Origin of the sequence: Methylobacterium sp. WL8 (assembly GCF_008040045.1) — a bacterium.
GTDB lineage: Bacteria > Pseudomonadota > Alphaproteobacteria > Rhizobiales > Beijerinckiaceae > Methylobacterium > Methylobacterium cerastii.
The window spans coordinates 1-57671 of sequence record NZ_VRVF01000012.1 but is presented as its reverse complement, the minus strand read 5'-3'; the positions used below and the strand labels follow the sequence as shown (position 1 = coordinate 57671).

The 57671-nt window shown below is 70.6% G+C and carries 47 protein-coding genes and 1 riboswitch (1 of these 48 running past the window's edge); of the genes, 34 read left to right on the top strand and 13 right to left on the bottom strand.

What is annotated here, in order from left to right; genetic code table 11:
• Positions 1-979, top strand: partial view of a nitronate monooxygenase family protein gene (locus FV234_RS06955; protein WP_147828515.1) — the 3' portion only. 14 nt of this gene lie to the left of the window's left edge; 979 of the gene's 993 nt are visible here — the last part of the coding sequence; the start codon falls outside the window, past its left edge; it ends in the stop codon at positions 977-979.
• On the opposite strand, the gene FV234_RS06950 is transcribed toward FV234_RS06955, so the two are convergent.
• The 5 genes from FV234_RS06950 to FV234_RS06930 form a co-directional block, all read right to left on the bottom strand.
• Entirely contained in the window at positions 964-2157 is a 1194-nt protein-coding gene (locus FV234_RS06950) for a GGDEF domain-containing protein (protein WP_147828514.1), read from the bottom strand. The genes FV234_RS06955 and FV234_RS06950 overlap by 16 nt on opposite strands.
• Before the next feature lie 228 nt (positions 2158-2385).
• Positions 2386-3684 (bottom strand): HlyC/CorC family transporter, encoded by a 1299-nt coding sequence (locus tag FV234_RS06945; protein WP_147828513.1) that lies wholly within the window; start codon positions 3682-3684, stop codon positions 2386-2388.
• A 152-nt stretch (positions 3685-3836) separates the two neighbouring features.
• On the bottom strand, positions 3837-5096 hold the full coding sequence (locus FV234_RS06940; protein WP_147828512.1) for a glycosyltransferase family 87 protein: 1260 nt from the start codon (positions 5094-5096) through the stop codon (positions 3837-3839).
• Between the two features lie 80 nt (positions 5097-5176).
• The gene (gene aroB, locus FV234_RS06935; protein WP_147828511.1) at positions 5177-6295 is read right to left on the bottom strand and encodes a 3-dehydroquinate synthase; all 1119 of its coding nucleotides are present in this window, start codon (positions 6293-6295) and stop codon (positions 5177-5179) included.
• Positions 6296-6302: 7 nt separating this feature from the next.
• Positions 6303-6908 (bottom strand): shikimate kinase, encoded by a 606-nt coding sequence (locus FV234_RS06930; protein WP_147752335.1) that lies wholly within the window; start codon positions 6906-6908, stop codon positions 6303-6305.
• A gap of 320 nt (positions 6909-7228) precedes the next feature.
• On the opposite strand from FV234_RS06930, the gene FV234_RS06925 reads away from it, so the two are divergent.
• From FV234_RS06925 to FV234_RS06900, 6 genes are all read left to right on the top strand, one after another.
• The gene (locus tag FV234_RS06925; protein ID WP_147752334.1) at positions 7229-7381 is read left to right on the top strand and encodes a histidine kinase; all 153 of its coding nucleotides are present in this window, start codon (positions 7229-7231) and stop codon (positions 7379-7381) included.
• Positions 7378-8364 (top strand): site-specific tyrosine recombinase XerD, encoded by a 987-nt coding sequence (locus FV234_RS06920; RefSeq protein WP_281407949.1) that lies wholly within the window; start codon positions 7378-7380, stop codon positions 8362-8364. The genes FV234_RS06925 and FV234_RS06920 overlap by 4 nt, the downstream gene beginning before the upstream one ends.
• 126 nt (positions 8365-8490) lie before the next feature.
• Positions 8491-9765: a phosphatase domain-containing protein gene (locus FV234_RS06915; protein ID WP_246686129.1), complete on the top strand. Its 1275-nt coding sequence runs from the start codon at positions 8491-8493 to the stop codon at positions 9763-9765.
• Positions 9766-9794: 29 nt separating this feature from the next.
• Positions 9795-10004, top strand: a riboswitch (cobalamin riboswitch).
• A gap of 294 nt (positions 10005-10298) precedes the next feature.
• Positions 10299-12512 (top strand): TonB-dependent siderophore receptor, encoded by a 2214-nt coding sequence (locus FV234_RS06910; RefSeq protein WP_147828509.1) that lies wholly within the window; start codon positions 10299-10301, stop codon positions 12510-12512.
• A 1-nt stretch (position 12513) separates the two neighbouring features.
• Positions 12514-13986 (top strand): PepSY domain-containing protein, encoded by a 1473-nt coding sequence (locus FV234_RS06905; protein WP_147828508.1) that lies wholly within the window; start codon positions 12514-12516, stop codon positions 13984-13986.
• A 92-nt stretch (positions 13987-14078) separates the two neighbouring features.
• A complete protein-coding gene (locus FV234_RS06900) occupies positions 14079-15008 on the top strand; it encodes a 3-keto-5-aminohexanoate cleavage protein (protein ID WP_147761950.1) in 930 nt (309 codons plus the stop codon).
• Between the two features lie 5 nt (positions 15009-15013).
• Here FV234_RS06900 and FV234_RS06895 read toward each other — a convergent pair whose 3' ends face one another.
• Positions 15014-16399: an FAD-binding oxidoreductase gene (locus FV234_RS06895; protein ID WP_147828507.1), complete on the bottom strand. Its 1386-nt coding sequence runs from the start codon at positions 16397-16399 to the stop codon at positions 15014-15016.
• Positions 16400-16623: 224 nt separating this feature from the next.
• On the opposite strand from FV234_RS06895, the gene FV234_RS06890 reads away from it, so the two are divergent.
• On the top strand, positions 16624-16881 hold the full coding sequence (locus FV234_RS06890) for a hypothetical protein (RefSeq protein WP_147828506.1): 258 nt from the start codon (positions 16624-16626) through the stop codon (positions 16879-16881).
• Between the two features lie 66 nt (positions 16882-16947).
• Here the strand turns inward: FV234_RS06890 and FV234_RS06885 are convergent, their stop codons facing one another.
• Together FV234_RS06885 and FV234_RS06880 are read right to left on the bottom strand one after the other, a co-directional pair.
• The gene (locus tag FV234_RS06885) at positions 16948-17523 is read right to left on the bottom strand and encodes a hypothetical protein (RefSeq protein ID WP_147828505.1); all 576 of its coding nucleotides are present in this window, start codon (positions 17521-17523) and stop codon (positions 16948-16950) included.
• 151 nt (positions 17524-17674) lie between these two features.
• Complete coding sequence (locus FV234_RS06880; protein WP_147828504.1) at positions 17675-20488, bottom strand: ABC transporter ATP-binding protein; 2814 nt, start codon at positions 20486-20488, stop codon at positions 17675-17677.
• Between the two features lie 263 nt (positions 20489-20751).
• Between FV234_RS06880 and FV234_RS06875 the strand changes: the two genes are divergently transcribed.
• The 10 genes from FV234_RS06875 to FV234_RS06830 all read left to right on the top strand — a co-directional run bounded on the left by FV234_RS06875 (position 20752) and on the right by FV234_RS06830 (position 33897).
• A complete protein-coding gene (locus FV234_RS06875) occupies positions 20752-21954 on the top strand; it encodes a glycosyltransferase (RefSeq protein ID WP_147828503.1) in 1203 nt (400 codons plus the stop codon).
• Positions 21951-23261 (top strand): glycosyltransferase family 4 protein, encoded by a 1311-nt coding sequence (locus FV234_RS06870; protein WP_147828502.1) that lies wholly within the window; start codon positions 21951-21953, stop codon positions 23259-23261. The genes FV234_RS06875 and FV234_RS06870 overlap by 4 nt, the downstream gene beginning before the upstream one ends.
• Positions 23249-25198 (top strand): glycosyltransferase, encoded by a 1950-nt coding sequence (locus FV234_RS06865; RefSeq protein WP_147828501.1) that lies wholly within the window; start codon positions 23249-23251, stop codon positions 25196-25198. Before FV234_RS06870 ends, FV234_RS06865 begins: the two co-directional genes overlap by 13 nt.
• Positions 25195-27036 carry an ABC transporter ATP-binding protein gene (locus tag FV234_RS06860; RefSeq protein ID WP_147828500.1) on the top strand — a complete coding sequence of 614 codons (1842 nt, stop codon included), beginning with the start codon at positions 25195-25197 and terminating at the stop codon, positions 27034-27036. The genes FV234_RS06865 and FV234_RS06860 overlap by 4 nt, the downstream gene beginning before the upstream one ends.
• Positions 27033-27941, top strand: a complete 909-nt coding sequence (locus FV234_RS06855) for a hypothetical protein (protein ID WP_147828499.1) — start codon at positions 27033-27035, stop codon at positions 27939-27941. Before FV234_RS06860 ends, FV234_RS06855 begins: the two co-directional genes overlap by 4 nt.
• Positions 27942-27967: 26 nt before the next feature.
• Positions 27968-29860: an ABC transporter substrate-binding protein gene (locus FV234_RS06850; RefSeq protein WP_147828539.1), complete on the top strand. Its 1893-nt coding sequence runs from the start codon at positions 27968-27970 to the stop codon at positions 29858-29860.
• Entirely contained in the window at positions 29857-30870 is a 1014-nt protein-coding gene (locus tag FV234_RS06845) for an ABC transporter permease (protein ID WP_147828498.1), read from the top strand. The genes FV234_RS06850 and FV234_RS06845 overlap by 4 nt, the downstream gene beginning before the upstream one ends.
• Positions 30870-32015 carry an ABC transporter permease gene (locus tag FV234_RS06840; RefSeq protein WP_187273604.1) on the top strand — a complete coding sequence of 382 codons (1146 nt, stop codon included), beginning with the start codon at positions 30870-30872 and terminating at the stop codon, positions 32013-32015. The genes FV234_RS06845 and FV234_RS06840 overlap by 1 nt, the downstream gene beginning before the upstream one ends.
• 76 nt (positions 32016-32091) lie before the next feature.
• Entirely contained in the window at positions 32092-33234 is a 1143-nt protein-coding gene (locus FV234_RS06835) for a dimethylmenaquinone methyltransferase (RefSeq protein ID WP_147828497.1), read from the top strand.
• 219 nt (positions 33235-33453) lie between these two features.
• Positions 33454-33897 (top strand): MarR family transcriptional regulator, encoded by a 444-nt coding sequence (locus FV234_RS06830; RefSeq protein WP_238273086.1) that lies wholly within the window; start codon positions 33454-33456, stop codon positions 33895-33897.
• Between the two features lie 123 nt (positions 33898-34020).
• Here FV234_RS06830 and FV234_RS06825 read toward each other — a convergent pair whose 3' ends face one another.
• On the bottom strand, positions 34021-34383 hold the full coding sequence (locus FV234_RS06825; RefSeq protein ID WP_147751661.1) for a cytochrome c family protein: 363 nt from the start codon (positions 34381-34383) through the stop codon (positions 34021-34023).
• Between the two features lie 306 nt (positions 34384-34689).
• Between FV234_RS06825 and FV234_RS06820 the strand changes: the two genes are divergently transcribed.
• Positions 34690-36123, top strand: coding sequence for an FAD-linked oxidase C-terminal domain-containing protein (locus FV234_RS06820; protein WP_147828496.1), 1434 nt, complete (start codon positions 34690-34692; stop codon positions 36121-36123).
• A gap of 148 nt (positions 36124-36271) precedes the next feature.
• Positions 36272-39052 (top strand): PAS domain-containing protein, encoded by a 2781-nt coding sequence (locus tag FV234_RS06815; RefSeq protein WP_147828495.1) that lies wholly within the window; start codon positions 36272-36274, stop codon positions 39050-39052.
• A 13-nt stretch (positions 39053-39065) separates the two neighbouring features.
• Here the strand turns inward: FV234_RS06815 and FV234_RS06810 are convergent, their stop codons facing one another.
• Positions 39066-40472, bottom strand: coding sequence for a TAXI family TRAP transporter solute-binding subunit (locus tag FV234_RS06810; RefSeq protein ID WP_187273603.1), 1407 nt, complete (start codon positions 40470-40472; stop codon positions 39066-39068).
• A gap of 107 nt (positions 40473-40579) precedes the next feature.
• On the opposite strand from FV234_RS06810, the gene FV234_RS06805 reads away from it, so the two are divergent.
• The 4 genes from FV234_RS06805 to FV234_RS06790 all read left to right on the top strand — a co-directional run bounded on the left by FV234_RS06805 (position 40580) and on the right by FV234_RS06790 (position 44497).
• Positions 40580-41170 (top strand): RecX family transcriptional regulator, encoded by a 591-nt coding sequence (locus tag FV234_RS06805; protein ID WP_238272721.1) that lies wholly within the window; start codon positions 40580-40582, stop codon positions 41168-41170.
• Between the two features lie 96 nt (positions 41171-41266).
• A complete protein-coding gene (locus FV234_RS06800; protein ID WP_147828493.1) occupies positions 41267-41698 on the top strand; it encodes an OsmC family protein in 432 nt (143 codons plus the stop codon).
• 115 nt (positions 41699-41813) lie between these two features.
• The gene (locus FV234_RS06795; protein WP_147828492.1) at positions 41814-43025 is read left to right on the top strand and encodes a putative DNA modification/repair radical SAM protein; all 1212 of its coding nucleotides are present in this window, start codon (positions 41814-41816) and stop codon (positions 43023-43025) included.
• Positions 43025-44497, top strand: a complete 1473-nt coding sequence (locus FV234_RS06790; RefSeq protein WP_147828491.1) for a UdgX family uracil-DNA binding protein — start codon at positions 43025-43027, stop codon at positions 44495-44497. The genes FV234_RS06795 and FV234_RS06790 overlap by 1 nt, the downstream gene beginning before the upstream one ends.
• A gap of 57 nt (positions 44498-44554) precedes the next feature.
• Here the strand turns inward: FV234_RS06790 and ftrA are convergent, their stop codons facing one another.
• Complete coding sequence (gene ftrA / locus FV234_RS06785) at positions 44555-45667, bottom strand: transcriptional regulator FtrA (protein ID WP_147828490.1); 1113 nt, start codon at positions 45665-45667, stop codon at positions 44555-44557.
• On the opposite strand from ftrA, the gene FV234_RS06780 reads away from it, so the two are divergent.
• Positions 45666-46070 (top strand): rhodanese-like domain-containing protein, encoded by a 405-nt coding sequence (locus FV234_RS06780; RefSeq protein WP_147828489.1) that lies wholly within the window; start codon positions 45666-45668, stop codon positions 46068-46070. The two genes, ftrA and FV234_RS06780, sit on opposite strands and share 2 nt — an antisense overlap.
• Before the next feature lie 92 nt (positions 46071-46162).
• Entirely contained in the window at positions 46163-46516 is a 354-nt protein-coding gene (locus tag FV234_RS06775; RefSeq protein WP_238272718.1) for a GNAT family N-acetyltransferase, read from the top strand.
• Between the two features lie 120 nt (positions 46517-46636).
• Here FV234_RS06775 and ybaL read toward each other — a convergent pair whose 3' ends face one another.
• Complete coding sequence (ybaL, locus tag FV234_RS06770; protein WP_147828487.1) at positions 46637-48490, bottom strand: YbaL family putative K(+) efflux transporter; 1854 nt, start codon at positions 48488-48490, stop codon at positions 46637-46639.
• 182 nt (positions 48491-48672) lie between these two features.
• Between ybaL and dapB the strand changes: the two genes are divergently transcribed.
• The 8 genes from dapB (at position 48673) to polA (ending at position 57025) form a co-directional block, all read left to right on the top strand.
• Positions 48673-49470 carry a 4-hydroxy-tetrahydrodipicolinate reductase gene (gene dapB, locus FV234_RS06765; RefSeq protein ID WP_147828486.1) on the top strand — a complete coding sequence of 266 codons (798 nt, stop codon included), beginning with the start codon at positions 48673-48675 and terminating at the stop codon, positions 49468-49470.
• 120 nt (positions 49471-49590) lie between these two features.
• Positions 49591-50226 (top strand): 2,3-bisphosphoglycerate-dependent phosphoglycerate mutase, encoded by a 636-nt coding sequence (locus tag FV234_RS06760; protein ID WP_147751674.1) that lies wholly within the window; start codon positions 49591-49593, stop codon positions 50224-50226.
• 10 nt (positions 50227-50236) lie between these two features.
• Positions 50237-50887 carry an alpha-ketoglutarate-dependent dioxygenase AlkB gene (locus FV234_RS06755; protein ID WP_147828485.1) on the top strand — a complete coding sequence of 217 codons (651 nt, stop codon included), beginning with the start codon at positions 50237-50239 and terminating at the stop codon, positions 50885-50887.
• A 124-nt stretch (positions 50888-51011) separates the two neighbouring features.
• The gene (locus FV234_RS06750; protein WP_147828484.1) at positions 51012-51971 is read left to right on the top strand and encodes a hypothetical protein; all 960 of its coding nucleotides are present in this window, start codon (positions 51012-51014) and stop codon (positions 51969-51971) included.
• A 109-nt stretch (positions 51972-52080) separates the two neighbouring features.
• Positions 52081-53235, top strand: a complete 1155-nt coding sequence (locus FV234_RS06745; RefSeq protein ID WP_147752603.1) for a YihY/virulence factor BrkB family protein — start codon at positions 52081-52083, stop codon at positions 53233-53235.
• 41 nt (positions 53236-53276) lie between these two features.
• A complete protein-coding gene (locus FV234_RS06740; RefSeq protein WP_147828483.1) occupies positions 53277-53573 on the top strand; it encodes a nucleotidyltransferase domain-containing protein in 297 nt (98 codons plus the stop codon).
• On the top strand, positions 53554-53919 hold the full coding sequence (locus tag FV234_RS06735; protein WP_147828482.1) for a HepT-like ribonuclease domain-containing protein: 366 nt from the start codon (positions 53554-53556) through the stop codon (positions 53917-53919). The genes FV234_RS06740 and FV234_RS06735 overlap by 20 nt, the downstream gene beginning before the upstream one ends.
• A 37-nt stretch (positions 53920-53956) precedes the next feature.
• The gene (gene polA / locus FV234_RS06730) at positions 53957-57025 is read left to right on the top strand and encodes a DNA polymerase I (RefSeq protein WP_147828481.1); all 3069 of its coding nucleotides are present in this window, start codon (positions 53957-53959) and stop codon (positions 57023-57025) included.
• Positions 57026-57476: 451 nt separating this feature from the next.
• On the opposite strand, the gene FV234_RS26455 is transcribed toward polA, so the two are convergent.
• Positions 57477-57671: hypothetical protein (locus FV234_RS26455; RefSeq protein WP_210250858.1), on the bottom strand; the 195-nt coding region annotated here is incomplete at its 5' end.

The window sequence follows — 57671 nt, the reverse complement described above, 5'->3', positions numbered from 1 at the left end:
ATCGGACGACCGCCTGCCGGCGGCTTTGCGCGGCACGCTCGCGCTGCCGGTGATCGCCGCGCCGCTGTTCATCGTGTCCGGCCCCGACCTCGTGATCGCCCAATGCCTGTCCGGCATCGTCGGGTCGTTCCCGGCGCTGAACGCCCGCCCGGCCGAACTGCTCGATACCTGGCTGACGCGCATCACCACGACGCTCGCCGTGGCGCGGGCGGCGGAGCCGACCCGGACGATCGCGCCGTTCGCGGTCAACCAGATCGTGCACGCCTCGAACGACCGCCTCGCCCGGGACGTCGCCGCCTGCGTCACCCATCAGGTTCCGATCGTGATCACCTCGCTCAGGGCGCCGGACGACGTCGTGCGGCCGATCCATGGCTATGGCGGCGTCGTGTTCCACGACGTGACCACCGTCCGCCACGCCGAGAAGGCGCTGGAGGCGGGGGTGGACGGATTGATCCTGGTCTGCGCCGGCGCAGGCGGCCATGCCGGCACCCTGAGCCCGTTCGCCCTCCTCGGCGAGGTGCGGCGGTTCTACGACGGGCCGATCATCCTGTCGGGTGCGATCACCACGGGCGGCGCGATCCTCGCGGCGCAAGCGATGGGCGCCGACCTCGCCTACATGGGCACCCGCTTCATCGCGACGGCGGAGGCCAACGCCGCCGACACCTACAAGACGATGATCGCCGGGAGCGCGGCGGCCGACATCCTCTACACGCCGTTCTTCACGGGCGTGCCCGGCAACTACCTCAGCCCGAGCATCCGCGCCGCCGGGCTCGATCCAGACAGCCTTCCGCAGGTCGACAAGAGCGCGATGAACTTCGGCAGCAGCCGGGTGAAGGCGTGGCGCGACGTGTGGGGCGCCGGCCAGGGCGTCGGGACCATCGAAGACGCGCCGCCCGTGGCCGAACTGGTCGAACGGCTCAAACGCGAATACGCCGCCGCGCGAACGCGCCTCGGCGCCGCGGCCTACTCGGCCGCCTGAGCCCAGGCCTTGGACCGGTCGGGGCGCGCGTCCGGCAGCTCCACGTCGGCAAGTTCCGTGCGGCTGCGGCCGTTGTGCTTGGCGCGGTAGAGCGCGAGGTCGGCCCGGCGCATCAGGGCGTCGAAATCCGCGTCTCCGGGCCGGCTCACCGCGAGGCCGATGCTGACGCCGACCCGAAGGTTCGGCAGCGTCGGCAGGCGCAGGGCGGCGAAGGCGCGGCCGAACCGCACCGCGACCCGGCGCGCCTCCTCCGGACCGTCCACCGGGATCAGGCAGGCGAACTCCTCGCCGCCGAGGCGCCCGAACACCCGCTCCGTTGGCAGCAGGGCCCGTCCCAGGGCGCAGAACGCCACCAGCACCCCGTCGCCGACCGCATGGCCGTAGGTGTCGTTCACGCGCTTGAAGTGGTCGAGGTCGAACAGCAGCAGCGCAGCCGGCGATGGCCGCGCCAGCAGCGCCTCGGCCTCCCGGACGAAGGCGCGGCGGTTGGCGATGCCGGTGAGCGGATCGATCGACGCGGCGAGCCGTTGCGACCGCTCGGCCCGCTCCTTCGTCAGCGCCATGAACGTGAAGGCGATGGCGATCGTGAACAGCATCGCGGCAAAGCACAGGATCGCCACCCAGGGCGATTGCAGGGCGTCGGGTCCCGTCGGAAGCGGAGCGATCAGCGCCGCGGGAATCCGGATGGCGTAGCAGAGCCCGTAGGCGCAGAGCAGGACCATCGCCGGATAGCGCGACACCAGCCGTTCCGCGCGCCCGCGCCAGATTTCGTAGGCGCTCGCCCCGCAGAAGCCGGCGGCGATGGACGAGGCCAGGACGACCCGCGCCGCGATCGACTCGTAGAAGCCCGGCACGAGGCAGGCCACCGCGAAGACACCGCCGCCAAGTACCGGGAGGGCGAGGCGCAGCGTCCGCCCCTCGAAAGCCCGCACGCCGCTCCAGATCAGCCCGTACACCGCGATCATGACGGCGTTGGCGACGCCGATCGAGACCCAATCGGGGATCATGCCGCGCAACGCCAGCCCACCGGACGCGACGGCGCCGCCGAGGTGCGCGACGCCCCAGATCGCAAGCGCGCGCGTCCCGCGCGCCTGCACCCAGGAGAGCAGGAACAGCACGCCCACGAGGAACGTGAGGACGAACGTCACCAACAGGAGGGTCGGGATGTCGAGACGCATGGACGGCTTGCCGTATCCCGCAGATCACTCCGAGGTCGGGACTGCCTCTGCACCCCTGCGTCCCGAGATTTTCAACATTGTTATTCGAGGTGATAAATAACGCCTAAAGCTTCTGCCACGACGACATAAAACCTAGCGGACTTATCATAGGTTAGGCATTTTTTGTCTTCAACCTCTTGCTCGGCTCTCTCGGTCGCGCATCCTCGCGACAGCTCAGGCTTTGATACCTTACCCGTCGCCGCGCTTGTTGCCGGCGGCCTCCAACGGCGTGATCCGCAACGTGGTGATGCGGTTCTTGGACTTGCGCAGGACCTGGAAGCGGAAGCCGTGGAAGTTGAACGCGGTTCCCTGGTCGGGAATGGCGCGCGCCTCGTGGATGACGAGGCCGGCGATGGTGGTCGCCTCCTCGTCCGGCAGGTGCCAGTCCATCGCCCGGTTGAGGTCGCGGATGGGGACGCCGCCGTCGGCGTTGACCGAGCCGTCGCCCTGCGGCCGCACGCCCGAGACCGTGACGTCGTGCTCGTCGGCGATGTCGCCGACGATCTCCTCGAGGATGTCCTCCAGGGTGATCAGGCCCATCACCTCGCCGTACTCGTCGACGACGAGGGCGAAGTGGGTCTTCTTCGAGAGGAAGGCCTTGAGCTGGTCGCGCAGGCTCGTGGTGTCGGGCACGAACCAGGTCTCGAGCGCCAGCGCCTCGACCTTGAGGCCGGAGGCGTCGCCGCCGGCCGCGTCCAGCGCCCGGAGCAGGTCCTTGGCGTGCAGCACGCCGACGACGTTCTCGGTGGTGCCGCGCCACAGCGGCATCCGGGTGTAGGGCGAGGCCAGCACCTCGCGCACGATCTCCTCGGAGGGCAGGTCGGCGTTGATGATCCGCATCTTGGTGCGGTGGACCATCACCTCGGAGACGGAGAGGTCGGAGAGGTCGAGCAGGCCGCCGAGCATGTCGCGCTCGGCCTTGGCCACGCCGCCCTCCCGGTGCAGCAGCGCCACCTGCCCGCGGATCTCCTCGGTCGCCGAAAGGATCGACTGGTGGTCGCCGATGGTGACGCCGAACGGACGCAGCATCAGCCGCACCAGGCTCTCGATCGCGATCGCGGGCGGCCCCATCACCGCCACCGCGAAGGCGACGGGGCGGGCCATCAGCAGGGCGGCCTTGTCCGGCTTCGAGATGGCGAGGGTCTTCGGCAGCACCTCGGCGAAGACGATGACCAGCACCGACATGCCGACGGTGGCGTAGATCACGCCGCTCTTGCCGAAGATCGCGGTCAGCACGCTCGTCATGAAGGCCGAGGCGCCGATGGCGACGATGTTGTAGCCGATCAGCATCGCGCCGATGAAGCGCTCGCGGATCGCCAGGATGCGGTTGACGATGCCGGCCCGGGCGTCGCCCGCCTCCTCCAGCGTGTGCATCCGCGCGCGGGAGGCCGCGGTGAAGGCGGTCTCCGCGCCGGCGAAGAAGGCCGAGAGCAGCAGCGAGATCACGACGATGCTCGCGGCCAGCCAGAGGTCGGTGTGGGTTTCCATGGTTCGGAGGCTTGCGTTCCAGGCGTTGGCGGACCCCGCGCGACCGCGGCGCGGGGTCCGCCCCGTCATACGGGATTTCTCGGGCGTTGCCCGCATCCCCCCGCAGATTCACGCGGGCGCGGCCTCGCCGCGGGACTGAGCCGGCTCCGCCGTCAGGCTGGGTGCGCGACCGTCGAGACCTTGCGCGGCGGCATCGCCGGGAGGGCGCGCGCGGCGACGCAGAGCAGGGTCGCGGCGGCGAAGAGGAAGCCGAACGGGATGCCGGTCTCGTTGACGAGCGGCCGGAACGCGGCGGTGAGGGGCGCGAGGATCATCAACCCCCGCTCGTAGCCGCGAAGCCCACCCGCGCGATGGGCTGCGATGGCGAGCAGGATCGTTGCCGGGATCAGCGGCGCAAGGTCGTAGATCGGCAGGTAGAGCGAGGCCATCGGGACGCAGGCGAGCAGGGTCGCGGCGCGCAGGTGCGTGTCCGCGCAGCGGGACCAGACCCGCCACGCGAGGGCGAAGGTCGCGCCGGTGACGCCGGCCTGGAACGCCCATGCCGCAGACATGCCGCCGCCGACGAGGCGCATGGTGCCGAAGGCGCTGAAGTTGATGTCGAGGCCCGCGGCGGCATCCCGCAGGAGGAGCCGGTCCGTCTCAGACAGCGTCGTGAGAAAACTGCGCCACGGGTCGAGACCGAAGAGCGCGACGGAGGCGAGGCACAGGGCGAGCGCCGTGCCGAGGCAGGCCGCGAGCGCCTCGCGGCGTCCTGTCAGGAGCAGTACGACGGGCGCGAAGGCCGCGAGCTGCGGCTTGTACGCGACCAGCCCGAAGCACAGGCCTGCGAGCCACGGACGGCGATCGACGAGCGTCGCCCCGAGCGTCAGCAGACCCGCGGTGATGAGACCGTTCTGGCCGTATGTGAGGTTGCAGAACACCAACGGGTGGGCGAGCGCGATCAGCACCGCGTCGCGCCGCCCGGTCGCGACGAACGTGGCGGCGGTGAAGACGGCGAGCGACAGCGTCATCCACGCGAGGATCGCGACCTGCGGCGAGAGCGCGGCGAGCCCCGCCGCCGGAATCAGGAAGACCGGGGGATAATGCCACGCGAAGCGGCATTCCGGCCCGAACGCGGCGGCGAGGTTCGCGAGATGCACCGCCAGCTCGTAGGATTCGGCGGCGCGCCCTGCGAGCGCCCGCGCCCCGGCGACCCAGACCTGTGAGAGGTCGCTGCCGACGACGTCGCCAAGCCAGTTGTGCCGTGGGTCCGGACCGAAGCCGCAGGCCGCGAAAGCGAGGACGAGGGTCACGGGGGCGAGGAAGGCAGCCGCGAGCCGGGCGAAGCGCAGCAGGCGTGCGTCGTCCGTGAAGAGGCTCCGGAGGTCCGCATCGCCGCCCGGGCGCACGGCGATACCCGATGACGCGCGCATGTGCAGTGCTTCCGACCCGGCGAGGCCGACAGGATAGCGCCCGGACGGTTAACGCAGGGTGCCGGGCCCGGCGCGGCGCGTCACGCCGCCCCCAGCTCGTCCTGCAGGAACGCCCGCACCGCGTTGGTCTCGATCCCCGGGGCGATGAAGCTCTGGCCGATGCCGCGGGCGAGGATGAAGGTCAGCGCGCCGTCCTTCACCTTCTTGTCCTGGGCCATGGCGTCGAGCAGCGCGTCGGCGTCGCCGCAGCCGCCGGGCACGGCCTGGAGCGTGGTCGGCAGGCCGGCGAGCGCGAGGTGGTTGGCGACGCGGCCGGCATCCTGGCCGGGGCACAGGCCGAGGCGGGCCGAGAAGCGGAAGGCCAGCGCCAAGCCGATCGCGACGCCCTCGCCGTGGACGAGGCGGGCGGACTCGTAGCCCGTGAGCCGCTCCAGCGCGTGGCCGAAGGTGTGGCCGAGGTTCAAGAGCGCGCGCTCGCCGTCCTCGCGCTCGTCGCGGACCACGACGCCGGCCTTGGCGCGGCAGCAGATCGCCACCGCCTCGTCGCGCTCCGGGCCGCCGGAGAAGATCCCGCGCCAATGGGCCTCGCACCAGTCGAAGAACCCGGCGTCGGCGATGAGGCCGTACTTGGCGACCTCGGCGTAGCCCGCCCGCATCTCGCGCTCCGAGAGCGTGTCGAGGGTGGCCGTGTCGGCCAGCACGAGGCGGGGCTGGTGGAACGCGCCGATCAGGTTCTTGCCGAGCGGCGAGTTGATCCCGGTCTTGCCGCCGACGGAGGAATCGACCTGGGCGAGCAGGCTCGTCGGCACCTGCACGAAGCGCACGCCGCGCCGCAGGGTCGCCGCGGCGAAGCCCGCGAGGTCGCCGACCACCCCGCCGCCGAGCGCCACCACGAGGTCGCCGCGTTCGACCTTGTGCGCCAGCAGGCCGTCGCAGACCGCGGCATAGGTCGCGTAGGATTTCGAGGCCTCGCCCGGCGCCACTGCGACGAGGCCCGAGCGCAGGCCCGCGTCCTCCAGGCTCGCGCGCAAGGCGTCGCCGTAGAGCGACGCCACGGTCTCGTCGCTGACGATCACCGCCGCCTTGCCGCCCAAAGCCGCGACGCGGGCGCCGGCGCCGGCGATCAGGCCGCGGCCGATCAGGATGTCGTAGTCGCGCCCCTGGTCGAGGGGGACGTGGACGGTGAGCGGATCGGTCATGCGGGGTTCACTGCGCGGCGACCGCGCGGCTCTCGTCGGGCGGGTTGAGGTAGGCGTCGAGGGCGTCGAGCACGTCCTGCACGACGCGGTCGTGGGCGACGTCGCGGGACAGCGCGGTCACGTCGGAGCCGGCGTAGACCGGATGGCGCAGGTCCATCAGGTCGCGCATGGTCCGCTCCGGGTCCTCGGTCTGGAGCAGCGGGCGGTTGCCGCGCTTGCGCACGCGCCGCATCAGGACGTCGAGCTCGGCCTTCAGCCAGACCGAGACGCCCGATTCCGCGATCCGCGCCCGGGTCGTCTCGCGCATGAACGCGCCGCCGCCGGTGGCCAGCACCAGCGGCCCCGCCCGCAGCAGGCGCGAGATCACCCGCTCCTCGCCGTCGCGAAAACTCGGCTCGCCGTAGATCGCGAAGATGTCGGGGATGGTCAGCCCGGCGGCCGCCTCGATCTCGATGTCGGCGTCCTTGAAGATCAGGCCCAGGCGACTCGCCAGGCGTCGGCCGACGGTGCTCTTGCCCGCCCCCATCAGGCCGACGAGCACGATCGAGCGCGAGCCGAGGGCCCGGCGCAGGCGCGCTTCGATCGGATCGCCCGTCGGCTCGGGCGTGGTCATCTGAAGGGGCTCGGCATAGCTGGCAACGGACGGGCGGATCGGCGGGTGCGGGCGCGCAGGCGGCGAAGCCCCGGGTCATATACCAAGTCCGAGGGGTTATCACCCATGCGGCCCGCCTCCCTGTCCCCCTGCCCCCCGGTATCTCGGGGCAGGCGCGTTCGCCGCGTGGTCTCCGCGAATCGCGCGCGCGCTGTGTCTCCGCGGGCCTTGCCAGCGCCGCGGCGGCGTGGTGCAACCCGAGGTGCCGCAGCGCAAAACACGCACCGTTCCCGCTGCGGCCCACGTACCCTTGCGTCCGCGTGCCCCGAGGTTCGCCCCCTGTGCCGACCCTGTTTCGTTTCTTCGCCACCCTCGCGATCCTGGCAGGCCTCGTCTTCGCCGGCATGTTCGCGCTCGCGACCTTCGTGACGCCGACGCCGCGGGAGATGAGCGTCGCCATCCCCGCCTCGAAGCTCCAGCCGGGCGCTCGGTGAGGCGGGCGCGCCCGCCCGAGCCCGAACCGCGCACGCCCCCCGAGATCGCGGCCTACCTGGACATGCTGGCCGCCGAGCGCGGGGCCGCGAAGAACACCCTCGAGGCCTACCGGCGCGACCTCGACGACTATTTCGGCTACCTGGCCGACGAAGGTCTCGACCTCGCCGAGATCGAGGCGGCGGGCCTTCGCGCCTACGTGGCCTCCCTCGAGCCGCGGGGCCTGAAGCCGGCGTCGGCCGCGCGCCGGCTGTCCTGCATCCGCGGCTTCCACAAGTTCCTCTACGCCGAGGGCATGGCCGAATCCGACCCGAGCGCGCCGCTCGCCGGCCCGCGCCGGGGCCGCACGCTGCCGAAGGTGCTCTCGGTGGCCGAGGTCGACCGGCTGCTCGCGGTGGCGCGCGCGCAGGCCGACGCGGCGGATGCGGCCGAGGCGAAAGGTCCGGCCCGCCGGGCGCGGCGGATGCTGTGCCTGCTCGAACTGCTCTACGCCACGGGCCTGCGCGTCTCCGAGCTGATCGCGCTGCCGCGCTCGGCGGCGTCCACTCGCGAGCGCTACCTCGTGGTCCGCGGCAAGGGCGGGCGCGAGCGCCTGGTGCCGCTGACCGAGCTGGCGCGCGACGCGATGCGCGGGCATCTCGCCGCCTCGCCGGGCGAGTCGCCATGGCTGTTTCCCGCCGACAGCGAGAGCGGCCACCTCACCCGCCAGGCCTTCGCCCGCGACCTGAAGGCGGCGGCGGAGGCGGCAGGCCTTCGCGCCGACAAGGTCAGCCCGCACGTGCTGCGCCACGCCTTCGCGAGCCACCTGCTGCACAACGGCGCCGACCTCAGGATCGTGCAGGAGTTGCTCGGCCACGCCGACATCTCGACGACGCAGATCTACACGCACGTCCTCGACGACCGCCTCAAGTCCATGGTGCGCGACCTCCATCCGCTGATGGACGGGCCAGCTGGCCCCGAAGGCTCGCCCGAGGTGCAGCCTTAAGGTCGCCCGCGTGAACGGGCCGGCGCGAGGGTGCCGATGCGCCGGTTGCGGCGTTGACCGTCGCGGCCGCAAAGGCGGACGGCAGAGGCGGACGGCAGAGGCGGACGGGAAGCGATGGGGGCAGGCGTGCGGCGTTGGAGGAAGGGCGCGATTCGGGCGCTGAAGCTCGTCGCCCGGCCGGTGCGCCGCGCGCAGGGGCGCGGCGGCATCGTGATCGAGCCCTATCGCGGCTACGGCTCGCCCGACGAGATCTTCCTGATCGGCCGCATCTTCCGCCAGTCGCACCCCGACACCGCGCCGGGCGACGAGAGCCTGCGCACGGAATTGCGCGACATCGCCCGGCGGATCGCCCGGCGGGCCCTGAAGGGCGCCGCCGTCACCGCGCGCTTCGGCGGCGCGCAGACGCGGGTGGAGACCGACCGCGACGGCTACTTCCGCGTCCACCTCAACCCGCGATCCCTGCCCGCGGGCGACCAGGGCTGGCACGAGGTCGCGCTGACGTTGGAGGCCGAGCCGCCCGTGCAGGCGCGGGCCCAGGTGTTCGTGCCGCCGGGCGCCACCGGCTGCGTCGTCGTCAGCGACATCGACGATACGGTGATGCGCACCGGCGTCGCCAACAAGGTGAAGATGCTGTGGCGGCTGTTCGTGGAGGATGCCGAGAACCGCGTCGCCTTCCCCGGCGTCGCCGCGCTCTACCGGGCGCTCTACGTCGGCCCGGACGGCACCCAGGCCAACCCGATGCTCTACGTCTCGCGGGCGCCGTGGGGCCTCTACGAGATGCTGTCGGAGTTCTTCAAGATCCACGGCATCCCGGTCGGCCCGATCCTGTTCCTGCGCGAATGGGGCCTGTCGTGGAAGCACCCCCTCCCCCGCCGGGCCGAGGACCACAAGCGCGCGCTGATCGTCCACATGCTGTCGCTCTATCGCGACCTGCCCTTCGTGCTGATCGGCGACAGCGGCCAGCACGACCCCGAGGTGTACGGGCGGATCGTCGCCGACCATCCCGGCCGGGTGAAGGCGGTCTACATCCGCAACGTCTCGCGCGACGCCGACCGCATCCGCGAGATCGAGGCGTTGGCCCAGGTGGTGGCGGAAGCGGGCAGCCACCTCGTCATCGCCGCCGACAGCACCGCCATCGCCCGGCACGCGGCCGGCCTCGGCCTCATCGCTCCGGGCGCGGTGGCGGAGGTGGCGGACGAGCACGCGTCCGGCGGCGAGCCGACGCCGGACGCCGAGACCGCCCCGCCCGGCAACCTCGGCGCGGTGCTGGGCGGCGCCGGCGGGACGCTGCCGCCGAGCGTCGTCGTCGAGGCGCCGGCGCGGGACGGATCGCACGGCTTAGGGCGCATGGCGGGAGGCGCTTCACGTGTCGCCGCCGGGCCACAACCCACAGTGTCGTGATTCGAGCCGTTGACTCGGCGCCTCCGCCACGGCCACTTGGCCGGGACGGTTCCCTTCGGGGATCAAAAGGGAACGTGGTGAGGACCGGGCGCGAAAGCGCTTGCCTGATGCCGCGGCTGCCCCCGCAACTGTAAGCGGCGAGCCCTCCATCAACACGTCACTGGGTCACGGCACCTGGGAAGACGATGAGGGGCAGCGACCCGCGAGCCAGGAGACCTGCCGTCAGTCGTGGTCACACGCGAAACGCGTCGGGCGGGGTGCCTCGGCGGGTGTCGAGACGCGTGCGCCCGATCGGGCGGACGCGGGGCGGCCTCGTTCGCGGTGACGTGCCACCACACGCGTCCGCACGCCCCGTCCATGCCCTTGCCAGCCGCGAGACCCGCGCCGACCCACGCCCACGCAGCCGCCTGGCACGCGTGCGCCGACGGCCGCCACGCGTTTCGGCGACCGCACGATTGTAACATTGTTACATTTGTGGTCGATACCCGGGCAGGCAGGCCGTTGCGCCGCGCCGTCAGAGCCGCAACCGATCCATGTTCGTTTTCCGGAAATCCCCACGATCCTGCGGGCGCACGACCCGTCGCCTGCTGCTGGCCGCCACGGCGTTCGCCGCGTCCGGCCTTCCCCGGGAGGCCGGCGCACAGCCGGCCGCGGGCGAGCCGTCGAGCGTCCTGCTCGACACCCTGACGGTGTCCGGCGACGGCGTCGGCCCGACCCGCGCGGCGCCGGTCGGCCTCAACCTGCGCACGCCCGATCGCGGCGCGAGCCGCCTCGGCCTCACGCCGCTGGAGACCCCCGGCAGCGTCGACATCATCTCCGGCGAGACCGCGCGCCTGCGCGGGCAGGACACGGTCGCCGAGGCCGTGACGCAGAACGCCACCGGCATCACCACCATCGCCTCGCCGGGCAACGGCAACGGCGCCTTCACCAGCCGCGGGTTCTCGGGGCCGAACTCGATCCAGCAGCTCTACGACGGCACGCGACTGTTCGTCGGCGCCAACACCGTGACCTTCCCGTTCGACACCTGGAACGTCGAGCGCATCGAGGTGCTGCGCGGGCCGGCCTCGGTGCTCTACGGCGACGGGGCGATCGGCGGCGTGATCAACGTCGTGACGAAGAAGCCGACCTTCACGCCCGTCAACGTGGTGCGGGCCGGGGTCGGCTCGGACGGCATCGCGCGGCTCGCGCTCGATTCCGGCGGCCCGATCGGCGACGCGGTCGCCTACCGCCTCAACGTCAGCGGGAACCGCGCCGGCGGCTGGATGAGCCCGGAGGGCGACTTCCGCAACCTCGCGGTCTCGGGCGCGCTCCTGCTGCAGGCGACGCCCGACCTCGCCTTCACCCTGAGTCACGACCTCGGCTACCAGGAGCCGGCGCGCTACTGGGGGACGCCGCTCGTCGAGGGGCGCATCTTGGACCGCATCCGGTTCAGCAACTACAACGTCCGCGACTCCAAGATCACCTGGGCGGACAACTGGACCCAGTTCAAGACCGAGTGGACGCCGAGCGCCGACGTCACAATCCGCAACACCGCCTACCGGCTGCAGAGCCGGCGCCACTGGTTCGACGTCGAGACCTACGCCTTCAACCGCACCACCGGCCTGGTCGACCGGAGCGACTACACCGAGATCTACCATCAACAGGAGCAGGTCGGGAACCGGTTCGACGCCGCGTTCAAGGGCACGCTGTTCGGCTTCCGCAACGACTTCCTGGCCGGCTTCGACGTGAACCACGTCGACTTCCGCCACACCAACAACTTCTCCACCGTGGGGTCCGGGCTCGTCACCAGCGTGCCGCTGGTCGGCTACGATCCGGGGCTGTTTCCGGTGAACGGCCGCGCAAGCCCGGCCTACGCCACCAGCACCGACCAGGCCTCGGTCTTCGCCGAGAACCGGCTGATCCTCTCGGACCGGCTCTCGTTCCTCAGCGGCGTCCGCTTCGACGCCTCGAACCTGCAACGCGAGAACCTCGTGAGCACCGCGCAGTTCGAGAAGGCCTACCAGGGGCTCGGCTACCGCTTCGGGCTGGTGTTCAACTCGACGCCGGACACCGCGCTCTACGCGCAGGTCGCCACCGCCACCGACCCGGTCAACAGCCTGATCACACTGTCGCAGTCGCTGTCCGGCTTCAAGCTCTCCACCGGCGAACAGGTCGAGGTCGGCGCCAAGGGCGTGTTCTGGGACGGCCGGGGCGAGTGGACGCTCGCCGGCTACCGCATCGTCAAGGACAACCTGATCTCGGCGGTGCCGGGCCAGCCGAACGTCGCGACCCAGGTCGGGCGGCAATCCTCCACCGGCGTCGAGGCCGCGTTCTCGCTGCAAGTGACGCCGCTCTGGCGGCTCGACGCCAACCTCGCCCTGCTGCGGGCGCAGTACGACGCCTTCGACCAGACGGTGGACGGCGCGACCGTGTCCTATGCCGGCAAGCAGCCGATCGACGTGCCCGAGCGCGTGGCCAACCTCTGGGTCAACTACGCCTTCGCGCCGCGCTGGGAGGCGCGGGTCGGGTTCCAGTATGTCGGCGAGGTGTTCAGCGACTTCGGCAACACCGCGCGGCGCCCGGCCTACGGCCTGGTCAACCTCGGCCTCGACCATCAGGTCACGCCGGCCTCGCGCCTGTCGTTCCGCGTCTTCAACCTGTTCGACAAGGTCTACGCGATCAGCGGCAACGCGGTGGACGGCGTCGGCACGAACTGGCTGCTCGGGCGCCCGCGCTCGGTCGAAGTCGCCTTCACGACGGCGTTCTGAGATGGCGTCCTCCGCACGCGCGTTGGCGAAGGCCGGCAAGCGCTGGCTGCATCTCGGCCACCGCTGGCTCGGCATCGCCACCGGCCTGTTCTTCGCGATGTGGTTCGCGAGCGGCGCGGTGATGATGTACGTCGCCTACCCCGCGCTCACCGAGCCCGAGCGCCGCGCCGGCCTGCCCGCGATCGCCTGGGACGCGGTCCGGGTGGAGCCCGACGCGGCGCTCGCCGGCGAAGCGCGCTTTCCCCGGGGCTTAAGCCTGTCGATGCGGGGCGCCGAGCCGGTCTATCGCGTCGTCGGATGGGACGGCGCGCGCCGCGCCGTCTCGGCGGTCGACGGGCGCCCGATCGGCCCGGCGACGCCCGACGAGGCGCTCGCCGTCGCGGGGCACGATCCGCGCAGCCGGCACCCGGCGTTCCGCGAGACCGTCGCCTACGACCTGTGGACGGTGCACCAGCGCTACGACGCCGCGCGCCCGCTCCACCGCATCGCGCTCGGCGACCCGGAGGGCACCGAGCTCTACGTCTCGGAGCCGACCGGCGCCGTCGTGCTCGACACCACGCGGCACGAGCGGTTCTGGAACTGGTTCGGCGCGGTCCCGCACTGGCTCTACGTCACGCCGCTGCGGGCGAAGGCCGATCTGTGGCGCGTGGTGATCCTGTGGGTGTCCGGGATCGCGGTGGTCTCGGGCCTCACCGGGTTCGCCCTCGGGCTGGTGCGGCTGCGGCTCGCACGCCGCTATCCCTCCGGCGCGACGACGCCCTATCGCGGCCTGGCGCGGTGGCACCATGTCGGCGGGCTGGTCGGCGGCTTGACGCTGCTGAGCTTCGTCGTCAGCGGCTGGCTCTCGATGAACCCGAACCGCTGGTTCTCCCCGTCCGCTCCGACGCAGGCGATGCTGGAGCGCTACGCCGACGCGCCCGGCGCCCGCACCGGGCTCGACCTCGCATCGATCCGCGGCCAAGCCTGCGCGGAGGCGGCGGAGGTGCGCTTCACCTGGCTCGGCGGCGCGCCGCTCGCGCCGATCGCCTTCCGCGACGGCCGGGAGGTGCCCTGCTGCGGCACGCCGACGGTCGCGCCCGGGCGGGTCGCGGCGGCTGCCCGACGTCTGGTCCCGGAGGCCGGATCGATGGACGCGATCCGGCTCGACCGCGAGGACTTCTACTGGACCTCGCACCACCGCCGACGCCGCCTGCCGGTGCTCCGCGTGACCTTCGACGACCCGGCGGCGACGTGGTTCCACATCGACCCCGCCACCGGCGAGATCCTGAGCCGGCTCGACCGGTCGGGCCGGGCCGAGCGCTGGGGTTTCGAGCTGCTGCACACCTTCGACCTCGGGCTGCTGGTGCGCCACCGCCCGGCCTGGGACGGGTTCATGCTCCTGCTGCTCGCGGCCGGCTCGGTGGTCGCGGCCTCCGGCGTGGCGATGGGCTGGCGCCGCCTGAGACGGCCGGCGGCCGGGTCGCGCCCGGCCTGAGCCTGCGGCCAGGGCTTTGCCCGCGGCACCCGGCAGCCCTAAATCCGGACCGAACGACCCGGAGCGGGCGGACAGGCAGGGACGGAGCGACCATGGCGAGCGCGCGAAAAGTCATCATCACCTGTGCCGTCACCGGCGCGATCCATACGCCGAGCATGTCGCCGTACCTGCCGGTGACGCCGGAGGAGATCGCCGACGCGGCGATCGGCGCGGCGGAGGCCGGCGCGGCCATCGTCCACCTGCACGCCCGCAACCCGGTGACCGGCGAGCCGGACCAGACGCCCGAGGCCTTCGCCAAGTTCCTGCCCGTCATCAAGCAGCGCTCGAACTGCGTGGTGAACATCACCACCGGCGGCGCGCCGACGATGACCATCGAGGAGCGCGTGCGCCCGGCCGCGACCTTCAAGCCGGAGGTCGCCTCGCTCAACCTCGGCTCGATGAACTTCGGGCTGTTCGGGATGCTCGACCGCTTCACGGACCTGAAGCACGCGTGGGAGCGGACGTACCTCGGAAACAAGGACATCATCTTCCGCAACTCGTTCGGTCAGATCGAGCACATCCTCACCACCTGCGCCGGCAACGACACCCGGTTCGAGTTCGAGTGCTACGACACCGCCCACCTCTACAATCTGAAGTACTTCTTCGACCGCGGGCTGGTGAAGGCGCCGCTGTTCATCCAGACGGTGTTCGGGCTGCAGGGCGGCATCGGCTCGCACCCGGACGACGTGATGCACATGAAGCGCACCGCCGACCGGCTGTTCGGCGACCAGTACCGCTGGTCGGTGCTCGGTGCCGGGCGCAACCAGATGAACATCGCCGCGATGGCGGCGGCGATGGGCGGCAACGTCCGCGTCGGGCTGGAGGACAGCCTGTGGGGCGGCCCGGGGCGGCTGGCGCAATCGAACGCCGAGCAGGTCGCCCAGGTCCGCCGCATCATCGAAGGGCTGGGCCTCGAGGTCGCGACGCCGGACGACGCCCGCGCGATGTTGTCCCTCAAGGGCGGCGACCGCGTCGGGTTTTAGCCGGATCAGTCCACGGGATCCGAAAAGATCTTGCCCGGATTGAGGATGCCCTTGGGATCGAGCGCGCGCTTCACCGCCCGCATCGTCGCGATCTCGGCCGCGGAGCGCGACAGCCCGAGCTTGCCGCGCTTCTCCAGGCCGATGCCGTGCTCGGCCGAGACCGACCCTTGGAGCGCGGCGAGCGGCTCGTAGATCGCCGCCTCCACCTGCGCTTCGAGGGCGGGGTCGGGCAGCTGCGCGGTGTTCCAATGGATGTTGTTGTCGCCGACATGGCCGTAGGCGACGCTGCCCGCATCCGGGTGGATCGCGGCGATCCGGGCGCTCGCCTCGGCGACGTAGCCGGCCATGGCCGAGAGCGGCACGCTGACGTCGAACGGACGGGCCAGCCCGGCCTCCCCCAGCAGCTCGACCCGGTCGCGGATGCGCCAGAGCGCGCGGCGCTGCTCCTCGGAGGCCGAGATCACGGCGTCGCGCACGATCTCCTCCGTCATCAGGGTTTCGAGCAGGCTCAGGAAGCGCGGCTCCTCCTCGGGCACGCACTCGACCTCGATCAGCGCGTAGTACGGGTGCTCCCGGTGCAGCGGCGGGGCGAAGCGGCCGGGCGCGGTCATCGCGCGGTAGAAGTCCGGCCACATCCCCTCGAAGGACGAGACCCGGCCCTGGAACGCCCGTTGCGCGCGGGAAAGGATGGCGGCGGCGGCGTCGACGTCGGCGCAGGCGACGACGGCGGTGGCGTAGCCGGCCGGCGCCGGGCGCAGGCGCAGCACCGCGCGGGTGACCACGCCGAGCGTCCCTTCCGTGCCGACGAAGAGCTGCTTGAGATCGAGCCCGGTGTTGTTCTTGATCAGCGGCCGCATCGACGACACCACGGTGCCGTCGGCGAGCACCGCTTCGAGGCCGAGCACCATCTCGCGCATCATGCCGTAGCGCAGCACCCGCAGGCCGCCGGCATTGGTGCTGATCGTGCCGCCGACCGTCGCCGAGCCGCGGGCGCCGAGGTCGAGGGGGAAGAACAGGTCTGCGGCTTCCGCTGCCGCCTGCACCGCCTCGAGGGTGGTGCCGGCGCGGACCACCATCGTCATCGCCAGGGGATCGAGCGCTTCGATCCCGGTCATGCGCTCCAGCGACAGGGCGATGTCGCCGGGTGCGCAGAGGATGCCGTCGACGAGGCCCGTGGCGCCGCCCCGCGGGACGACGACGCGCCCCGCCGCGTGGCAGGCCGCCAGCACCGCCGAGACCTCTTCGGTGCTGCGGGGCCGCACGAGCGCCGCCGCGGCGCAGGGCTCCGCGGCGCGGGTCCAGCTCGCGGGCCGGCTCGCCAACTCGTCGCCGACGACGAGGCCTCCGGGGCCGAGGAGGTCGGCGAGCCGATCGAGAAACGGGTCCGTCATGGGTGTGCGGCGGGTTCGGCGGCGGGGAAAGGTTCGTGATGTCTACACGATCGCGTCAGAGGCCGAAGCCGGCCGGCGCGTGACATCGCGCACCTGCGCTCGGGGGAGCGGCCCCGTCGGCGCCCTGGACCGTCGCCTACCGCATTGCAGCATCCCACCGGCCGGGCTTCCGCGGGGAAACCCAGGTCATACGGTCCGGCGCTTCGAAAACCGCGGAGCGCGCCATGGGAACCTATACGCTCGCCATCGCCGACGGCGTCCTGTTCGCCTGCCTGCCGGACGAGGCCGACATCGGCTCGGCCATCGCGGAGGCCGCCGCGACCAATTACGGCGCCGGCCTCGCCCTCAGCATCGTGCGCGGCACCGAGCTGACCGATGCGGCGCGCCCGGACGACGACGTGGTCTGGCGCGAGACCTCGGACAGCGAACTGCTCGACGCGGATGGCCGCCGCTATCGCTACGCCGTGCGCCGGGCGGCCTGACGGAGAAGCGCCCATGATCCTTGGATCACGGGCCGCGAGGCGGCCTCCCCCGCGGTGCAGACCGTCCTAGCGGCAGGAGCGCGGCAGGCGCCGCTTCCAACGTTCGCCCGGTGCGAGCGCGGGCTTGGCCGTGCGGGGCGTCACGACCTTGCGCGACGCCGTGGGCGCCGGGGCGACCGGCGTCGGGCGAGCCTGGACCGGCGGGATCGCGGCGACGGCTGGCTCGGAGGCGGCGTCGGCGATGTCGGCGAACGACCAGATCGCCGCGGGCCGCGCCAGCTCGGGCCGCGCAGCCTCGGCGTGCGATCCCTCGGGGCGCGCCTGCGGCGGCTTCACCCGCCGGACCCGCGGCAGTCGAGGCTCGCGCGCGGAGGCCGGCTCGACCGTCTCGGGCTCCGGCTCCGGCTCGGCCACGATCAGGCTCGGCAGGATGCGCCGCGGCTTCTCCGCCGGCGCCGCGGGCGCCGGGGCGGCGGCCTCGTCGGGCCAGAACGCGTCGAAGGGCGACGGGGTCTCGGGCGCCGGATCCAGCGCGGCCCAGTTCACGGGCGACGGGGTGGGGTCTTCCGGCCAGGACGGGGTATGGCGGTTCTTCGACTTGACCTCGACGGTAAAGGACCGTCGCACACGGCTGCGCAACATGCGGCGTATGATTCTCTTCGATTTGGGGCAGGAACGCGCGAGCGCGTACCGTATTCCATGACGGTTCTTCCGCATCTTGTCGAGGCGAAGGTGAGAAATCGGTTTCCGATACCGCCATCTTGAGCGGACAAGACGGGTTTCGTCGCCCGCATCAGGCCGTGCGTGCCGCCGGCTCCAAGACTTCGGGTGTCGCGTTTTCCGGTGCCGAGGTCTTCGGTGCCGAGGTCTCCGGTGCCGGGGTCTCCGGTTCCAAGTTTTCGGGTGTCGCGTTTTCCGGTGCCGGGGTCTCCGGCTTCCGCTCTGCGTCGACGGTCACGGCGCCGGTCTTGTCGAAACGCAGCCGCACCGGGAACGGCGCCGCCTCGGCGTCGGTCGCGGCGACAGCCAGGAGGCTGATCCGCGGGCCGCCGCTGGTCACGGCCGTCATCAGGGCGTCGGCGCCGCCGTCCAGATGCGGAATCGTGCCGTCAACGACGAGGATCTCCGGGCGCCGCAGGATCGCGCGGGCGAGATCCACGATGGCCTGCTGGCGCGGCGTGAGCAGGCGGCCGCGGTTGCCCACGTTGAACTCCAGCCCGCGCAGGCGGATGCCGCGTTCGAGGTCGAACTCCTTCACGACGAGGCGGACCTGGCGCTGGATCTCGGCCTCGCCGTGCATGCGCGCGGTGTTGATCCGGCCGAAGAGCAGCGTGTCGAGCACCGAGCTGTGCCGGTTGATCCGCTCGGGATCGTAGGGCTCCACGTCCTCTTCGCCGTCCTCTTCGCCGTCCTCCCGCCGCAGGGCCTCGCGGATCGCGTAGCGCGCCGCCACGAGGCGGGCCTCATAGGGCCCGTCGAGGAGGCCGAGGCGCTGGCGCGGCTCGACGTAGGCCAGCGCCAGGGCGAGGAACGCCTCGTTGTCGGCGGCCGGGGGCGTCTCGTCGGCGTCCAACACCGAGAGCCGCTGCTCGAAGACCGGCAGCTCGTCCGGCGCGATCAGCGAGAACCGTCGGAACAGCGGATGGCCCGGAGGCACGTCGCGGAAGATCTCGACGAGGTTGCGGGCGATCGCCACGCCCATCCGGGCGAGGTCGTCGAGCAGGAACAGCTTGTCCAGCGCGGCGCGGAAGCGCGGCTCGGCGGCGAGGTCGCGCCCGGTCAGCGCCGGCACGGTGGGGACGCCGAACAGGAGGTTCTCGGCGATCGTCGCCTGCTCGTTGTAGCGCCGCGGATCGAAGGGGATCAGGAGGTCGCCCATGCCCGCGGCGGCGAAGTGCTGCTGCAGGTTCCGGCGCGCGGCGACGACCCGGCGCCCCGGGTCGGAATCGTGGCGCACGAGGCTGTAGGCGCCAAGGCCGAAGCGGTAGAGGTCGTCGCCCATGCCGAGGCGGTTCAGCAGGTCGAGCATGCGGGCGTCGAGGGCGGCGGCGTCCGCGACGCCGAGGGCGGCGTAGTCGATCCACGGATCGCCCGCGTCCTCGATCGGGTTTCCCGTGCGCCGGGCCTCGGCGCGGCGGCGCCGCGCGCGCTCGGGGCTGGCCGCGTCGTCGCGGATCACCGGGCGCCGGCGCAGGCCGTAGGCGAGGTTGTCGCGGATCGTGCCGGGGAACAGCACCGGCTCCGGCCCGGCATAGGCGATCGCGCGGGCGCGCCGGGCCTGCGGCAGGGTGGCGACGTCCACGCCGCCGACCCGCACCGTCCCGCCCTGCGGCACCTGCAGCCCGGCGACCAGGCGTGCGACGACGTGGCCGAGGCCGCCTGCCGGCGCCAGGATCGCCGCCTGCACCGGCATCGCGAGGCTGACGCCGCCGAGTTCGAGCGCGGGGCCGCCGAGGGGATCCTTGAGGCTGACGCCGTCGAGCTCGAGCGGGCCGCCGAGCGGCCGAACCAGGCCCTCGCCCTCGGGCTCGGACGGCCGCAGCCGGTGCGGCGCGAAGTGGGCGGCGACCGTCTCGTACTTCACCTCGACGTCGAGGCGCTGCTGGTCCCAGTCGATCAGCTCCTTCAGCGGCGGCGGCAGGTCTCGGTAGGCGGCCAGCACCGCCACGAGCTGGCCGATGTCGAGCTGGCCGCGCAGCGCGAACAAGCCGCCGATCGCGTAGAACAGGAATGGCGTGATCTGTGCGAGAAGGTTGTTCAGGTACTTGACGAGAAACTTGCGTCGATAGATGCGCAATCGCAAATCGTAGAGGCTGAACAATCGCCCGCCGATCTCGGCGCGCTCCCAGCGGCCGGTGTCGTTGACGGTGACCGCCTCGAGCCCGTCCAGCACCTCGCCGACCCGGCCGGCGAAGCTGCGCGACGCGATCTGCCGCCGCCGGCTTAGACGGATGATCTCGCGGCGCAGGCGCGGGATCACGATGATCTGCACCATCACGATCGACCCGGCGACGAGGCCGAGCCACAAATTCTGCATCAGGATGAAAATCAGCGCCGTCGCCGCCTGGGTCCCAAGGAAGCACGGCACCACCAGCGCGTCGCCGATGAAGGCGCCGATCGGCTCGACTTCGTCGCGGATGATGGTCGCGGTCTCCGACGACTTCACCTCGCGGGTGGTCTCCGGCGTGAAGCGGAGCATCAGCGAGAACAGCTCGAAGCGCAGGCGCCGCAGCATGCGCTCGCCGAGGACGCCCTTGCTCAGGTTGATCCAGAATTTGAACGCGCCGTTGATCAGCACGAGCGTCAGGAACAGCCCGGACAGCCCGAACAGCAACCCGGTGCGGTCGACCTGGAAGCCGGAGAACAGCACGTCCTCGTCGCCGCCGAGCCAGCCGGGCCAGTGGATGATCAGGTCGAGGAAGTCGACCGTGTCGTGCCCGTTCTTGAACGCCTTGCCGGAGATGGCGTCGTTGACGATGCGCTTGGGCAGGTCGAGCGAGGCGAAGTAGAACGGCAGCGACGCGAGCACGACGGCGCAGATCGCGAGCTGGTCGCGCCGCGAATGCCGCCAGATATAGCCGAAGAGCGTCGGCTCCAGATCGCGCATCACCCCTCCCCGGCCTTCGCCACGCTCCCCATACAGCCTCGTAGGCCCGCGCGTCACACGCATGTCACCCTGCGACGGAAAGGCGAAGTGCGGGCGTGCGACAGCTCACAGGTGCCGCCGACCGTCACGGCCGTCCTCCCGCGGGCATTGTCACGGCGGCCCGGCTTGTGCGACCGCAGGCCGGCTGCGACGCTGCGAGTGCGGCGGCGCGGCCGAGAGGCGGATCGCGATGCGGCAAGGGGGCGTTCGAGGATGAGACCGTGATGCGCGCGAGCCGCGTCCTGATCTATAGCCACGACACCTTCGGGCTCGGGCACCTGCGCCGCTCGCGCACGATCGCGAACGCGCTCGCCGGCACCGGCGAGGTCGAGGCGGTGATCGTCTCCGGCTCCGCGGTGGTGGATCGGTTCGCCTTCGCCCGCGGCGTCTCCGCGGTGCGGGTGCCGGGCGTGACCAAGCGGCCCGACGGCAGCTATGCCGGCCTCGACCCGCAGGTGCCGCTGCCGGAGACGGTGGCCCGGCGCGCCGACATCGTCCTGCGCACCGCGCGGGACTTCCGGCCGGACCTGCTGATCGTCGACAAGGAGCCGACGGGCTTCCACGGCGAGATGCTGGCGACGCTGGAGCATCTGCGCGCCCGCGACTGCCGCGTGGTGCTGGGCCTGCGCGACGTCCTCGACGCGCCCGAGCTGCTCGCGCCGGAATGGGAGCGCAAGGGGTCCTCCGAGGCGGTCCGCAGCTTCTACGACGAGATCTGGGTCTACGGGCTGTCGCGCATCCACCGGCCGCTGGCCGCGCTCCCCGTCGGCGCCGACTTCGCCGACCGCACGACCTATACCGGCTACCTCCGCCGCGCTGCGCCCCCGCCCCGTCCCGACCGGGCCGAGCCCGGCGTCGCGGCCGAGCCGTTCATCCTGGTCACCGCCGGCGGCGGCGGCGACGGCGACGGGCTGATCGACTGGGTGATCTCGGCCTACGAGGCCGACCCCGGCATCCCGCTGCCGGCGCTGGTCGCCTTCGGCCCCTTCCTGGCGCCGGAGAGCCGTGCGGCGTTCCTCGCGCGGATCGCGCGGATCGGACGGAACGTCTCGGCGATCACCTTCGACAGCGAGATAGAGTTGTTGATGGAGAAAGCCAGCGGCGTAGTAGCCATGGGCGGCTACAACACGTTCTGCGAGATCCTATCCTTCGACAAGCGCGCGGTGCTGGTGCCGCGCACGACCCCACGTCGGGAGCAGGAAATTCGCGCGACGGCCGCCGAGAGCCTCGGTCTCGCCCGCACCGTGCTGGAGGCGGACGGGCGCGATCCTGCGCGCATGGCGGCTGCGCTCCGCGCCCTCCCCGACCAGGCGCGTCCCTCGCGCGCGAACATCCCGGACCTGCTCGGCGGCCTCGACCGGATCGCCGAGCGCGTCCGCGCGCTGAACGCCGCCGCCCCGGCTCTCGCGCTCGGGGACCGGGCGTGAGCGAAGCCCGCATCGCGATCGTGCTGAAGGGCTATCCGCGGCTGTCGGAGACCTTCATCGCCCAGGAGATCCTGGCGCTCGAAGGGCGCGGCCTCACGCTGGCGATCTGGTCGCTGCGCCGCCCGACCGACGCGAGCCGCCATCCGATGCACGGCGCGATCGCGGCGCCGGTCTCCTACCTGCCCGAATACCTGCACGAGGCGCCGCTGCGGGTGCTGCGGGCGCTGGCCTCGGGCCTTCGGCGCCGGCGCTTCGGCGCCCTGGTCCGACAATTCACGGGGGATCTGCTGCGCGATCCGACCGCCTCGCGCGTGCGCCGCCTCGGGCAGGCCCTGGTGCTGGCCCGGGAGCTGCCCGACGCGGTCAATCACCTGCACGCGCACTTCCTGCACACGCCGGCCAGCGTCGCCTGCTACGCCGCGCTGCTGACCGGGCGAAGCTGGAGCTTCTCGGCCCACGCCAAGGACATCTGGACGACGCCTGACCGGGAACTCGCCGACAAGCTCGCCGACGCGGCCTGGGGGGTGACCTGCACCCGCGACGGGCTCGGGCGCCTGCGGGCGGTGTCCGGACGCGTTGACCCGGAACCCGGCCACGTCGCGCTCGCCTATCACGGCCTCGACCTCGCGCGGTTTCCCGAGCCGGCTGCCCGCCCGCCGCGGGACGGCACGGATGCCGGCGACCCGATCCGCCTGCTCTGTGTCGGCCGCCTCGTCCCCAAAAAAGGGCACGACGACCTGATCGAGGCGCTGGCGAGCCTGCCGCCGACCTTGAACTGGCGCCTCGACCTCGTCGGCGGCGGCGAGTTGCGGGACGCTCTGAAGGCTCGCGTCACCGAACGTGGGCTCGCATCTCGCATCACCTTCCACGGTGCGCTGGCCCAGCCGGCGGTCGTTGCGGCGATGCGGGCGGCCGACCTGTTCGTGCTGCCGACCAAGCCTGCGCCCTCCGGCGACCGCGACGGCCTGCCGAACGTGCTGATGGAGGCCGCATCGCAGGGGCTGCCAATCCTCGCCACGGCCTTCGCCGGGACGCCGGAGTTCATCACCGACGGGGTCGAAGGATGCCTGGTCCCGCCCGGCGATCCGGCGGCGCTGTCGGCGGCGATTCTCGCATTGGCCGGCGATCCGGCCCAGCGGCGGCGCCTCGCGGACGCCGCCCATACGCGCCTGCTGCAGGATTTCTCCCTCGACGCGGGCATCAACCTGATCGCCGGGCGGCTCGCCGCCTCGGCCGGGATCGAACTGCCGCGGCGCGCGGCGCCTGAGAGTTCGCCGGCGACGGGGGCCTGCGCATGCGGGTGCTGATCGCCGTCACGCACCTCCTCGGCGCCGGGCACCTGACGCGAGCCGCCGCAATCGGGCGCGCCTTCGCCGCCGCCGGCCATGCGGTGACGCTGGCGTCGGGCGGCGACCCGGCGCCGATAGTGCGGCTCGACGGCCTTCGCCACGTCCAACTGCCGCCGCTGCACGTCAACGGCACCGCCTTTACAAAACTCCTCGGCCCGGACGGGCAGGAAGCGGGTGCCGACCTGCTTGCAGCGCGCCGGGCACGGCTCCGGCAAGCGCTGGACGAGGCCGCGCCCGACGTGGTCGTCACCGAGCTATTCCCCTTCGGTCGCCGGGCGCTTGCCGCCGAATACCTCGACCTCGTCGAGGCCGCCGCGGCGCGGCGCCCGCGCCCACTTATCCTCGCCTCGATCCGCGACGTGCTCGTCGCGCCGGCCAAGCCCGAGAAGGTCCGCATCGCCCACGCGCGGATCGCCGCGCTGTACGACGCGGTGTTGGTGCATGGCGATCCCGCCCTCCTCCCCCTCGACGCCTCCTGGCCGGTAGACGCGGGGCTGCGGCCGAAGCTGCGCTACACCGGCTACGTCAACGAGGCGTCCGAGCCGGTCGAGGCGGGCGCGACCCGCTCGGGCATCCTGGTCTCGGCCGGATCGAGCGCGGCCGGGCGCGACCTCTGCCGCGCAGCGGCCGACGCCGCACGGCAGCGCCCGGACCTCGGCTGGCGCATCCTCGCCGGCAACGGCATCGCGCAGGCCGCGTTCGACGCCCTGGGGGCGGAGCTCGCAGACGGGGTGCTGACGCGGGCGGTGCCAAATTACCGGCCGCTGCTGGCGCGGGCGGCTGTGTCGGTGAGCGCCTGCGGCTACAACACCGCCGTGGACCTCCTCGCCACCCGGACGCCCTCCGTGCTGGTGCCGTTCGCGGCCGGTGCCGAGACCGAGCAGAGCCTGCGTGCCGAGCATCTTGCCGCCCGCGCCATTGCCCGAGTCGTGCCCGAGAGCGCGCTCTCCGCGTCCGCCCTCATCAAGGCGGTGGAGGCGGCCAGTGCGGAGCCGGCGCCTGACGCGCACAGCATCGATCTCGGCGGAGCGAAGCGGACCGTTGCGATCGTAGAATCGATCTTCGCGGCGCGCGGTGGGACCGAATGGGCAAACAGGAGCCCTTTCGACCGCCTGCGCGCCGTCCTCGACGACGCGGGTGAGAACGGCCGCGCGGTTTCGATCTGGTGGCGCGACGACGACGCTGTCGCCGCGACCCCGGCGCTCGACCGGCTGCTTGCACTCGCCGAATCGGTTGCAGCACCGCTCCTCATCGCGGCGATCCCGGCAGGCGTCGCGCCGTCCCTCGGCGCGCGGCTCTCCGATTGTGGGAGGGTCAGCCTCGCGGTGCACGGCCTCGCGCATGCGAACCATGCGGCGCCCGGCGGCAAACCGTCTGAATTCGGCGCCGACCGGACCCTGCTGTGCGCCGTCGCCGACGCCGCGGAGGGGCTGCGCTTAGCCCGCGCACGGCTTCCGGCGGATCGGCTCCTGCCGGTGTTCGTGCCACCGTGGAACCGCTTCGCGCCCGACCTCGCCGCCGCTCTGCCAGCGCTCGGTTATCGCGGCCTGTCGTCCGTACCAGCGGCGGCGGTACCCGGCCTCGTGCGCGCCGACGTAATGCTCGATCCGATCGACTGGCGCGGCACGCGCTCGCTCGTCGATCCAGAGCGGCTGGTCGATACCTTGTGTAGGGCGATCACGGAGGAAGCCAGCGGCCCGATCGGTCTGCTCACCCATCATCTGGCCCACGACGCAACGATCTGGGACTTCCTCGATGCGCTGCTCGCACTCCTGGCCCGGCACCCGGCGGTGGCAATCCGCGACCCACGGCAACTGTTCCAGGCGTCGGCGGTGGACGGGGTGACGCCGGCGTGCTGGACTCGCTGCGCCGACGTGCCCGCGAGGATCGCTTGAGCCCGCTCCTGTCCATCCAGAACCTGCAGGTCGACTTCGGCGGCCACGGTGCGCCGTTCCGCGCCCTGCACGGCCTTTCTCTCGACGTGACGCGCGGGCGGACGCTGGCGCTGGTCGGGGAATCCGGCTCGGGCAAGTCGGTGACCGCGCAGGCGATCCTGCGCATCCTGCCGCGGGCGGCCACGATCAGCGGCGGCCGCATCCTGTTCGACACCGGCCGCGGCGCGACTGACATCGCCGCGCTTCCCCCAGACGGACCGGAGATGCGCGCGATCCGCGGAGCCGGCATCGCGATGATCTTCCAGGAGCCGATGACCTGCCTGTCGCCGCTCCATACCATCGGCGACCAGGTCGGTGAGGCGCTGCGCATCCACGCGAACGCCAGCCGCGCCGAAGCCGACGCGCGGGCGAAGGATGCCTTCGCCCGCGTCGGCTTCCCCGACCCGGAGCGCGCGCTCCACACCTACCCGTTCGAGCTCTCGGGGGGCCTGCGCCAGCGAGCGATGATCGCGATGGCGCTGATCCTCAAGCCCGCCCTGTTGGTGGCCGACGAGCCGACGACGGCGCTCGACGTGACGACCCAGGCCCAGATCCTCGCGCTGCTGACCCGGCTACAGGACGAGACCGGCATGGCGATCCTGCTGATCACCCACGACCTCGGGGTCGTCGCCAACGTGGCCCACGACGTGGCGGTGCTGTATCGCGGCCGCCTCGTCGAGGCCGGCCCGCGCGACACGGTGATGCGAAAGCCCGGCCACGCCTACCTCAAAGCGCTGCTCCACGCCGTACCGCGCTTCGACATGGCGCCGGGCGAGCGCCTGACGCCGATCCGCCCGGCGAAGGCGGTCATCCAGCCGGCGCGCAAGCCCGTCGCGATCGACAGCCCGATCCTGCGCGTCGCCGGCGTCTCCAAGACCTTCACCCTGCGCTCCGGGCGGTTCGGCGGCCCGCCGCGGGTGGTGCGGGCGGTCTCCGACGTGTCGCTCGACCTCGCCCCCGGCACGACGCTCGGCCTCGTCGGCGAATCCGGCTCGGGCAAGACCACCGTGTCGAAGATGGTGATGCGTGCGCTCACCCCCGATTCCGGCCGGGTGCTGTTTAACGACGGCAGCGGCCCGCGTGACATCCACGCCCTGGCCGGCGCCGACCTGTTCGCCTACCGCCGCGCCGTGCAGTTCGTGTTCCAGGACCCCTACGCCTCCCTCGATCCGCGCATGACCGTGCGCCAGATCCTGACCGAGCCGATGGAGATCCACGGAATCGGCACCCGCGAGCGCCGGGCGCGGGCCGAGGCGCTGATGGCTATGGTCGGCCTTGAGGCCGGCGCGCTCGGGCGCTATCCGCACGCTTTCTCCGGCGGCCAGCGCCAGCGCATCGGCATCGCCCGCGCACTCGCCCTCGATCCGAAGGTGCTGGTACTCGACGAGCCGGTCTCGGCGCTGGACGTCTCGGTGCAGGCGCAGATCCTGAACCTGCTGAAAGACTTGCAGGCCGCGCTCGGCCTGTCCTACCTCATCGTCTCCCACAACCTCGCAGTGATCGACTACATGGCGGATACCATTGCGGTGATGTGCCGTGGGCGGATCGTGGGGCAGGCCCCGAAGGCCGCCCTGTTCCGCAACCCGGTTCACCCCTACACCCGCGCCCTGCTCGCCGCGGTGCCCGACCCGAGCCTCGACCACCCGCTCGATTTCTCTGCGATCACCGGCGACCATTCCGACCCGGTCCGTTGGCCGGAACCGTACCGGCTGGCGCCGGACGAGGCCGGGCACATGGTCGAGATCGAGCCGGGCTACTTCGTCCGGCAAGGCGCGGCCGACGCGCGGCGCGCCGCATGAGCGCGCCCCACCCGTCGCGCACCCTGGAACGCCTTCGCCGCCGGGTGCTCGCGCCATTCTTCGACCGGCTCGGCTACGACCTCGTGCCCGCCGCCCCCGACTGGTCGCACCGGCCGACCTCGCCGCGCGAGGTCGAGCTACTCCTCCGCTTCGCAGCCGAAAGTCTGGAGCGCGACCTCGCCTCGTCGGGGATCGCGACCGCGCTCGACGTGCACGCGGCGACGCGACAGTTCTGGGCGTTGATCCCGACGGCGCCGGTACGCCAGCGGCGCGGCGGCAGCGGCTTCAACGGCGCGCTCCAGCTCTATGTCGCAATGCGGGCGCTAGCGCCGGCCACGGTGATCGAATCCGGCGTGTTCCGCGGGCTGACGACCTGGGTAATCCGGCAGGCCTGCCCGGATGCGACGATCCATTGCCACGATCCGGACCTGTCGAACCTGCACTATCGCGACCCGCGGGCGCATTACAGCACCGCCGACTGGTCGACGGCAGACTGGTCGCGGCTCGATCCGGCGAAGACGGTCGCGTTCTTCGACGACCACGTCTCGCAGGCGCGCCGCGTGGTCGAGGCTCGGTGCTTAGGGCTCAATCGCCTGCTGTTCGACGACGACGCCGCCGGCCATCGCATCCACGCCCACGGCGGCCCGGCGCACCCGACCATCGCGATGATCGAGACCCTTCGCGATGCGTCTCGGCACGCTGCAGCCGAACCGATCCGCTGGCAGCGCAACGGCCGCAGCTTCGAACAGGCGATCGACGACCCGCTCGCCCGCGAAGCCGCCGCCGGCATCGCCCACGCCCACGCTTTCGAAGACCTGCACCGCGCGACCGGCTACTCGCCGGCGCGGCTCACCTACGTGTCGGTGCATCCCCCGGTGCCAACCGCGAGCGGGAGGGCGGCGTGAACGATCGGGACAGGCAAGACGTGCACATGTCGGATGGCGGCCTATCCCGCCGCGCGTTTCTGGTCGGCGTCGCGGTCGCCCCGGTGGCCTTCCTCGTCCCACGTTTCGCCCGCGCGGGTACCCCAGCGCCAGGGCCACCCGAAACCCCGCTGGTCGTCGATCCCCTCACCGCCGGGCGGAAGCTCGGCACGCGCGGCGGGACGATCCGCACGCTGATCGCGAAGGCGCGGGACGTTCGCTACCTCTCGGTCTACGGCTACACCCGCCTCGTCGGGTACGATGCCGACCTCATACTGCAGCCCGACGTGCTCGCCGCTGTCGCGGTCGAGGGCGGACGGTTCACCTTCACCCTGCGCAAGGGCCACCGCTGGTCCGACGGCGAACCCTTCACCACCGAGGACTTCCGCTACTACTGGGAGGACGTTGCGAACGATCGTGACCTGAGTCCGGGCGGGCCGCCCGACTTCCTGCTGGTCGACGGCCGTCCGCCCGTGGTCGAGATCGTCGATCCGATGACCGTGCGCTACGTCTGGGAGCGGCCGAACCCGCGTTTCCTGCCGGCGCTGGCCGCACCACGCGACCCTCTGATCTACCGTCCGGCGCATTACCTCAAGATGGTCCACCCGCGATACGTCGGCCGCGACAAGGCCGAGGCGGCGGCCAAGTCTCAGAAGCTTCGCGGCTGGGCGGCGCTGCACAACCGGATGGACGACAACTACGAGCTCAACAATCCCGATGCGCCGACGCTGCAGGGCTGGCGCCCGCGGACTCGCGCGCCGGCGACGCGCTTCGTGTTCGAGCGCAACCCGCATTACCATCGCGTCGACACCGCGGGCACGCAGCTGCCCTACCTCGACCGCATCGTCATGGACGTGGCTTCGACCGGGCTGCTCGTCGCCAAGACCAATGCGGGCGAGGCCGACTTGATGTTTCGCGGCTTGACGATGCCCGACATCCCGAGCCTCAAGGAGGGCGAGCGGGCGCACGGCTACCGCACCAACCTGTGGCCGATGGCGCGCGGCTCGGAGATCGCGCTCTATTCGAACCTGACGACCCTCGATCCCGGCTGGCGCGCGCTCAACCGCGACGTGCGCTGGCGGCACGCCCTGTCGCTCGCCATCGACCGGCGAACGCTCAACAACACGCTGCTGTTCGGCCTCGGCACCGAGGGCAACGACACGGCGATCCCGGCGAGCAAGCTGTATTCCCCGGAGCTTCGCACCCTGAATGCCGGCTACGACCCTGCGGCGGCGGAAAAGCTCCTCGATGCGGCCGGCCTCGACAAGCGCGACGCCTCCGGCATCCGCCTCCTGCCGGACGGGCGGCTGCTCGAGCTTGTGGTCGAGAGCGACGGCGAGGCCTCGATGGTCCTCGACGGGCTGCTGCTGATCGGCGAATTCTGGCGCGAGGTCGGGATCAAGCTGGTGGTCAAGCCGCAGGAGCGGACGAACCTGCGCCGGCGGTCGATCGCCGGGATGACGGTGATGGTGGCGGCGCAGGGCCTCGACCTCGCTGTGCCGACGGCGATCATGCCGCCGACCGAGCTGAGCCCGGCGCAGAGCGACCACTATTCCTGGCCGCGCTGGAGCCTCCACGCCGAGACGCATGGGGCGAGCGGCGAGCCGTGCGACGTCGAGGCCGTCCACCGCCTGATCGACCTCGACCGGCAGTGGCGCGACACCGACGACGTCGGCAAGCAGGCCGAGATCTGGCGCGAGATGCTGATGAACCACGCCGAGAACACCTGGGTGATCGGCACGGTCGGCGGCGCGCTGCAGCCGGTGGTCGCGGCAGAGCACCTCGCCAACCTGCCAGTCAAAGCGCTGTACTCGTTCGAGCCGACGGCGATGATCGGCGTCCAGCGCCTCGACGAGGTGTTCTGGGATCGCCCCACAGAGCGCCAGGCATCGCTGCGATGATCGCCGTCCTTCGCCGCGTCCTCACCATGGCGGTGACGCTGCTGGTGATCTCCGCCCTGGTCTTCGCGATCATCAAGCTGCCGCCGGGCGACTTCCTGACAAATCGGATCATGGAGCTGCGCTCCATGGGTGAGGCGGCCTCGGTCGCCAAGGCCGAGTTGCTGATCCGGCAATACGGCCTCGATCGCCCGGTCACCGAACAATACCTGATCTGGGTCGGCCTGATGCCGGGGCCGGCGGGCTTTTCCGGGCTTCTCCAGGGCGATTGGGGCTGGTCGTTCGAGTACGATCGCCCCGTCTCCGAGGTGGTCGGCGACGCACTTTGGCTGACGCTGGTGGTCAACCTCGCGGCTCTGGTCTTCGTCCACCTGGTGGCGATTCCGATCGCGATCTACTCCGCAACCCATCGCCATACGGCGGGCGACGCGATCGTCACCGTGCTCGGCTATGTGGGATTGGCGGTGCCTGGGTTCCTGCTGGCACTGATCCTGCTGTTCTACGCCAACATCTGGTTCGGCCTGTCGATCGGCGGCCTCTACGACGCCTCGTTCACGGGCAAGCCCTGGGACTGGCCCAAGATCAAGTCGCTAGTAGCCCACCTCGCCGTGCCGACGCTGGTGATCGGTCTCGGCGGCACGGCGGCGATGATCCGGCGGATGCGGGCGAACCTGCTCGACGAGCTGGCCAAGCCCTACACGGTGACGGCGCGGGCCAAGGGGATGCCGCCGTTGCGGGCGCTGCTGAAATACCCGTTCCGGATGTCGCTGAACCCGTTCGTGGCCGACATCGGCAACCTGCTGCCGCACCTCGTCTCCGGCTCGGTGCTGGTCTCGCTCGTGCTAAGCCTGCCGACGGTCGGCCCGCTGCTGCTCGACGCGCTGAAGAGCCAGGACCAGTTCATGGCCGGCTTCATCCTGATGTTCGTGGCGCTGCTGACGCTTGTCGGCATGCTGATCTCGGACCTCGTCCTCGTCTGGCTCGATCCGCGCATCCGCATGGGGGCGCGCTGATGGTGCCCATGGCGCCTCACTTCGTCGATCCGGCGCCGTTCGACCCAGAGGCCGGCGGCGGCCGCGATTCCGGCACGGCCTACGCCTCGGCCTGGCGGCTGATCTTCCGCAAGTTCCTGGGCCACCGCATCGCCGTCGCCTCGGCGATCGTGTTGCTTGCGTTCTACGCAGCTGTACCATTCGTCGAGTTCCTGGCCCCCTACGAGCAGGCCAAGCGCAACGGCGACTACCTGTTCGCGCCGCCGCAGGGCATGCACCTGTTCCACGAGGGCCGGTTCGTCGGGCCCTTCGTCTATCCCTACCGCGCCGAGCTGGACATGGAGACATTCCGGCGCGGCTACGTCACCGACACCGCCGCGCCGCAGCCGCTGCGATTCCTCTGCCGCGGCGACGCATACGCCGTCCCAGCGCTCGGCCGAGGCGACTGGCATCTGGTCTGCCCGTCCGAGGGCGGGACGCTCTACCTGTTGGGCACCGACCGCCTCGGCCGCGACCTGCTCTCGCGCATGATCTACGGCGCGCGGATTTCGCTGGTGATCGGCCTTGTCGGCGTCGCGATCTCGTTCGCCCTCGGGCTGCTGTTCGGCGGCGTCGCCGGGTATTTCGGCGGCCTCGTCGACGCGGCGGTGCAGCGGCTGATCGAGGTGGTGCGGTCGCTGCCCGAGTTGCCGCTCTGGCTCGCGCTGTCGGCGGCGCTGCCGCCGAACTGGAGCCCGCTCTGGGTGTTCTTCGGCATCACCATCATCCTCGGGCTGCTCGACTGGCCGGGCCTTGCGCGCGCGGTGCGCGGAAAATTGCTGGCTTTGCGCGAGGAGGACTTCGTGCAGGCCGCCGAGCTGATGGGTGCCTCACCCGCCCGCGTCATCGGCCGGCACCTGATCCCGAACTTCATGAGCCACCTCATCGCCTCGGCGACGCTGTCGATCCCGACGATGATCCTGGGCGAGACCGCGCTCTCGTTCCTCGGCCTGGGCCTGCGGCCGCCGGTGACGAGCTGGGGCGTACTCCTCAACGACGCCCAGAACCTCGCGGCAGTCCAGCTCTACCCCTGGCTGCTGCTGCCGGTGATGCCCGTGCTGGTCACGGTGCTGGCGTTCAACTTCCTGGGCGACGGGCTTCGCGACGCCGCCGACCCCTATCATTGAGGCGTGTGAGGGCGGGGCTCGCCCCGCGGCGCGCCCTGCCGCATAAGGCGGCGAGATCGCCCGCGAGGACAGTTCCGTGACCGTCACCCAGATCACCCATCACGACCTCGACGGCTACGGCGCCGTGGCGATCGTCGGCAACCATGTCGACGTGGCGCGGGTCGTCCACGTTCCGCGCTATTCCGACGTCGGCCCGGTAGTCGAAGAGGAGTTGAAGCGGCTCTCGAAGACGGACGCCTCCGAGACGCTGATCATGACCGATCTCGGGCTCGAACCGGTGGCGGTGAAGTTCCTGAAGAGCTTCGCCACGATGAACCGCAAGCGGGCCGAGGATGCTCGCCACCGCCTGATCGTCCTCGACCACCATGCTTCCTCGATCGACCAGCTTCGCCAGCACGGCGTCGAGCCGGTGGACGAGACGGCCTCGCCGAAGCGCTTCGACCTCGAAGACCCGGGCGTGGTCGTGCTGATCGACGAGACCTGCTGCGCCACCAAGATGGCGCATGCCAACCGCGCCCTCTACGCCGCGCGCGAGGGCGAGGACCTGACCGCCCTGGTCGAAGCGGTGGACGCCCTCGACCTGTGGAAGAAAGAGCGCCCAACCTTCGCCGGCGGGCTGATGCTCGACGAGGTGTTCTGGGACAACGTCGCCAACCTCGTGCCGGTCGGACATCCCTGGCACGACCGCTTCGTCGTGGCTTTGCTGCGCGCGGTGTCCGGGCTGATCGACGAAGGCCTCCCCCCTGCCGAGATCGAGACCCGCGTCGCCGCCTTGCGCCGGCAGGTGCTCGACAAGCTCCTCGAAGGCGAAACGGAGGACGATCGCACCCTGACCACTCGGATGCGGATCGCCCGCGTCCTGGCGCGCTCGGACGTGCTATTCCGGCCGCTCTCGGATGGGACCCTGATCTCGTTCGGCCTCGATTCCGGCACGTTCCAGCGCGTCTCGGACCTGATCATGGACCGCGGCGGCGCCAAGCGCGTGTGCAACGTTCAGCGCACCGGCTCGCTGTCATTCCGCTCCAACGACGAAACCGCGCTCGACGGGGCGCGCAAGTTCCGCGGCGGCGGCCACAAGGATGCCGCCGGCGGCAAGCTTCCCGCCGGCTCCGCCTTCTCCCTCGCCGACGCGATCGCCCAAGTCGAGCCGATCCTCAACCCGCCGCCGCCTGACCGTTCGGCAAGCCCCTTCGCGGCGTTGAAGGATTGGAAAGGGTAGTTCGTCTCCAAAAGTCGCAGGTAGATCGGATCGATTGTGCAATCGCTTCGCGATGGCTAGGATATTGCCTGGCTGAGATCTTGCTCGAAGTCTGTCCGTAGGACACACCGAATTTTTGCTGGGATTGTGCCAGCGTCGTCAACCGGAGTCGAGAAGCTCATGTCCGTTCGGCAAGGACCGCAGCGGCGGGCGCCGAGGAAGTCCGCGGTCGTCCCGGACGTGCCTGCGGATTCGCAGCGCCTCGACAACCAACTCTGTTTCGCCGTCTACGCCGCCGCGCATGCCTTCGGTCGCGCTTACCGTGCGCTGCTGGGCGAGCACGACCTCACCTATCCGCAATACCTCGTGCTGCTCGTGCTCTGGGAGGAAGAAGGCTTGTCGGTGAAGGAGATCGGCACGCGCCTCTTCCTCGATTCCGGCACCCTCACGCCGCTGCTCAAGCGCCTCGAGGCGTCGGGTCGCGTGCGCCGCGCCCGCGACCGGGCGGACGAGCGCCAGGTGAGCATCTTCCTGACCGACGCCGGGCGGGCCTTGCGCGAGCCGCTGGCTTGCATCCCCGACCAGGCCGGCGGCATGACCGGCCTCGACGTCGAGGGGCGTCGCGCCCTGCTCGACCACCTCGTCACCCTCCGCACCGGCCTTCACGACGGCACCGACGCCTGACCAAAGTCGTCTGATGCCGGGCAAACGAAAAGGGCCGCCACCGCTTGAGCGGGGCGGCCCTCAGCCTGTCCGGCCGGGTGGTCGATTGCCTCAGGCTTACCGCCGGGCGATCAGGTCCTCAGATCAGGTCTTGGACTTCAGGTAGGCGATGATGTCGTCGACCTTCTTTTCGTCCTTGATGCCCGGGAAGACCATCTTGGTGCCGGGGACCTTCTTCTTCGGGTCGGCGAGCCACTCCTTAAGGTTGGCCTCGTCCCAGGTGATGCCCGAGTTCTTCAGCGCCGCAGAGAACGCGTAGCCGTCGCGGCCCTCGCCGGCTTTCTCGCCGACGATGCCCTTGAGGTTGGGGCCGACGCCGTTCTTCTCGAAGTTGTGGCAGGACTTGCAGGGGGCGAACGCCTTCTCGCCTGCGGCCGCGTCGCCTTCCGCCTGGGCGGCGACCGGCAGGAGCAGGGCAAAGGCGGCGCCGAGGATGACATGACGCATCGGGGTATTTCCTCCGTTGTGACGGTTATGGCCGTCAGGCTTATGGCAGAGCTTTGTCGATTGGAACAGGTCGAAGGTGCAAACGCGGCTCGTGCCGTTCGGGCGCTGCGACCAAACGTTGCAGCATCCTCCACCTCGTTCCAGCCGGCCGATCGACGGCGGTGCGGGCTCGCCCATATTGGGCTAGACTGCCCACCAACAGGTCCCCGCGTCGCCGCCCGACACCTTTACCGCCCGCGCCTGACCGTAGGCTGAAGGATCGCCGGCGGCGCTTAGGGGACTTCGAGAATCCCGGAGGTTCACGCCATGTCCATCCGCTTCCCCGAGCCCGATGCCGGCGTCGTCGCGCGCCGCGACGCGATCGTGGCGGGCCTTCGGCCATTGGTCGGCCCCGAGGCCCTGGTCATCACGGAGGACGAGCGCCGCGCCTTCGAGACCGACGGGCTCACCGCCTACCGCAGGATGCCGCTGGCGGTGGTGCTGCCCTCGACAACGGCCGAGGTCTCGGCGGTGATGGCCTATTGCCACGAGCACGGCGTCCGCGTCGTGCCGCGGGGTGCCGGCACGTCGCTGGCCGGCGGCGCGATCGCTCAGGAGGATGCGATCATCCTCGGCGTCGGCAAGATGACCCAGGTGCTCGACCTCGATTTCGAGGACCGCGTCGCCCGCGTCCAGAGCGGGATCACCAACCTCGCGATCTCGGGCGCGGTCAGCCACGAAGGCTTCTTCTACGCGCCCGACCCGTCGAGCCAGCTCGCCTGCACCATCGCCGGCAACATCGCGATGAACTCGGGCGGGGCGCACTGCCTCAAGTACGGCGTGACCACCAATAACCTGATCGGCGTGACGCTGGTGATGAACGACGGCACGGTGGTCGAGATCGGCGGCGACCACCTCGAATCCGGCGGCTACGACCTGCTTGGTTTGATCTGCGGCTCGGAAGGACAGCTCGGCATCGTCACCGAGGCGACCGTGCGGATCCTGCGCGCGGCCGAGGGCGCGCGGCCCGCGCTCGTCGGCTTTTCCTCGGTCGAGGATGCCGGCGCCTGCACTGCGGCGATTATCGCCGCCGGCATCATTCCGGTGGCCATCGAGTACATGGACCGCGAGGCGATCCTGATCACCGAGGACTTCGCGCAGGCCGGCTACCCGCGCGACGCCGAGGCGATGCTGATCATCGAGGTCGAGGGCTCGGACGCCGAGTGCGAGGCGATGCTCGCCCGCATCGCCGCGATCGCGCAGGATTTCCGCCCGACGAGCATTCGCGTCTCGAAGTCCGAGGCCGAATCCGCCGCGATTTGGAAGGGCCGCAAGTCGGCTTTTGGGGCTACGGGGCGCATCTCCGATTACATCTGCATGGACGGCACGATTCCGACGGGCCAGCTCTCGGTGGTGCTGGAGCGGATCGGCGCGATCTGCAGGGCGCAGGGCCTGCGCGTCGCCAACGTGTTCCATGCCGGCGACGGCAACTTGCATCCGCTCATCCTGTTCGACATCAACAAGCATGGTGAATTGCAGAAGGCCGAGGCCGCGGGCGACGAGATCCTCAAGCTCTGCGTCGAGGTCGGCGGATGCCTCACCGGCGAGCACGGAGTCGGCATCGAGAAGCGCGAGCTGATGCGCTTCCAGTACACCCAGGCCGACCTGGAGCAGCAGATGCGGGTGCGCAACGTCTTCGACCCGCACTGGATGATGAACCCGGCGAAGGTCTTCCCGCTCGAAGGCCGGGTCGCAGCCTGAGGACGGCCCACGCCGCGTTGACACCCACGGGACTTGCCGACATCCCTGCTGCGATGTCTCGGACCGACGCTTCGCACGTTCTCGCCCGCCCGGAGCGCCGCCTCGGCCGGACTCCGGAGCGCACCCGGACCGTGCCTGGTCCGGCACGATGACGTCCGCCCACGAGGACCCGAGGTTCCGCTTCCTCGCCGAGGGCGGCGAGACCGGCCGCGAGATCCTGGCCAAGGATTGGCGCGGTTCGTCGCTCGGCCCGCTCGCGGGCTGGCCGGTGGCCCTGCGCACCACGCTCGCGACGATGCTGGCCTGCCCGGTGGCGATGTTCCTGGCCTGGGGGCCGGACCTCCTCAGCTTCTACAACGACCCCTACCGCGAGGTGCTGGGCGACCGCGTGGCGCGGACGCTCGGGACCCGGTTCCCGGAGTTGTGGGCGGACCTGTGGCAGGACATCGGCCCGCTCTGCGACCGGGCGCTTTCCGGCGAGAGCGTGTCGGTGCACGACCTGCCCCTGACGATGTACCGCCAGGGCCGGCCCGAGCAGACCTGGTGGACGTTCTCGTACTCGCCGGTCCACGACGATTCCGGCGCGATCGCCGGGATGATCTGCATCACCCGGGAGACCACGGCGCAGGTCCTCGCCGAGCGGGCACGGGAAGAGAGCCGGAACCGGCTCGAGCTCGCGCTCTCGGCCGGCGACGGCATCGGCACCTGGGATTGGGACGTCGCGGCCGACCGCGTCACGGCGGATGCCCGGTTCGCGCGGCTCTACGGCGTCGACCCGGACCGGGCTGCCGCCGGGGCGCCGATCGCCGCGTTCTTCGGCGGCATCCATCCCGACGACCTGCCCGGCATGCAGGAGCGGATTGCCACGGCGATGCGGACGGGCGGCGAGTTCTCGGCCGAGTACCGCCTGATCCATGACGACGGCGTCCGCTGGGTCGCGGCGCAAGGCCAGTGCGTGCTCGATGCCGAAGGCCGGCCCGGACGGTTCCCGGGGGTCACCTTCGACATCACCGAGCGCCGCACCGCCGAGGAGGCGCTTCGCGCGGCCGCGCAGGAGCTGCGCCTGGTGGCGGACGCGCTTCCGAGCCTGATCGCCTTCATCGACCCGACCCTCACCTACCGCTTCGCGAACGCCGCCTACGAGACCTGGTTCTCGCGCCCGCTCTCGGACGTGATCGGCCGCACCGTCCGCGACCTGATCGACGAGGACGGCTTCGCGCGACGCCAGCCCGCCTTCGCCGCCGCGCTCGCCGGCGAAGAGATCCGCTTCGAGATGCCGTGGCCGCACGCGGACGGGCGCGAGCGCGTCGCCGACATCCGCTACATCCCGCGCCGGGATCGCGACGGCGCCGTCGACGGCTTCTACGCCTTCGTGCAGGACGTCACCGACCGGACGCGGATCGAGGCGGCGCTGACGCGAGAGGTCGTATCGCGCACCCGCGAGCGCAACCGGCTGTGGGAGACCACCACCGACCTGATGGGCACCGCCGGGCTCGACGGCTACCTCAAGGCGGTCAACCCGGCCTGGACGCGGGCGCTCGGCTGGAGCCAGGACGAACTCCTCGCCGAGCCGTTCGCCGCGATCATCGACACGGACGACCACGCCGAGACCGCCGAGATCCTCGCGCGGCTCGCCCGCGGCGAGACCGTCGACGGCTTCGTCGACCACGTGATCCGCAAGGACGGCGAACGCCTGACCGTGTCGTGGAACGCGGTGCCGGAGGGCGACCTGTTCTACATCGTCGGCCGCGACATCACCGAGCAGCGCGCGGTCGAGGAGCTGCTGCGCCAGGCGCAGAAGATGGAGGCGGTGGGCCAGCTCACCGGCGGCATCGCGCACGACTTCAACAACCTGCTCACCGGCATCGTCGGCTCCCTCGACCTGATGCAGACGCGGATCAAGCAGGGCCGCACCGAGCAGATCGGCAAGTACGCCACCGCCGCCCTGTCCTCCGCGAACCGCGCCGCCGCGCTGACGCACCGCCTGCTGGCCTTCGCACGCCGCCAGCCGCTCGAGCCGAAGCCCACCGACGCCAACGGCCTGATCGCCGGCATGGAGGACATGCTGCGCCGGACGCTGACGGAGCAGGTCAACCTGGAGATCGTCACCGCCGGCGGCCTCTGGCTCACGCTCTGCGACCCGCACCAGCTCGAGAACGCGCTGCTCAACCTCGCCATCAACGCCCGCGACGCGATGCCGGACGGCGGCCGCCTCGTGGTCGAGACCTGCAACACGCACCTCGACCGCGCCTACGCGCGCCTGCACCCGGAGGTGGAGCCGGGCCAGTACATCTGCGTCTGCGTCACCGACACCGGCACCGGCATGCCCCCGGACGTGGTCGCCAAGGCCTTCGACCCGTTCTTCACCACGAAGCCCCTGGGCCAGGGCACCGGCCTCGGCCTGTCGATGATCTACGGCTTCGCCAAGCAGTCGGAGGGGCACGCCAAGATTTACTCGGAGGTGGGGTCCGGCACGACGATCAAGATCTACCTGCCGCGCTACCGCGGCGAGGCGGCGGCCGAGGGGACCGGCCCCGGAATCGCCGCGGCCTTGCGCGCCGAGCGCGGCGAGACGGTGCTCGTGGTCGAGGACGACCCTGTGGTGCGCGACCTCATCGTCGAAGTTCTGGCCGAGCTCGGCTACGCCGCGCTCGAGGCGTCGGACGGTCCGACGGGCCTGCGCATGGTGGAATCGCGGGCGCGGATCGACTTGATGGTCAGCGACGTCGGCCTGCCCGGCCTCAACGGGCGCCAGCTCGCCGACCGCGCCCGGCTGGTGCGGCCGGGCCTGAAGGTGCTGTTCATCACCGGCTACGCCGAGAACGCGATCTTCGGCAACGGCGGCCTCGATCCGGGCATGCAGATGATCACCAAGCCGTTCCCGGTCGAGGTTTTGGCGAGCCGCATCCGCGAGATCATCGAGGGGTAGGGCCGGATGCGACCTATTCCGCGGCGGATAGGTTGAGGGCGAGCGAGCGGGCGGCGCGGGTACGGCCGCCGGGGCGCGGCTCACCCGCGGCTGACAGCGCACGGCGGCCGTCGTTGATGGCGGCGTGGACGCCGTCCACCGCCAGGATCAGGGCGCTGACCGTGCGCGCGTCGATCGAGCGCTCGCGGGCGTAGCGCACCACGTCGGCGACGAGGTCGTCGACCTCGATCGCCAGGGCGTCGAGCTCGGCCATCGTCGGCGCGGCGCGGACCTCGCGCATCACGTCGAGCAGGCGGTCGAGTACGATGTCGACCCGCTCGCGGCGCTTGCGCGCGAGGCGCTGGCCGAGCCACGCGACGGCGGAGCCGATCGTGCCGCCGAAGAAGGCCAGCAGGTAGATGTAGTCCTCGTAGCGGTCGAGGAACGTCTGCTGCTCGCGCTCGAAATAATCCACCGCGCCCGGATGGTTCGGCAGCCGCGCCGAGGTGGCGGCGACGGTGGTGTCGAAGTCGGGCGCCTTCATCAGCTTGGCGATCGGCGCGGTCGCGGCGAGCCGCGAGCGCCATTCGAACAGGTGTTGCGTCGCCGACGCGACGGCGACGCGGCTGACGGTGCCCCGCGCCATCAGGCGATAGGAGGCGCCGACGGTCTTGACCTCCTCGGCCGGCCGCTTCGGGCGGCCGCCGAAGGTGCCGGCCGGAATCGTGACGGATTGCAGCTCGGGGTAACGCTGCAGGATCGCATCCCCGTCGGGCACCGAGACGAGGCCGACCTTCTTGTCGGGCAGGCCGACCTCGACGGCGTGGACCATGGCGCCCGCGGCCTTCGAGGTCGGGCTCGCGATGATCGCCACCGCGTCTACCCGCTTGTCGGCGATGGCGGCGGTGACCTCGGACGGCTTCAGGGTCACCAGCGCGACCTGCCCCAGAGGGACCTCCTCGCCGTCCGGTAAGTCGGCGGCGGCGGGGACGAAGTCGTAGAAGGTCAGCATGTTGGTGATGAACGGGATGTCGGCGCTGTGCCGCACGACGATGCCGAGGCGTTTGCGCGCCAGCGCCGGGAATTCGTCGATCTCGCCCGACTCCGACGCCGCGACGACAAGGGCCTCGTCGTGGAGGATCGCCAGCGTCAGGCCGTTCTCGGGCAGCAGCACGTCCGGCCGCACCACGGCGAGGTCCGCCTTGTTGGCCTGGAGCGCGGCCGCGCTGTCCCGCACGTCGGCGTAGCGCACCACCTTCAGGCGTACGTCCTCGCGGGCGCGCGACAGGGCGTTCGCGTAGGCCTCGATCAGCGCGGCCTCGGGGCCGTCCTGCGGCCCGACGGCGACGGTGAGCGTGGTCGGCCGAGACAGGTAGACCACGGCCGCCGCCGTGGCGGCGAGCCCGAGGGCGAGCAGCACGAGGAGCCACTCGCGTCTCAACAGGATGGCCGATGCTGCGGGGAGGAGACCATGACCGATCCTGCCGCGTTGCCTGCGTTCCATGGCTGATCCATGGAACGCAAACCTGTCCGGATCGTGAAGAACACGTGAAACGCGCAACCGTTGCAGAACCCGGGGCGAACCGCGCGGCGCGGCCGACGCCCCCCGTCACCGCGACCTATGTCGAGCGGGCGGCGCTGCATTACCTGGAGCGCTACAGCGCCTCGGTGGAGATGCTGCGCCGGACGCTCCGGCGCCGGGTCGAGAAGCGCGCCCGCGCCCGCGGCGAGGATGCGAGCGCGTTCTTCGAAATGATCGAGGCGACGGTGGCACGCGCGGTCTCGGCCGGCCTCGTCGACGACGCCCGCTTCGCCACGGCGCGGCTGGCGACGTTGCGCCGTCGCGGCACCTCGTCCCGCGGCGCCTCGGCCAAGCTCTCGGCCAAGGGCCTGTCGCGCGACGCGGTGGAGACCGCGATGGAGGCCGAGCGTGAAGCCGTGCCGGAGGCGGACGCCGCCGCGATCGAGGAGAAGGCCGCCTTCGCCTACGCCAAGCGCCGGCGGCTCGGGCCGTTCCGTCGTCCCGACATCCGCGCGCTCCACCGCGACCGCGACCTCGGAGCGCTGGCGCGCGCCGGCTTCGGCTACGATCTCGCGCGCCGCACCGTCGACGCCGAGGAGGTGCCCGACGGGCCTTGAGCCTGGAACTCGCCGGAAACTGCGCCACTTGGCCGAGGGTCGACGGTGACGTCGCGCGCCGTCCGTGCGCGCAGCCGCGAATTCTGGAGAGCTTCGATGATCAACCGCAAGGCGCACGCTGTCTGGAAGGGCAACGGCAAGGAAGGCAAGGGCACGATCACGACCCAGTCCGGCGTGCTGTCCGACCAGCCCTACGGCTTCAACACGCGCTTCGAGGACAAGCCCGGCACCAACCCGGAAGAGCTGATCGCGGCGGCCCATTCCGGCTGCTTCACGATGGCGCTCGCGTTCCAGCTGCAGGAAGCCGGTCTCGCGGCCACCGAGATGAGCACCGAGGCGGTGGTGACGCTCGAGAAGGACGGCGCCGGCTTCAAGGTGACCAAGTCGGCCCTCACGCTGACCGCTTCGATCCCCGGCATCGACCAGGCGAAGTTCGACGAGCTGGCGCACGCCGCCGAAGTCGGCTGCCCGATCTCGAAGGTCCTCGATTGCGAGATCACCTTGAAGGCCATCCTCAAGCAGGGCTGACCGACGTTTCCGGACGCCGCGCCCCGCGACGACGCCGCGGGGTGCGGCATCGCCACAGGGGCGCAACGCCCTTTGGCACCTTGTCCTTGCGACCCCCGGGTTCCTAATTTGTTCGATGGATGAAGCTCTCGCCATGAAACTGCGCATCCTCGCCGATGCCGCCAAGTACGACGCCTCGTGCTCGTCGTCGGGTGCGCCGAAGCGCAAGGCGGGCAAGGACGAACTCGGCTCGACCACCGGCTCCGGGATCTGCCATGCGTACACCCCGGACGGGCGCTGCATCTCGCTCCTGAAGATCCTGCTGACGAACTACTGTCTGTTCGACTGCGCCTACTGCATCAATCGCCGTTCCTCGAACGTGCAGCGCGCGCGCTTCTCGGTGCAGGAGGTCGTGACGCTGACGGTGGAGTTCTACAAGCGCAACTACATCGAGGGGCTGTTCCTCTCGTCGGGCATCATCAAGTCGCCCGACTACACGATGGAGCTGCTGACGCGGGTGGCGAAGTCGCTGCGGCGCGACCACGGGTTTCGCGGCTACATCCACCTCAAGTCCATCCCCGAGGCGAGCCCTTGGCTGATCGAGGAGGCCGGGCTCTACGCCGACCGCCTCTCGATCAACGTCGAGCTGCCGACGGAGGCGAGCCTGCAGACGCTCGCCCCGGAGAAGGACGGCGCCACGATCCTCAACGCGATGGCGCAGGTCGCCGAGCGCATCGTCGAGGCCAAGGCCGAGCGGCGGCGGTTCTCGCCGGCCGGCCAGTCGACGCAGGTGATCGTCGGTGCGGACGCGACCACCGACGAGGCGCTGATCCGCAAGAGCGCCCACCTCTACGGCAGCGTCGGGCTCAAGCGCGTCTACTACTCGGCCTTCAGCCCGATCCCGGAGGGCTCGGGCATCCTGCCGCTGAAGGCGCCTCCGCTCCAGCGCGAGCACCGCCTGTACCAGGCCGACTGGCTGATCCGGTACTACGACTTCTCCGCAGACGACGTGGCGGACGCCGCCGACGACGGCATGTTCTCCCTCGACATCGACCCGAAGCTCGCCTGGGCGCTAAAGAACCGCCACCGCTTCCCGGTGGACGTGAACACCGGCGACCGGGAGATGCTGCTGCGCGTGCCGGGACTCGGCGCGCGGGCGGTCGACAAGATCATCAAGGCCCGCCGGCACACGCGCCTGCGCCTCGACGACGTGGCGCGCCTGTCCTCCGCCCTGAAGCGCGCCCGCCCGTTCCTGATCGCCGCCGACTACACGCCGGGCGGGCTCACCGATCGCCTGGACCTGCGCAGCCGGCTGGTGGAGCCGGCCCAGCAGCTGAGCCTGTTCTGATGGACGCGCCGGACCTGTTCCCTCCCCCTGAAGCGGTGGAGGGTGGGTCTCGCACGATCCACTTGCGCCCCGGCGCGGATCTCGACGGCTTCCGCGCGGCCCTGCGCCGGCTCGTCGCCGACGACGTGCCGCCCGATCGCGTGACGTGGTCGGCCGGCGACGCGCCCGGCCTGTTCGGGTCGTCGCCCGGCGCGGAGCCCGACGCGCCGCCGGTGGCGCTGCCGAAGCCGGTGGCCGGGCTGATCCCTATGGTGGTGCCCCACCGCGACCGCGAGCGCTACGCCCTGCTCCACACCCTCGTCTGGCGCGTCCGCCACGGCGAGCGCCACCTGACCGAGGTGGCGAGCGATCCGCTGGTCCACCGCCTCGGCGGCATGCGCAAGGCGATCGCCCGCGACCTGCACAAGATGCACGCGTTCCTCCGCTTCCGCCGGATCGAGACCGCAGCCGGCGAACGGTTCGTCGCCTGGTTCGAGCCCGACAACCACATCCTGGAGGCGGCTGCGCCGTTCTTCGTCGACCGCTTCCGCTCGATGGACTGGACCATCCTGACGCCGGACGGCTCGGCGCACTGGGACCGCGCGACGCTCGCCTTCGGTCCGCCCGGCGACAAGGCCCAGCTGCCCGAGGGCGACGGCTTCGAGGCCGGATGGCGCGACTACTACGAGAGCACGTTCAATCCGGCCCGCACCAACCTGAAGGCGATGCGGGCGGAGATGCCGAAGAAATACTGGCACAACATGCCCGAGACCGCCGCCATCCCCGGCCTCGTCCGGGCGGCCGCGTCCCGGACCACCCAGATGATCGAAAGGGCCCCGCAGATGACGATCAAGCGCGATCCGGCCAAGGCCGTGGCGGCGATGTCCGACCAGGCGCCCAAAACCCTCGACGCGCTGAACGCCATCATCAAGCGCTCCGAGCCCCTGGTGCCGGGCGCGACGCAGGCGGTACTCGGCGAGGGCCGGGTCGGCTCGACCATCGCCTTCGTCGGCGAGCAGCCGGGCGACCAGGAGGACCGGCAAGGCCGCCCCTTCGTCGGGCCGGCGGGCCAGTTGCTGTCGCGGGCGATGGCCGAGGCCGGGATCGACCGCGAAGCGAGCTACCTCACGAACGCGGTCAAGCACTTCAAGTTCGAAGAGCGCGGCAAGCGCCGCATCCACCAGAAGCCGACGGCGGGCGAGGTCAGCCGCTACCGCTGGTGGCTCGACCGCGAGCTCGACTTCGTCGCCCCGAAGCTCGTGGTGGCGCTCGGCGCGACCGCGGTGCTGGCGCTCACCGGCAAGTCAATCCCGATCACCCGCGCGCGCGGGCCGTTCCGCTTCGAGCGTCTCGACGACCGCTTCCAGGGCTTCATCACCGTCCACCCCTCCTACCTGCTGCGCCTGCCCGACGAAGCGAAGGAAGAAGCCTACGCGACCTTCGTCGGCGACCTTCGGCGGGTGGCCGAGCTGGGGCGCGAGCTGGCAGGGTGAACGCCGACGGACAAGATTTCGTCCGCCTACGCCGGGTCGGCATCCCACCGAAGTCGATCACTGTGAACACAACGCAGGATGTTCGCAGGCCGAAGGGACAGACACGTCACCTCGTGCCGACTCCGGACGGCTGAAACGTGTCCGGAACTCGCCGGGGCTGATGCCGATGCGTTTGCGGAAATGGTGCCGTAGCGTGTCGGCCCCGCCCAGGCCGACGAAGACCGCGATCTCGTCGACGCTCAGACGGCCTGCGGCGAGCAGGCGCTTGGCCTCCTCGATCCGTTCGGCCGCGAGCCACTCGCCCGGCGGTGCCCCCGTCGCCTCGTTGAAGCGCCTCATGAACGTGCGCAGGCTCATGCGGCACGCCTCGGCCATGCGGGTCAGCGGCCACGGCGCACCGAGTTCGGCCCTCATTCGGTCGATCAGGGGCGCCACCTCGTTGTGCCGGCGCACCGGCACTGGCCGCTCCAGGAACTGCGCCTGACCGCCGGTACGGTGGGCGGGCATCACGAGGCGCCGTGCGACGGAGTTCGCAGCTTCTGGCCCGTAATCCTGACGCACGATCTCGATCAGGAGGTCGAGCCCTGCCGCACTCCCGGCCGAAGTGAAGACCCGCCCGTAGGATCGATACAGGGAGGAGCGGTCAACCGCGACCTTGGGATGGGCATCGCGCAGCGCCTTGGCGTAGCGCCAGTGCGTCGTCGCCGTCCCGCCATCGAGTAGCCCGGTCGCTGCGAGCACGAACGCACCCGAGCAGATGGAAACCAGCCGCGCTCCGCGCTCATGTGCTTCACGAAGGCGGTGGCAGAGATCCTCGGGGACCGCTTCGTCGCTCCCCTTCCAGCCGGGGACTACGATGATATCCGCGCAGTCGATCAGCTCGATGCCGTGGTCCGGCGTCAGGGTGAAGCCCCCGTGCGCCCGCAACGGCCCACCCTCCACTGCGCAACTGGCAAATCGATACCACGCCTCGCCCATCTCCGGCCGGGGCAGGCCGAACACCTCGGCCACGATCCCGAACTCGAAGGTACACAGGCCATCGTAGAGAAGCGCGACGGCGAGGGGTCCGGTCGTGTTTGGCACGATCTTCACGATGCCTGTCGTTTCGGCCAATTGCAAACCGAGCTTTGCGAGCCCGACATGGTGCCGTCCATCAAGAAGGATCACCATGCCCACCGCAGTCAACGCCGTTTCACCTGCCCCGAGCCACCTCGCCCGCGAGCGCTTCGCCGCCGAGTTCGCGTTTGAGACCGACTGTTGGGACGTGCATGACGCCCTGGCGCGCGGGGCGGATTTCGTGCTGCTCGACGTGCGCAGTCCCGCCCTGTTCGCTGCCGGTCACGTTCCCGGCGCGATCAACCTCCCGCACGGCAAAATCGTGCGCTCCAAGCTCGAACGTTGGCCCGAGGGCACGGTGTTCGTGACTTACTGCGCCGGTCCGCACTGTAACGGCGCCGCCAGGGGAGCGTTGCGGCTCGCGGAACTCGGGCGCCCGGTCAAGATCATGGCGGGCGGCATCACCGGCTGGCTCGACGAGGGCTTCGACTTGGCGCGGTCTGAGGCCACGGCGTGAGCGCTCACTTTCGGAAAGCGGCTGCGTCCGACGCAACATCCATCCTCGAAATGGTTCGGGCGCATGCCGCATTCGAGCGCGGGACGGCATCCTTGTCGCTCGACGACCTGAAAGCGATCCTGTCGACGGACAGCCTGCCGACCCACCTGCTCGTAGCGGATATGGGCAACGCGCTGGTCGGTTACGCGGCGGTCACGTTCGACTTTTCGCTCTGGCGAGGGCGCACCTACGGCCATCTCGACTGCTTGTTCGTCGCGGCGAGTGCGCGCGGGCGGGGCATCGGCAGGCAACTTTTCGACGCGGTGGCGAAGCTCGCGCAGATCGAGGGCGTCGATCGTCTCGAATGGCAGACGCCGGTCTGGAACAGGGAAGCCATCCGTTTCTACCTCCGAACCGGGGCGCTCAGCGCAAAGAAGGAACGGTTCGCGATCCCGCTGCGGTGTTGACGAGTGCACCATCGGGAAGGTGCTCGGAACCAACAGCCGCAAACCCATCCAGCGCTGACGGTCGGCCCGGGAACGGAATACCCGCCTCCCATCCGACCGAGTGATCGGACGGGCACCGCCTCACCCCGCCGCCGGCTCCTCCTTGTGCGGCCTCAGTTCCGGTGCCTGCTCGATCTCGGCCTCAGTCGGGGCCTCCGCGCGGCTGTCGGCGCGGCTGGCGTCGACGTAGAGGCGGGCCTCGCCTTCCGTGAGGCCGAGGCTGCGGAGCGCGTAAAAGGTCATGCCGAAGGCGAGCTCGCGCTCGGCCATCAGCACCAGCCCGACCTTCTCCTCCTCCATCCGGCGGCGCTCGGCGTCGCTGTGGGTGCGGATCAGGGTGTCGATGCGCGGGTTGGCCTCGCGGGCGATCTCGACCAGGCGCCGGGCGTTGTGCGAATCCGGCGTCGCGATCACGAGGAGGCGCGCCTGGGCGATGTCGGCCGCGGCCAGGATGCCCGGCGCGAGCGCGTCGCCGAACACCACTTCGAGGCCCGACGCGCGCAGGTCGAGCACCCGGCGGCGGTCGCGGTCCACCACCACGAAGGGCAGGTCCCAGGCGTCGAGCGCCTTGCCGATCCCGCTGCCGACCCGGCCGTAGCCGACGACGATCGCGTGGCCGCGATGGGCCTTGGCCGGCTCCGAGACCGCGATGGCGTCGGCGCCGCGCCGCTCGAAGCGGCGGGCGAGGTCGGGCCGGTCGGCGAGGTAGCGCTCGACCCGGGCTGCAGCCGCGAAGAACAGCGGGTTCAGGGTGATCGAGAGCAGCGCGCCGCCGAGGATGAGGTCGCGCCCCTCCTCCGGCAACAGCTTCAGCGAGAGGCCGAGGCCGACGAGGATGAAGGAGAACTCGCCGATCTGCGCCAGGCTCGCGGCGATGGTGAGCGCCGTGCCGACCGGATGCTTGAACGCCAACACGATCGCCACCGCGGCGATCGACTTGCCGAGCAGGATCACCCCGAGCACGGCCAGCACCGAGAGCGGCTCGCGCACGAGGATGCCGGGGTCGAACAGCATGCCGACCGAGACGAAGAACAGCACCGCGAAGGCGTCCTGCAGCGGCAGGGAATCGGCCGCCGCCTGATGGCTGAGGTCGGATTCGGCGAGCACCATGCCGGCGAAGAAGGCGCCCAGCGCGAAGGACACCCCGAACAGCTCCGCCGAGCCGAAGGCGATGCCGAGCGCCAGCGCGAGGACGGCCAGCGTGAACAGCTCGCGCGAGCCGGTGCGCGCCGCCTGGTCGAGGAGCCACGGCACCGCGCGGCGGCCGGCCACCAGCATCAGGGTGGTGAACAGGCCGACCTTGGCCAGCGTCAACCCGAGGGTGAGCCAGATGCTGTCGCCGAGATGGCCGGAGAGCCAATGCGCCAGCGAGTTGCCGGTGGCGTGGTCGCCGCCGGCGGCGCTGCCGCCGAGCGAGGGCGCCAGCGCCGGCAGCAGCACCAGCGCGAGGACCATCGCGAGGTCCTCGACGATGAGCCAGCCCACCGCGATGCGGCCCTTGTCGCTGTCGAGGAGGTTGCGCTCCTCCAGCGCCCGCAGCAGCACCACCGTGCTCGCCACCGACAGGGCGAGGCCGAACACGAGCCCGGCCCCGAGGCCCCAGCCCCAGGCGAGCGCCAGGCCGCCGCCCATGGCGGTCGCGACCACGATCTGCACCACGGCGCCCGGCAGCGCGATGGTGCGCACCGCCATCAGGTCCTTGATCGAGAAGTGCAGGCCGACGCCGAACATCAGCAGGATCACGCCGATCTCGGCGAGTTGGCCCGCGAGCTTCTGGTCTCCGACGAAGCCCGGCGTGAACGGGCCGATGGCGATGCCGGCCACGAGGTAGCCGACCAGCGGCGGCAGCCGCAGCCTCTGCGCCAGCATGCCGAAGACGAAGGCGATCACGAGGCCCAGGGCGATGATGGCGATCAGCTCGGTCGCATGCGGCACGGGGCGGTCGTCTCCTGGATTCGGCGTCGGACGCGGGTGTCGCATCGGCCTAGCGGAATCGTGCGACGAATTCCGTAAGCGCTGCAGCCGAATGGTGTTCCAGCGCACAGGCGCGGCCGGGTTGGCAGGCCGACGACGACCCTATACCCCCGTGCTCGACGGATCGAAGGACGGCGAAGACGATGCGGCTGGTGGTGGTGGGCGCCGACGGGCGCATGGGCAAGATGCTGATCCGCGCGGTGGCGGAAGCGGAGGGCTGCACGCTCTCGGCCGCGATCGAGCGCGAAGGGTCGGACGCGATCGGCCACGATGCCGGGACGCTGGCCGGCCTCCACCCGCTCGGCGTGCCCGTCACCGACGACCCGCTGACCGCCTTCGCCGCCAGCGACGGCGTGCTCGACTTCACCGTGCCGGCGGCGACCGTAATGTTCTCCGAGCTCGCGGCGCAGGCCCGCATCGTCCACGTCGTCGGCACGACCGGCCTGTCGGAGGACGACCTCGCCAAGCTACGCGCCGCCGCCTACCACGCCCGCATCGTGCGCTCCGGCAACATGTCCCTCGGGGTCAACCTGCTCGCCGCGCTGGTGAAGCGGGTCGCCGCGGCGCTGGGGCCCGAGTTCGACATCGAGATCGCCGAGATGCACCACCGCATGAAGGTGGACGCGCCCTCGGGCACCGCGCTGCTGCTCGGGGAGGCCGCCGCGGCCGGGCGTGGCGTCGACCTCGCCGACGTGCGCGTCTCGACCCGCGACGGCCATACCGGCGCGCGGAAACCCGGCGACATCGGCTTCGCGACGCTCCGCGGCGGCAGCGTCGTCGGCGACCATTCGGTGATCTTCGCCGGCGCCGGCGAACGCATCACCCTCTCGCACCACGCCGAGGACCGCAGCCTGTTCGCCGCCGGCGCGGTGAAGGCGGCGCTTTGGGCGCATCCGAAGCCGCCGGGCCTGTACAGCATGACAGACGTGCTCGGCCTGTAAGCCTCAGGCTGGCGGACAGTTGGGGGCGGGTCTCCGGCCTGCGCTTGGGGCCTCGGCCCGCCTCTGGTAGGAGCCGCACCGACAAGCCCGACCGGGCGCTTCCAGAAAGACCGGACACCGATGGACCGCCTGCTCGTCCTCGCTCGCCACGGCCAGAGCGAGTGGAACCTCAAGAACCTCTTCACCGGCTGGCGCAACCCGGACCTGACCGAGCGCGGCGTCGACGAGGCGCACAAGGCCGGGCGCTGGCTGAAGAGCGAGGGCTACGGCTTCGACGTGGCGTTCACCTCGAACCTCGGGCGGGCGCAGCGCACCTGCAAGCTGATGCTCGGCGAGATGGGGCTTTCCGACATCGAGACGATCCGCTCGGAGGCCCTGAACGAGCGCGACTACGGCGACCTCTCGGGCCTCAACAAGGAAGACGCCAAGGCGCGTTGGGGCGCCGAGCAGGTTCACCAGTGGCGCCGCTCCTACGACATCCCGCCGCCCGGCGGCGAAAGCCTGAAGGACACCGCGGCGCGCGTGCTGCCCTACTACATCGAGACGATCCTGCCCCGCGTGATGGCCGGCGACCGGGTGCTCGTCGCAGCCCATGGCAACTCGCTGCGCGCCCTCGTGATGGTGCTCGACCGCCTGAACACCACGACGATCGCCGGCCTGGAGATCGCCACCGGCGTGCCGCTGGTCTACCGCCTCAAGGCCGACACCACCGTCGCCTCGAAGGCGGTGCTGGAGCGCGACATCGACGACGCGTGACGCGCGCGCCATGGCGGTCGAACTCGCCCCGGGCCTGATCCACCATCCCGGCTGGCTCGATCGGGCCGGCCGGCGGCGGCTCGCCGACGAGATCGCGGCCGTGCTGGCCTTGGCGCCGCCGTTCACGCCGCGGATGCCGAAGACGGGAAAGCCGTTCTCGGTGCGGATGTCGAACGCCGGCCCGCTCGGCTGGGTCTCGGACATCGCCGGCTACCGCTACCAGCCGGACCACCCGGAGACCGGCGCGCCCTGGCCGGCGATGCCCGCGACAGTGCGCGCGGCCTGGGATGCGCTCGCGGCGGGCTTTCCGGCACCGGAAGCCTGCCTGATCAACCTCTACGCGCCCGGCACCCGCATGGGCCTGCACCAGGATCGCGACGAGGCCGACCTGTCGGCGCCCGTGGTCTCGCTGTCGCTCGGCGCCGCGGCGGTGTTCCGCTACGGCGGCCTGCGGCGATCCGACCCGACGCGATCGATCCGCCTGACGGCCGGTGACGCCCTGGTGATCGGCGGCGCCTCCCGCCTGATCCACCATGGCGTCGACCGGATCATCGCGGGCGGCGACCTGCTGTCGGAGGCGGAGGACCCGCTGCCCGCCTTCCTGCCGCCGGGCGGCCGCTGCAACCTGACCCTGCGGCGCGTGACGGGCTCGGCCCTGTGAGCGTTCTGACCTCCGTCGGCCGCTCGGCAAGTCGTGTAAACGCGTCCGCTTGACAGAGCCCGGCCGCGGGCCGACCCATCGCAGCCGGTCCGGCACCGTCCCGGATCGTGGAGATCCTGGTTCGATGCGTCTGCGCCACCGTCTGTCCACCCTCGCGCTGCTCGCCCTGGTGCTCGGCTTCGAAGCGGGGCCGGCCTCGGCCGCCGAGCCGGTCTACCCGGCGGGCTCGCGCTTCGGCTTCGAGCCGCCCTCGGACATGTCGCCCTCGCGCCGCTTCGCCGGCTTCGAGCGCAAGGAAGGCGGGGCGACGCTCTCGGTGGTCGAGCTGCCGGCCACCGCCTTCGCCGACCTCGTGCAGACCTTCACCGACGCGAACCTGAAGAGTCAGGGCTTCTCCGTCGAGACGCGCGAGCCGGTGAAGATCGGCGAGGCCGAGGGCATGCTGTTCACCGGCTCGCAGCCGGGCGAGCCGGGCGGCAGCACGCCGACGATCCGCAAGTGGCTGCTTTTGGTGGGCGATGCGACCGTCACCGGCCTGATCATCGGCCAGGCGGTTCCCGACGCCGAGACCGAGAAGACCATGCGCAGCCTCGTCACCGGCGTGACGATCCGCCCGGCCCTGACGCTGGAGCAGCAGGTCGACGCCCTGCCCTTCCGCGTCGGCGACCCGGCGGGTTTCCGCCCCTTGCGCGTGCTGGCCGGCAACTCGGTGCTGATGACTCAAGGGCCGAAGGACCAGATGACCAACCTGGAGCAGCCGATCCTGGTGCTCGCCCAGGCGGTGCAGCAGCCGCCGACGGCCGAGCAGCGCGACGGCTTCGCCAAGGCGGCCCTGTATTCGAACCAGACCATGAAGGACTTCGTGATCGAGCGCTCGCAGAGCTACCGCTCGAACGGCGTCGACTGGCACGAGATCGTGGCGCGGGCGACCGACCTGCCGACCAATACGCCGGTCGTCGTCTCCCAGACGATCCGCTTCGCGCCGGACGGATACCTGCGCGCGCTCGGCGTGGTGCGCCAGGACCAGCGCGAGGGCACGCTCGCCAAATTTCGTGAGGTCGTGGACAGTGTTCAGGTGAAATAAAACCCGCGTCCTTGAGAATTCGTCCGTCCCCGGGGGAAACACTCCTCACGACCTCCGGTTGTCGTCGCGACGCGCCGTCCCCTGGACGGCCACCGCGACGGGATGTTGGATGACGGATCGAGACTTCGGCGCGGGAACGCAGGACGACCGCCAGTCCGCGATTTGGACGCTGGCGCTCGCCGCGACCCTCGTCGGCATCGCCGTCCTGCCCCGGCGGCGCGGCGGAGACCGGCTGGACGCGCGGTCCGAGACCGGTTCGGACGGGCCGCGTGCAGAGGCCCCGTCGCATGCCGGCGGCGAGGCCAAGGCGGTGGCGCGCACCGAGGCGGATCGCGGCCGCCAGGCGCGCAGCCCGTCCGAGATCCCGGGCAGCGGCTGGAAGGATGTGGGGCTGCGGGTGTTCCGCGACCTCAAGGAGAACCGCCTGGTCTCGGTCGCGGCCGGCGTCACCTTCTACGTGCTGCTGGCGATCTTCCCGGCGGTGGCGGCTTTGGTGTCCTGCTACGGCCTGTTCGCCGACGTCGCCACGATCAACGACCACCTCGCCAGCCTCCAGGGGGTGATGCCCTCGGGCGCCATCGACATCGTCGGCGAGCAGGTGAAGCGGATCGCGGCCAAGGGTGACACCACCCTCGGGATCACCTTCTTCACCGGCATCCTGCTCTCGGTCTGGAGCGCCAACGGCGGCATGAAGGCGATCTTCGACGCGCTCAACATCGTCTACGAGGAGCGCGAGACGCGGAACTTCGTCTGGCTCAACCTGCGCTCGCTCGCCTTCACCGGAGGCGCGCTGCTGTTCATCATCCTCGCCCTCGGCGCGATCGTGGTGCTGCCGGTGGTGTTCAACACCGTCGGGCTCTCGGGCGACGCGTGGTACCTCGCCCTCCTACGCTGGCCGGCGCTGTTCGTCGCCGTGCTCGGGGGCCTCGCCCTGCTCTACCGCTACGGGCCATGTCGGGATGCGCCGCGCTGGCGCTGGGTGACCTGGGGCAGCGCGCTCGCCGCATTCGCGTGGCTCGCCGGCTCGCTCGGCTTCTCGTGGTACGTGGCGAACTTCGGCAAGTACAACGACACCTACGGTTCGCTCGGCGCCGTGATCGGTTTCATGACCTGGATCTGGATCTCGACCGTGATCGTCCTGCTCGGCGCGGAGGTGAACGCCGAGATGGAGCACCAGACCGCGCACGACACCACGGTCGGCGCACCGCAGCCGCTCGGCACGCGGCGGGCGAAGATGGCGGATACGGTCGGGGTTGCGACCTGAGGATTGTTTAATTCGCCGCGATTCAGGGATAGATACGTCCCATGGATCGCGACACCGCCATCGGTATCCTTCGGGCGAACGAGAACGCCCTACAGCGCCTCGGCGTCCGCCATGCCGCCCTGTTCGGCTCCATCGCCCGAGGTGAAGGTCATGCGGACAGCGATCTCGACGTGCTGATCGAGATCGAAGCTGAGGCGGTGCGCGACGCCTTCAACGATGTCGGAATTTGCCGGGCAATCGGGAGCTTGTTTTCAGTCTCCGTCGATGTCGTCACTCGCGAAACGTTGAAGCCTCACATCCTCTCGCGAGCCGAACGCGATGCCATCCGTGCTTTCTGAGCGCGAATCCGACGCCTGCGTCGACATCCTCGACGACGCTCAGGCCGCCCGCAACTTCATCGACGGCATGTCCTTCGAAGCCTTCGCCACCGACCTGCGGACGAGCTACGCAGTGATCCGTTGCATCGAGATCGTCTCCGAGGCGAGCCGGCGCCGAGGCGCCGCATTCAAGGCCCGGCATCCGCACATTCCCTGGCAGAACATCGCAGATACGGGCAACTTTTACCGCCACGCCTATCACCGCGTCGCGCTGGACATCGTGTGGAAGACCGTCCACCAGCCGCTGACGGAGATTGCCGTGGTCTGCCGCGCCGAACTCGAGGCCGATCGGTCTTCGCCGGCCTAATCCATCTCCCTCCCATTCTTCGAGACACCCGCGCGCCATGACCGCCGACAGTCCAACATCATCACCTGTCGGCCCCGGCGATCAGGTGATCCTGGTGGACGGGTCGTCGTTCATCTTCCGGGCCTACTTCCAGGCGATCAACCAGCCGGAAAAGTTCAACTTCCGGCCGTCCGACGGGCTGCCGACCGGCGCCGTGCGGCTGTTCTGCACCAAGATCGCGCAGTTCGTGCAGGAGGGCGCCGCCGGCATCTGCCCGACGCATCTCGGCATCGTCTTCGACAAGTCGGAGGGCTCGTTCCGCAAGGAGCTCTTCCCCGACTACAAGGGCCACCGCCCCGATGCGCCGGACGACCTGAAGCGGCAGATGCCGCTGATGCGCGACGCGGTGCGCGCCTTCGGCCTGCACGCGATCGAGATGGAGCGCTACGAGGCCGACGACCTGATCGCCACCTACGCCCGGCAGGCCGAGGCGCGGGGCGCGGGCGTCATCATCGTCTCGTCCGACAAGGACCTGATGCAGCTCGTCGGGCCGCTGGTGCGGTTCTACGACTTCGAATCCGGCTCGAAGGGCAAGCCCGGCCACCGCCCGGAGCGCAACCTCGACGAGGCGGCGATCGTCGCCAAGTGGGAAGGCCTGCAGCCGAACCAGATCGGCGACGCGCTGGCGCTGATCGGCGACACCTCCGACAACGTGCCGGGCGTCCCCGGCATCGGCCTGAAGACCGCAGCCGCCCTGATCAAGGAATACGGCAGCCTGGAGCAGCTGCTGGAGCGGGCGGGCGAGATCAAGCAGCCCAAGCGCCGGGAGACGCTGCTGGCCGGCATCGAGCAGGCACGGCTCTCGCGCCGGCTCGTGGCGCTGGTCGAGGACGTGGACGTGCCGGTGGCGCTCGACGACCTGCGCCTGCCCAAGCCCGACCCGGAACGGCTCGTCGGCTTCCTGAAGGCGATGGAGTTCAACACGCTGACCCGGCGCATCGCCGCGATGCTGCACGTCGACCCGGAGGCGGTGAAGCCCGACCCGCGCCTGCTCCCAGGCCATGTCCAGGCCGACGACGCACCCTTCGCCGACGCCGCGACGGGCGCAGAGGGTGGCGCCGAGGTCGATCCCTTCGCGGAATTCGGCCTGCCGGATGCGGCGCCGAAGGCCCGCGGCCCGTCCGATCCGTCGCCCTCGACCCTCGTCGCGGCGCGCGCGGCGGAGGCGAGCAAGCCGTTCGACACCAGCGCCTACGAGACGATCCTCACGCTCGAACACCTCGATGCCTGGATCGCGGAAGCGCACGAGGCCGGGGTGATCGCGGTCGACACGGAGACCGACTCGCTCGATGCGCACCACGCCAACCTCGTCGGCGTCTCGCTCTGCGTCGCGCCGGGGCGGGCCGCCTACATCCCGCTCGCCCACGTCCGCGCCGTCGAAGCCGCGCCGAACGCAGACGACCTGTTCGGCGGCGGGGCGAAGGCCTCCGACCTCGTCGAGCCGCTGCCGTCGCAGGTCGACCGCGGGGCCGCGCTCGACCGGCTGAAGCCGCTGCTCGAGGCCGCGAGCGTCCTCAAGGTGGCGCAGAACCTGAAATACGATTGGCTCGTGTTCCAGCGCTACGGCATCACCGTGGCCCCGTGCGACGACACCATGCTGATCTCCTACGTGCTCGATGCCGGCAAGGGCGGGCACGGCATGGACGAGCTCGCCAAGCGCCATCTCGGCCACCAGCCGATCACCTTCTCGGACGTGGCGGGCACCGGCAAGGCCAAGGTCACCTTCGACCGTGTGCCGCTCGACCGCGCCACCGCCTACGCGGCCGAGGACGCCGACGTGACGCTGCGCCTGTGGCGGATGATGAAGCCGCGCCTCGTCGCCGAGCGGCGGCTCTCCGTCTACGAGACCCTGGAGCGGCCGCTGATCGCGGTGATCGCCCGGATGGAGCAGCACGGCATCCGCGTCGACCGCAACATGCTCTCGCGGCTGTCGGGCGACTTCTCGCAGATCCTGGCGCGGCTGGAGGAGGAGATCCAGGAGGATGCCGGCGAGCGCTTCCAGGTCTCGTCGCCGAAGCAGATCGGCGACATCCTGTTCGGCAAGATGGGCCTGCCCGGCGCCAAGAAGACGCCGTCCGGCCAGTGGGCGACGCCGGCGACGCTGCTGGAGGAGTTGGCCCAAGCGGGGCACGACCTTCCGAAGAAGATCCTCAACTGGCGCCAGCTCGCCAAGCTGAAGTCGACCTACACCGACTCGCTGCAGGAGCACGCCGACCGCAACACCAACCGGGTGCACACCTCGTTCTCGCTGGCCGCCACCACCACCGGCCGGCTGTCCTCGTCGGACCCGAACCTGCAGAACATCCCGATCCGCACCGAGGAGGGCCGCCGCATCCGCCGCGCCTTCGTCGCCGACCCGGGCAACCGCCTGATCTCGGCCGACTACAGCCAGATCGAGCTGCGCCTGCTCGCCCACATGGCCGACATCCCGCAGCTGCGCCAAGCCTTCGCCGACGGCATCGACATCCACGCGGCGACCGCCAGCGCGATGTTCGGCGTGCCGCTCTCGGACATGACGCCGGACCTGCGGCGCCGGGCCAAGACCATCAACTTCGGCATCATCTACGGCATCTCGGCCTTCGGGCTGGCCGACCGCCTCGGCATCGGGCGCGAGGAGGCGAGCCTGTTCATCAAGCAGTATTTCGAGCGCTTCCCCGGCATCCGCGACTACATCGACACCACGAAGAAGATCTGCCGCGACAAGGGCTACGTGACGACGCTGTTCGGCCGCGTCTGCCACTACCCGCAGATCCGCTCCAACAACCCGTCCGAGCGCGCCAGCGTCGAGCGCCAGGCGATCAACGCCCCGATCCAGGGCACCGCCGCCGACATCATCCGCCGGGCGATGACCCGGATGGAGGCGGCGCTCGTCGCCGAGCACCTGAACGTGCGCATGCTGCTGCAGGTGCACGACGAACTGGTGTTCGAGACGAACGCGGACGAGGTGGACCGCGCGATCCCGGTGATCAAGCGGATCATGGAAGAGGCGCCCGCGCCTGCGTTGACGCTGCACGTGCCGCTCGTGGTGGAGGCGCGGGCGGCGGGGAACTGGGAGGAGGCGCATTGACCGGGCGCCCCCGCAAATTTGTACTTTATCCATCGAATAGTTTATCTTCTCCGACAAGAAAAACGCGGCCATTTTTTGGAACGGGAAAACCATACCCGGAGTTGGGTTTTTGCCAATAAATACTACCTTTAGCGTGATGATTACTCATATATATATCGATTCCAATTTTCTGCTGCGCTAGATAAATAGCTTGCATTGAATCTAATCCTGCAGCAAAACTAGACCTTCGAGCAGAGGGCCAGTCGATTTCGTACCGACAAATCCAATCAGCCTCTTCTTTTGTAGGTGCAAATAAACGGACCTCGACTTGAATTTTGTCCGAATTCTGAATAAGCGTAATCAGTCTGGTTGCTATCAACATCATAGCCTCAATAATTTAGGGGCGGAATTGTTTTTCCTTGCTCGCAAGCCACTAGCCCCACCATCGCCTGTGCGTAACAACCTCTTAGCCCTACCATTTTACATTGAAAACTTCTCTTTTATATTGATCATCGCAGTACTTCTCAGGGTTTTTTGCCGGCGAAGCATATCGGCTATTAAAGATCGGCTTCTGATCGACCGTGATAGATCGACTGTCATCACGTCCAACCCACCTTCCACCATTTGAGTCCCCCGCTGGAGTTCGGGGCTGATTAGGATCATGTTC

What these genes read in the sequence shown, in the direction of transcription:
- FV234_RS06850 (WP_147828539.1), top strand. Translation starts at nt 27,968, where the DNA reads ATGTCGGATGGCGGCCTATCCCGCCGCGCGTTTCTGGTCGGCGTCGCG.
- FV234_RS06905 (WP_147828508.1), top strand. Translation starts at nt 12,514, where the DNA reads ATGGCGTCCTCCGCACGCGCGTTGGCGAAGGCCGGCAAGCGCTGGCTG.
- FV234_RS06815 (WP_147828495.1), top strand. Translation starts at nt 36,272, where the DNA reads ATGACGTCCGCCCACGAGGACCCGAGGTTCCGCTTCCTCGCCGAGGGC.
- FV234_RS06745 (WP_147752603.1), top strand. Translation starts at nt 52,081, where the DNA reads ATGACGGATCGAGACTTCGGCGCGGGAACGCAGGACGACCGCCAGTCC.
- FV234_RS06855 (WP_147828499.1), top strand. Translation starts at nt 27,033, where the DNA reads ATGAGCGCGCCCCACCCGTCGCGCACCCTGGAACGCCTTCGCCGCCGG.
- FV234_RS06795 (WP_147828492.1), top strand. Translation starts at nt 41,814, where the DNA reads ATGGATGAAGCTCTCGCCATGAAACTGCGCATCCTCGCCGATGCCGCC.
- FV234_RS06800 (WP_147828493.1), top strand. Translation starts at nt 41,267, where the DNA reads ATGATCAACCGCAAGGCGCACGCTGTCTGGAAGGGCAACGGCAAGGAA.
- FV234_RS06845 (WP_147828498.1), top strand. Translation starts at nt 29,857, where the DNA reads ATGATCGCCGTCCTTCGCCGCGTCCTCACCATGGCGGTGACGCTGCTG.
- FV234_RS06780 (WP_147828489.1), top strand. Translation starts at nt 45,666, where the DNA reads ATGCCCACCGCAGTCAACGCCGTTTCACCTGCCCCGAGCCACCTCGCC.
- dapB (WP_147828486.1), top strand. Translation starts at nt 48,673, where the DNA reads ATGCGGCTGGTGGTGGTGGGCGCCGACGGGCGCATGGGCAAGATGCTG.
- FV234_RS06825 (WP_147751661.1), bottom strand. Translation starts at nt 34,383, where the DNA reads ATGCGTCATGTCATCCTCGGCGCCGCCTTTGCCCTGCTCCTGCCGGTC.
- polA (WP_147828481.1), top strand. Translation starts at nt 53,957, where the DNA reads ATGACCGCCGACAGTCCAACATCATCACCTGTCGGCCCCGGCGATCAG.
- FV234_RS06875 (WP_147828503.1), top strand. Translation starts at nt 20,752, where the DNA reads ATGCGCGCGAGCCGCGTCCTGATCTATAGCCACGACACCTTCGGGCTC.
- FV234_RS06895 (WP_147828507.1), bottom strand. Translation starts at nt 16,399, where the DNA reads ATGACGGACCCGTTTCTCGATCGGCTCGCCGACCTCCTCGGCCCCGGA.
- FV234_RS06930 (WP_147752335.1), bottom strand. Translation starts at nt 6,908, where the DNA reads ATGACCACGCCCGAGCCGACGGGCGATCCGATCGAAGCGCGCCTGCGC.
- FV234_RS06740 (WP_147828483.1), top strand. Translation starts at nt 53,277, where the DNA reads ATGGATCGCGACACCGCCATCGGTATCCTTCGGGCGAACGAGAACGCC.
- FV234_RS06865 (WP_147828501.1), top strand. Translation starts at nt 23,249, where the DNA reads ATGCGGGTGCTGATCGCCGTCACGCACCTCCTCGGCGCCGGGCACCTG.
- FV234_RS06735 (WP_147828482.1), top strand. Translation starts at nt 53,554, where the DNA reads ATGCCATCCGTGCTTTCTGAGCGCGAATCCGACGCCTGCGTCGACATC.
- FV234_RS06945 (WP_147828513.1), bottom strand. Translation starts at nt 3,684, where the DNA reads ATGGAAACCCACACCGACCTCTGGCTGGCCGCGAGCATCGTCGTGATC.
- FV234_RS06890 (WP_147828506.1), top strand. Translation starts at nt 16,624, where the DNA reads ATGGGAACCTATACGCTCGCCATCGCCGACGGCGTCCTGTTCGCCTGC.
- FV234_RS06940 (WP_147828512.1), bottom strand. Translation starts at nt 5,096, where the DNA reads ATGCGCGCGTCATCGGGTATCGCCGTGCGCCCGGGCGGCGATGCGGAC.
- ftrA (WP_147828490.1), bottom strand. Translation starts at nt 45,667, where the DNA reads ATGGTGATCCTTCTTGATGGACGGCACCATGTCGGGCTCGCAAAGCTC.
- FV234_RS06750 (WP_147828484.1), top strand. Translation starts at nt 51,012, where the DNA reads ATGCGTCTGCGCCACCGTCTGTCCACCCTCGCGCTGCTCGCCCTGGTG.
- aroB (WP_147828511.1), bottom strand. Translation starts at nt 6,295, where the DNA reads ATGACCGATCCGCTCACCGTCCACGTCCCCCTCGACCAGGGGCGCGAC.
- FV234_RS06950 (WP_147828514.1), bottom strand. Translation starts at nt 2,157, where the DNA reads ATGCGTCTCGACATCCCGACCCTCCTGTTGGTGACGTTCGTCCTCACG.
- FV234_RS06840 (WP_187273604.1), top strand. Translation starts at nt 30,870, where the DNA reads ATGGTGCCCATGGCGCCTCACTTCGTCGATCCGGCGCCGTTCGACCCA.
- FV234_RS06760 (WP_147751674.1), top strand. Translation starts at nt 49,591, where the DNA reads ATGGACCGCCTGCTCGTCCTCGCTCGCCACGGCCAGAGCGAGTGGAAC.
- FV234_RS06885 (WP_147828505.1), bottom strand. Translation starts at nt 17,523, where the DNA reads ATGTTGCGCAGCCGTGTGCGACGGTCCTTTACCGTCGAGGTCAAGTCG.
- FV234_RS06910 (WP_147828509.1), top strand. Translation starts at nt 10,299, where the DNA reads ATGTTCGTTTTCCGGAAATCCCCACGATCCTGCGGGCGCACGACCCGT.
- FV234_RS06900 (WP_147761950.1), top strand. Translation starts at nt 14,079, where the DNA reads ATGGCGAGCGCGCGAAAAGTCATCATCACCTGTGCCGTCACCGGCGCG.
- FV234_RS06880 (WP_147828504.1), bottom strand. Translation starts at nt 20,488, where the DNA reads ATGCGCGATCTGGAGCCGACGCTCTTCGGCTATATCTGGCGGCATTCG.
- FV234_RS06820 (WP_147828496.1), top strand. Translation starts at nt 34,690, where the DNA reads ATGTCCATCCGCTTCCCCGAGCCCGATGCCGGCGTCGTCGCGCGCCGC.
- FV234_RS06755 (WP_147828485.1), top strand. Translation starts at nt 50,237, where the DNA reads ATGGCGGTCGAACTCGCCCCGGGCCTGATCCACCATCCCGGCTGGCTC.
- FV234_RS06790 (WP_147828491.1), top strand. Translation starts at nt 43,025, where the DNA reads ATGGACGCGCCGGACCTGTTCCCTCCCCCTGAAGCGGTGGAGGGTGGG.